At 68.6% G+C, this 54,598-nt stretch carries 58 protein-coding genes (1 of these 58 cut by a window edge); 17 read left to right on the forward strand and 41 right to left on the reverse strand.

Going from position 1 to position 54,598, the window contains the following annotated elements; all coding sequences use genetic code 11:
• The 3 genes from AB4Z48_RS31255 to AB4Z48_RS31265 all read right to left on the reverse strand — a co-directional run.
• On the reverse strand, positions 1–208 hold a 208-nt coding region (locus tag AB4Z48_RS31255; protein ID WP_441621202.1), incomplete at its 3' end, for an acyl-CoA dehydrogenase family protein.
• Positions 209–253: 45 nt separating this feature from the next.
• Positions 254–733, reverse strand: a complete 480-nt coding sequence (locus tag AB4Z48_RS31260) for a PaaI family thioesterase (protein WP_441621203.1) — start codon at positions 731–733, stop codon at positions 254–256.
• A gap of 116 nt (positions 734–849) precedes the next feature.
• Positions 850–1,287 carry a MerR family transcriptional regulator gene (locus AB4Z48_RS31265; protein WP_441621205.1) on the reverse strand — a complete coding sequence of 146 codons (438 nt, stop codon included), beginning with the start codon at positions 1,285–1,287 and terminating at the stop codon, positions 850–852.
• Positions 1,288–1,502: 215 nt separating this feature from the next.
• Between AB4Z48_RS31265 and AB4Z48_RS31270 the strand changes: the two genes are divergently transcribed.
• Complete coding sequence (locus AB4Z48_RS31270; protein WP_441621207.1) at positions 1,503–2,576, forward strand: MBL fold metallo-hydrolase; 1,074 nt, start codon at positions 1,503–1,505, stop codon at positions 2,574–2,576.
• A 33-nt stretch (positions 2,577–2,609) separates the two neighbouring features.
• On the opposite strand, the gene AB4Z48_RS31275 is transcribed toward AB4Z48_RS31270, so the two are convergent.
• The 5 genes from AB4Z48_RS31275 to argS all read right to left on the reverse strand — a co-directional run bounded on the left by AB4Z48_RS31275 (position 2,610) and on the right by argS (position 7,829).
• Positions 2,610–3,446, reverse strand: coding sequence for a helical backbone metal receptor (locus AB4Z48_RS31275; protein WP_441621317.1), 837 nt, complete (start codon positions 3,444–3,446; stop codon positions 2,610–2,612).
• Positions 3,447–3,466: 20 nt separating this feature from the next.
• Complete coding sequence (locus AB4Z48_RS31280; protein WP_441621209.1) at positions 3,467–4,267, reverse strand: SDR family oxidoreductase; 801 nt, start codon at positions 4,265–4,267, stop codon at positions 3,467–3,469.
• 155 nt (positions 4,268–4,422) lie between these two features.
• On the reverse strand, positions 4,423–5,061 hold the full coding sequence (locus AB4Z48_RS31285; RefSeq protein WP_441621211.1) for a thiol:disulfide interchange protein DsbA/DsbL: 639 nt from the start codon (positions 5,059–5,061) through the stop codon (positions 4,423–4,425).
• Between the two features lie 79 nt (positions 5,062–5,140).
• Positions 5,141–5,911, reverse strand: coding sequence for an SPOR domain-containing protein (locus AB4Z48_RS31290; RefSeq protein WP_441621213.1), 771 nt, complete (start codon positions 5,909–5,911; stop codon positions 5,141–5,143).
• A 124-nt stretch (positions 5,912–6,035) separates the two neighbouring features.
• Positions 6,036–7,829, reverse strand: coding sequence for an arginine--tRNA ligase (gene argS / locus AB4Z48_RS31295; RefSeq protein ID WP_441621215.1), 1,794 nt, complete (start codon positions 7,827–7,829; stop codon positions 6,036–6,038).
• Positions 7,830–8,043: 214 nt separating this feature from the next.
• On the opposite strand from argS, the gene AB4Z48_RS31300 reads away from it, so the two are divergent.
• Positions 8,044–8,364, forward strand: coding sequence for a DUF1840 domain-containing protein (locus AB4Z48_RS31300; protein ID WP_441621217.1), 321 nt, complete (start codon positions 8,044–8,046; stop codon positions 8,362–8,364).
• Between the two features lie 272 nt (positions 8,365–8,636).
• Here AB4Z48_RS31300 and AB4Z48_RS31305 read toward each other — a convergent pair whose 3' ends face one another.
• From AB4Z48_RS31305 to AB4Z48_RS31320, 4 genes are all read right to left on the reverse strand, one after another.
• On the reverse strand, positions 8,637–9,233 hold the full coding sequence (locus AB4Z48_RS31305; RefSeq protein ID WP_441621219.1) for a ferritin-like domain-containing protein: 597 nt from the start codon (positions 9,231–9,233) through the stop codon (positions 8,637–8,639).
• 169 nt (positions 9,234–9,402) lie between these two features.
• Entirely contained in the window at positions 9,403–9,840 is a 438-nt protein-coding gene (locus AB4Z48_RS31310; protein ID WP_441621221.1) for a glycine zipper domain-containing protein, read from the reverse strand.
• A gap of 87 nt (positions 9,841–9,927) precedes the next feature.
• Positions 9,928–10,089 (reverse strand): DUF1328 domain-containing protein, encoded by a 162-nt coding sequence (locus AB4Z48_RS31315; protein WP_020206329.1) that lies wholly within the window; start codon positions 10,087–10,089, stop codon positions 9,928–9,930.
• Positions 10,090–10,174: 85 nt separating this feature from the next.
• Complete coding sequence (locus AB4Z48_RS31320) at positions 10,175–10,348, reverse strand: DUF1328 family protein (protein ID WP_441621223.1); 174 nt, start codon at positions 10,346–10,348, stop codon at positions 10,175–10,177.
• 312 nt (positions 10,349–10,660) lie between these two features.
• Between AB4Z48_RS31320 and AB4Z48_RS31325 the strand changes: the two genes are divergently transcribed.
• Positions 10,661–12,130: a CHASE3 domain-containing protein gene (locus AB4Z48_RS31325; protein WP_441621225.1), complete on the forward strand. Its 1,470-nt coding sequence runs from the start codon at positions 10,661–10,663 to the stop codon at positions 12,128–12,130.
• A gap of 167 nt (positions 12,131–12,297) precedes the next feature.
• On the opposite strand, the gene AB4Z48_RS31330 is transcribed toward AB4Z48_RS31325, so the two are convergent.
• The 6 genes from AB4Z48_RS31330 to AB4Z48_RS31355 form a co-directional block, all read right to left on the reverse strand.
• A complete protein-coding gene (locus AB4Z48_RS31330) occupies positions 12,298–12,441 on the reverse strand; it encodes an entericidin A/B family lipoprotein (RefSeq protein ID WP_441621227.1) in 144 nt (47 codons plus the stop codon).
• A gap of 116 nt (positions 12,442–12,557) precedes the next feature.
• Positions 12,558–12,965, reverse strand: coding sequence for a response regulator (locus AB4Z48_RS31335; protein WP_441621229.1), 408 nt, complete (start codon positions 12,963–12,965; stop codon positions 12,558–12,560).
• A 112-nt stretch (positions 12,966–13,077) separates the two neighbouring features.
• Positions 13,078–13,710, reverse strand: coding sequence for a response regulator (locus AB4Z48_RS31340; RefSeq protein ID WP_441621231.1), 633 nt, complete (start codon positions 13,708–13,710; stop codon positions 13,078–13,080).
• A 266-nt stretch (positions 13,711–13,976) separates the two neighbouring features.
• Positions 13,977–14,318 (reverse strand): hypothetical protein, encoded by a 342-nt coding sequence (locus AB4Z48_RS31345; RefSeq protein WP_441621233.1) that lies wholly within the window; start codon positions 14,316–14,318, stop codon positions 13,977–13,979.
• 239 nt (positions 14,319–14,557) lie between these two features.
• A complete protein-coding gene (metH, locus tag AB4Z48_RS31350; RefSeq protein WP_441621235.1) occupies positions 14,558–17,305 on the reverse strand; it encodes a methionine synthase in 2,748 nt (915 codons plus the stop codon).
• A 35-nt stretch (positions 17,306–17,340) separates the two neighbouring features.
• Positions 17,341–18,429 (reverse strand): homocysteine S-methyltransferase family protein, encoded by a 1,089-nt coding sequence (locus AB4Z48_RS31355; RefSeq protein WP_441621237.1) that lies wholly within the window; start codon positions 18,427–18,429, stop codon positions 17,341–17,343.
• A 178-nt stretch (positions 18,430–18,607) separates the two neighbouring features.
• On the opposite strand from AB4Z48_RS31355, the gene AB4Z48_RS31360 reads away from it, so the two are divergent.
• Positions 18,608–19,000, forward strand: coding sequence for a rhodanese-like domain-containing protein (locus AB4Z48_RS31360; protein ID WP_441621239.1), 393 nt, complete (start codon positions 18,608–18,610; stop codon positions 18,998–19,000).
• A 137-nt stretch (positions 19,001–19,137) separates the two neighbouring features.
• On the opposite strand, the gene AB4Z48_RS31365 is transcribed toward AB4Z48_RS31360, so the two are convergent.
• The 4 genes from AB4Z48_RS31365 to AB4Z48_RS31380 all read right to left on the reverse strand — a co-directional run bounded on the left by AB4Z48_RS31365 (position 19,138) and on the right by AB4Z48_RS31380 (position 22,416).
• Complete coding sequence (locus AB4Z48_RS31365; RefSeq protein WP_017227282.1) at positions 19,138–19,395, reverse strand: BTH_I0359 family protein; 258 nt, start codon at positions 19,393–19,395, stop codon at positions 19,138–19,140.
• Positions 19,396–19,634: 239 nt separating this feature from the next.
• Complete coding sequence (locus AB4Z48_RS31370; protein WP_441621241.1) at positions 19,635–20,477, reverse strand: alpha/beta fold hydrolase; 843 nt, start codon at positions 20,475–20,477, stop codon at positions 19,635–19,637.
• Positions 20,478–20,543: 66 nt separating this feature from the next.
• Positions 20,544–21,620, reverse strand: a complete 1,077-nt coding sequence (locus AB4Z48_RS31375) for a DUF3108 domain-containing protein (RefSeq protein ID WP_441621319.1) — start codon at positions 21,618–21,620, stop codon at positions 20,544–20,546.
• Positions 21,580–22,416 carry an IclR family transcriptional regulator gene (locus AB4Z48_RS31380; protein WP_441621243.1) on the reverse strand — a complete coding sequence of 279 codons (837 nt, stop codon included), beginning with the start codon at positions 22,414–22,416 and terminating at the stop codon, positions 21,580–21,582. Before AB4Z48_RS31380 ends, AB4Z48_RS31375 begins: the two co-directional genes overlap by 41 nt.
• Positions 22,417–22,760: 344 nt before the next feature.
• On the opposite strand from AB4Z48_RS31380, the gene AB4Z48_RS31385 reads away from it, so the two are divergent.
• The 7 genes from AB4Z48_RS31385 to rfaE2 all read left to right on the forward strand — a co-directional run bounded on the left by AB4Z48_RS31385 (position 22,761) and on the right by rfaE2 (position 29,810).
• Complete coding sequence (locus tag AB4Z48_RS31385; protein ID WP_441621321.1) at positions 22,761–23,717, forward strand: Bug family tripartite tricarboxylate transporter substrate binding protein; 957 nt, start codon at positions 22,761–22,763, stop codon at positions 23,715–23,717.
• Between the two features lie 67 nt (positions 23,718–23,784).
• Positions 23,785–24,768, forward strand: coding sequence for a fumarylacetoacetate hydrolase family protein (locus AB4Z48_RS31390; protein ID WP_441621245.1), 984 nt, complete (start codon positions 23,785–23,787; stop codon positions 24,766–24,768).
• A 182-nt stretch (positions 24,769–24,950) separates the two neighbouring features.
• Positions 24,951–25,808, forward strand: coding sequence for an enoyl-CoA hydratase/isomerase family protein (locus AB4Z48_RS31395; protein ID WP_441621247.1), 858 nt, complete (start codon positions 24,951–24,953; stop codon positions 25,806–25,808).
• Positions 25,809–25,923: 115 nt separating this feature from the next.
• A complete protein-coding gene (locus AB4Z48_RS31400; protein ID WP_441621249.1) occupies positions 25,924–26,835 on the forward strand; it encodes a PhaM family polyhydroxyalkanoate granule multifunctional regulatory protein in 912 nt (303 codons plus the stop codon).
• A 40-nt stretch (positions 26,836–26,875) separates the two neighbouring features.
• Positions 26,876–28,126 (forward strand): patatin-like phospholipase family protein, encoded by a 1,251-nt coding sequence (locus AB4Z48_RS31405; RefSeq protein WP_441621251.1) that lies wholly within the window; start codon positions 26,876–26,878, stop codon positions 28,124–28,126.
• A 225-nt stretch (positions 28,127–28,351) separates the two neighbouring features.
• Positions 28,352–29,215: a ferritin-like domain-containing protein gene (locus AB4Z48_RS31410; RefSeq protein WP_441621253.1), complete on the forward strand. Its 864-nt coding sequence runs from the start codon at positions 28,352–28,354 to the stop codon at positions 29,213–29,215.
• A 100-nt stretch (positions 29,216–29,315) separates the two neighbouring features.
• On the forward strand, positions 29,316–29,810 hold the full coding sequence (rfaE2, locus tag AB4Z48_RS31415; protein ID WP_441621323.1) for a D-glycero-beta-D-manno-heptose 1-phosphate adenylyltransferase: 495 nt from the start codon (positions 29,316–29,318) through the stop codon (positions 29,808–29,810).
• 275 nt (positions 29,811–30,085) lie between these two features.
• Here the strand turns inward: rfaE2 and AB4Z48_RS31420 are convergent, their stop codons facing one another.
• From AB4Z48_RS31420 to AB4Z48_RS31430, 3 genes are all read right to left on the reverse strand, one after another.
• Positions 30,086–30,835, reverse strand: a complete 750-nt coding sequence (locus AB4Z48_RS31420) for an SPOR domain-containing protein (RefSeq protein WP_441621255.1) — start codon at positions 30,833–30,835, stop codon at positions 30,086–30,088.
• A 67-nt stretch (positions 30,836–30,902) separates the two neighbouring features.
• Positions 30,903–31,766: a type III pantothenate kinase gene (locus AB4Z48_RS31425; RefSeq protein ID WP_441621257.1), complete on the reverse strand. Its 864-nt coding sequence runs from the start codon at positions 31,764–31,766 to the stop codon at positions 30,903–30,905.
• Positions 31,763–32,641 carry a biotin--[acetyl-CoA-carboxylase] ligase gene (locus tag AB4Z48_RS31430; RefSeq protein ID WP_441621259.1) on the reverse strand — a complete coding sequence of 293 codons (879 nt, stop codon included), beginning with the start codon at positions 32,639–32,641 and terminating at the stop codon, positions 31,763–31,765. Before AB4Z48_RS31430 ends, AB4Z48_RS31425 begins: the two co-directional genes overlap by 4 nt.
• A 261-nt stretch (positions 32,642–32,902) precedes the next feature.
• Between AB4Z48_RS31430 and AB4Z48_RS31435 the strand changes: the two genes are divergently transcribed.
• The 5 genes from AB4Z48_RS31435 to AB4Z48_RS31455 all read left to right on the forward strand — a co-directional run bounded on the left by AB4Z48_RS31435 (position 32,903) and on the right by AB4Z48_RS31455 (position 37,755).
• Positions 32,903–34,030 (forward strand): MlaE family ABC transporter permease, encoded by a 1,128-nt coding sequence (locus tag AB4Z48_RS31435; RefSeq protein WP_441621324.1) that lies wholly within the window; start codon positions 32,903–32,905, stop codon positions 34,028–34,030.
• The gene (locus tag AB4Z48_RS31440; RefSeq protein ID WP_441621261.1) at positions 34,027–34,881 is read left to right on the forward strand and encodes an ABC transporter ATP-binding protein; all 855 of its coding nucleotides are present in this window, start codon (positions 34,027–34,029) and stop codon (positions 34,879–34,881) included. The genes AB4Z48_RS31435 and AB4Z48_RS31440 overlap by 4 nt, the downstream gene beginning before the upstream one ends.
• The gene (locus AB4Z48_RS31445; protein ID WP_441621263.1) at positions 34,878–35,822 is read left to right on the forward strand and encodes an MlaD family protein; all 945 of its coding nucleotides are present in this window, start codon (positions 34,878–34,880) and stop codon (positions 35,820–35,822) included. The genes AB4Z48_RS31440 and AB4Z48_RS31445 overlap by 4 nt, the downstream gene beginning before the upstream one ends.
• 132 nt (positions 35,823–35,954) lie before the next feature.
• On the forward strand, positions 35,955–36,518 hold the full coding sequence (locus tag AB4Z48_RS31450; RefSeq protein ID WP_441621326.1) for an ABC-type transport auxiliary lipoprotein family protein: 564 nt from the start codon (positions 35,955–35,957) through the stop codon (positions 36,516–36,518).
• 10 nt (positions 36,519–36,528) lie between these two features.
• Positions 36,529–37,755 (forward strand): VanZ family protein, encoded by a 1,227-nt coding sequence (locus tag AB4Z48_RS31455; protein WP_441621265.1) that lies wholly within the window; start codon positions 36,529–36,531, stop codon positions 37,753–37,755.
• Positions 37,756–37,849: 94 nt separating this feature from the next.
• Here the strand turns inward: AB4Z48_RS31455 and pcp are convergent, their stop codons facing one another.
• The 9 genes from pcp to AB4Z48_RS31500 all read right to left on the reverse strand — a co-directional run bounded on the left by pcp (position 37,850) and on the right by AB4Z48_RS31500 (position 45,668).
• Positions 37,850–38,533, reverse strand: coding sequence for a pyroglutamyl-peptidase I (pcp, locus tag AB4Z48_RS31460; RefSeq protein ID WP_441621267.1), 684 nt, complete (start codon positions 38,531–38,533; stop codon positions 37,850–37,852).
• Positions 38,534–38,546: 13 nt separating this feature from the next.
• Entirely contained in the window at positions 38,547–39,497 is a 951-nt protein-coding gene (locus tag AB4Z48_RS31465; protein WP_441621269.1) for a DUF979 domain-containing protein, read from the reverse strand.
• A 3-nt stretch (positions 39,498–39,500) separates the two neighbouring features.
• Complete coding sequence (locus AB4Z48_RS31470) at positions 39,501–40,247, reverse strand: DUF969 domain-containing protein (protein WP_441621271.1); 747 nt, start codon at positions 40,245–40,247, stop codon at positions 39,501–39,503.
• 113 nt (positions 40,248–40,360) lie between these two features.
• On the reverse strand, positions 40,361–41,101 hold the full coding sequence (gene pxpA, locus AB4Z48_RS31475; RefSeq protein ID WP_441621273.1) for a 5-oxoprolinase subunit PxpA: 741 nt from the start codon (positions 41,099–41,101) through the stop codon (positions 40,361–40,363).
• A 77-nt stretch (positions 41,102–41,178) separates the two neighbouring features.
• Entirely contained in the window at positions 41,179–42,201 is a 1,023-nt protein-coding gene (locus AB4Z48_RS31480) for a biotin-dependent carboxyltransferase family protein (RefSeq protein ID WP_441621275.1), read from the reverse strand.
• A 43-nt stretch (positions 42,202–42,244) separates the two neighbouring features.
• Complete coding sequence (gene pxpB, locus AB4Z48_RS31485; RefSeq protein ID WP_441621277.1) at positions 42,245–42,895, reverse strand: 5-oxoprolinase subunit PxpB; 651 nt, start codon at positions 42,893–42,895, stop codon at positions 42,245–42,247.
• Positions 42,896–43,374: 479 nt separating this feature from the next.
• Positions 43,375–44,370 carry a lipoyl synthase gene (gene lipA, locus AB4Z48_RS31490; protein ID WP_441621279.1) on the reverse strand — a complete coding sequence of 332 codons (996 nt, stop codon included), beginning with the start codon at positions 44,368–44,370 and terminating at the stop codon, positions 43,375–43,377.
• A 43-nt stretch (positions 44,371–44,413) separates the two neighbouring features.
• Positions 44,414–45,145 carry a lipoyl(octanoyl) transferase LipB gene (gene lipB / locus AB4Z48_RS31495; RefSeq protein ID WP_441621281.1) on the reverse strand — a complete coding sequence of 244 codons (732 nt, stop codon included), beginning with the start codon at positions 45,143–45,145 and terminating at the stop codon, positions 44,414–44,416.
• A gap of 163 nt (positions 45,146–45,308) precedes the next feature.
• A complete protein-coding gene (locus tag AB4Z48_RS31500) occupies positions 45,309–45,668 on the reverse strand; it encodes a DUF2917 domain-containing protein (protein ID WP_441621283.1) in 360 nt (119 codons plus the stop codon).
• A 219-nt stretch (positions 45,669–45,887) separates the two neighbouring features.
• Between AB4Z48_RS31500 and AB4Z48_RS31505 the strand changes: the two genes are divergently transcribed.
• Complete coding sequence (locus AB4Z48_RS31505; protein ID WP_441621285.1) at positions 45,888–46,853, forward strand: transcriptional regulator GcvA; 966 nt, start codon at positions 45,888–45,890, stop codon at positions 46,851–46,853.
• Positions 46,854–46,859: 6 nt separating this feature from the next.
• Here AB4Z48_RS31505 and AB4Z48_RS31510 read toward each other — a convergent pair whose 3' ends face one another.
• The 7 genes from AB4Z48_RS31510 to AB4Z48_RS31540 form a co-directional block, all read right to left on the reverse strand.
• Positions 46,860–47,957 carry a tyrosine recombinase XerC gene (locus AB4Z48_RS31510; RefSeq protein WP_441621287.1) on the reverse strand — a complete coding sequence of 366 codons (1,098 nt, stop codon included), beginning with the start codon at positions 47,955–47,957 and terminating at the stop codon, positions 46,860–46,862.
• A gap of 39 nt (positions 47,958–47,996) precedes the next feature.
• Positions 47,997–48,665, reverse strand: coding sequence for a DUF484 family protein (locus AB4Z48_RS31515; RefSeq protein ID WP_441621289.1), 669 nt, complete (start codon positions 48,663–48,665; stop codon positions 47,997–47,999).
• Between the two features lie 192 nt (positions 48,666–48,857).
• Positions 48,858–50,000 carry a rod shape-determining protein RodA gene (gene rodA / locus AB4Z48_RS31520; protein WP_441621291.1) on the reverse strand — a complete coding sequence of 381 codons (1,143 nt, stop codon included), beginning with the start codon at positions 49,998–50,000 and terminating at the stop codon, positions 48,858–48,860.
• 12 nt (positions 50,001–50,012) lie between these two features.
• Positions 50,013–52,325 (reverse strand): penicillin-binding protein 2, encoded by a 2,313-nt coding sequence (gene mrdA / locus AB4Z48_RS31525; protein WP_441621293.1) that lies wholly within the window; start codon positions 52,323–52,325, stop codon positions 50,013–50,015.
• Between the two features lie 106 nt (positions 52,326–52,431).
• Positions 52,432–52,944 (reverse strand): rod shape-determining protein MreD, encoded by a 513-nt coding sequence (gene mreD, locus AB4Z48_RS31530; protein WP_441621295.1) that lies wholly within the window; start codon positions 52,942–52,944, stop codon positions 52,432–52,434.
• Positions 52,941–53,984 (reverse strand): rod shape-determining protein MreC, encoded by a 1,044-nt coding sequence (gene mreC, locus AB4Z48_RS31535; protein ID WP_441621297.1) that lies wholly within the window; start codon positions 53,982–53,984, stop codon positions 52,941–52,943. Before mreC ends, mreD begins: the two co-directional genes overlap by 4 nt.
• 198 nt (positions 53,985–54,182) lie before the next feature.
• On the reverse strand, positions 54,183–54,598 hold the final stretch of the coding sequence (locus AB4Z48_RS31540; RefSeq protein WP_011296266.1) for a rod shape-determining protein. Its footprint extends 628 nt past the window's final position; only the last 416 of its 1,044 coding nucleotides appear in the window; its start codon lies beyond the right edge, outside the window; the stop codon is at positions 54,183–54,185.

Below are 54,598 nucleotides of genomic sequence, written 5' to 3' on the forward strand. Positions count from 1 at the left end.
TGTTGGCGCCGCCGTATTCCTCGGCCACCGTGATGCCCAGCACGCCCAGGTCGCCCATCTTCTTCCAGGCGTCCATCGGGAACTGGTCGGTGCGGTCGATCTCGGCGGCGCGCGGGGCCAGTTCGGCCTGCGCCCAGTTGCGCACGCTCGCGCGCAGCATGTCGATGTCTTCGCCGAGGCGGAAATTCAGGCCGGGCAACTCAGTCATGGCGGTCTCCTTGTCGTTATCCGTGCGATCCGTTGTGTCTTGGTCTCATACGTGGCCGAGCGTGCGAACGACGCACAGCGTCATCAGCATGGTGGCCACCTGCTTGCGCACGCCGCCCTTCTCGCAGAAGACTTCGCCCTGCGCCACGATCAGGGTGCGGCCCGGCTTGAGCACGCGGCCCACGGCGATCAGGCGCTCGCCCTGCGCGGGCGACAGCAGGTTGATCTTGTACTCGGCGGTGAGGCCGGCCTCGCCGTCGGCCACCATCGACAAGGCCGCGTAGCCGCAGGCACTGTCGGCCAGCGCGCCCACCGCACCGCCATGGAAAAAGCCATGCTGCTGGGTCACGCCCTCGGACCACGGCATGGCGATCTCCACCTCGCCGCGCTCGACCCGCGTCAGCGCCGCGCCGAACGCGGTCATCAGGCCCTGGCGCGAGAAGCTGGTGGCGATGGCGTCCATGCGGGCGGCGCCGAGCGTTGTTTCCGAGGCGCGATCGATGGTGGGGTCGGAGGCTGCGGGCATGGATTCTCCTCTGTTTTGCCGGGGCATTGCCGGTGCCGGGCGGGTTGCGAAGCTATTTTATTTACGTTTACGTAAACGTCAACTAAATCCGGCGGCAGCGCCGCGAAAACAGCGCATCAGGCACTTTTAACGCCGATTGCTGCGTCGTCCGCACCGGACTGGGCGGCGAGCAAGGCGCGGCATTGCTGCTCGTGCTGGTCGATCTCGGCCAGCTGGGCCTGCAGGTCTTCGAGCTGGCGCTCCAGCGTGCCGCGGTGCAGGGCCAGGGAATGCAGGAAGCGCTCGAGCTGCGGCGCGGTGTCGCGCGGCGATTCGTACAGATCGAGGATCTCCCGGATCTCGTTGAGCGTCAGGCCGAGGCGCTTGCCGCGCAGCGTGAGCTTGAGGCGGGTGCGCTCGCGGCCGTTGTAGACACGCTTGCGCCCGCCCGGCCCTTCGCGCTCGGGCGAGAGCAGCCCCTGGTCCTCGTAGAAGCGGATGGCGCGGGGCGTCACATCGAACTCGCGGGCAAGATCGGTGATGGTGTAGGTCGGCGTGGCTGGCGAAGCTGGCATGGGGGCCCGGTAAAAAGTGAACGATCGTTCGGTGCAGAATGAAGTTTTCGCTTAAGATGGCAGAAGCCCGTTTTGGTTGACGTTAACGTTAGCGTCAATCAAATCGGCTGGCAACCATGCCGTGCGGCCGACCTCCGCGGCTGCCGGCACGACGACAAGAAAGCCCGCCTGCGCGCCGCGCCGCGCGCACAGGGCTTCGGACCAGAGAGACTCCCATGAACGCACTCGAACACCAGCTCCAATACCCGTTTGGCGATGCCATGCCCACTGCCGGCTCCCGCATGGAAGTCGCGCCCGGCGTGTTCTGGCTGCGCATGCCGCTGCCTTTTGCCCTGGACCATATCAACCTGTGGCTGCTGCGCGACCGGCTCGACGGCCGCGAGGGCTGGACGGTGATCGACTGCGGCATCACCAACGACACCATCAAGGCGCACTGGGAAACCATTTTCGCCAACGAACTCGAGGGCCTGCCCGTGCTGCGCGTGCTGGCGACGCACTGCCACCCGGACCACATCGGCCTGGCCCACTGGCTGTGCAAGCGCTGGGACGTGCGGCTGTGGATGAGCCTGGGCGACTACATGAACGCGCGCGTGATGGGCAGCGGCACCGGTGCCGGCTCCAACGCCGGCGGCGACTTCGCCGCCAGCCACTTCGCCCGCCACGGCCTGACCGACCCCGACAGCCTGGAGAAGCTGCGCGCGCGCAAGAGCTACTACCCGTCGCTGGTGCCGGACCTGCCCACCCAGTACCGCCGCCTGATGGAAGGCGACACCGTGCATATCGGCACCGACGCGGCCCGCTCCGGCTGGCGCGTGATCACCGGCTTCGGGCACGCGCCCGAACACGTGGCGCTCTACAACGCCGCCAGCAACGTGCTGATTTCCGGCGACATGGTGCTGCCGCGCATTTCCACCAATGTCAGCGTGTTCGACATGGAACCGGAAGCCAACCCGCTCAAGCTGTATCTGGATTCGCTCGGCAAGTACGAGCCGCTGCCCGAAGACGTGCTGATCCTGCCTTCGCACGGCAAGCCGTTCCGCAACCTGCACACCCGTATCCGGCAACTGCGCGAGCACCACGTGGACCGCCTGGCCGAAACGCGCGCGGCGTGCGCGCAGAAGGCATGCAACGCGCATGACATCGTCGGCGTGATCTTCAACCGGCAGTTCGATATCCACCAGATGACCTTCGCCATGGGCGAGGCGCTGGCGCACCTGCACCTGCTGTGGCATGCCGGGGAGGTGCGCAGGGAAACCGGCGACGACGGCGTGGTGCGCTTCAGGGCCTGACGCCATGCCGCCGGGCCCGGCCGGGCGGGCGCGCTAGCGCTGCCCGGCCAGCTCCGTCAGATAGCGCACGCCGTCCACGGCCCGGCTGCCGTACCAGGACACCATCTCGCCATCCACCAGCAGGACCTCCTTGCCGAGCTGGCGCTCCAGCGCATCGACATGCGTCTCGGTGAAGCGATAGGGCTCGGTGGACAACAGCACCAGGTCGGTCTCGCGCACCAGCGCGTCGCTCCAGCGGAAGCTCGGATAGCGCGTCCCGGGCGCATTGGGCCGGCTGCAGTCGCCATCCACGCAGGCTTCCGGCAGCGTGTCGGCCGCAGGCCAGGTCTGCCAGTTGACCAGCGCCAGCATCCTGCTGATATAGGTATCGCGCGACACCGTCATCCAGGGGTCCTGCCAGATCGCGTAGAGCACCCGGCGCGCGGGCCATTGCCTGGCCTGCACCTGCGCCAGCACCGACCGCAGCGCGCCGCACAGTGCTTCGGCTTCGGCGGCGCGGCCGAAGATGCCGCCCAGCAGCCGGTACAGCGCGAGGTTGTCCTCGGGCGCGCACGGGTGGGTAACGATCACGCCGGGCACGAAGGCGCGGATCTCGTCGACCGTCTCGCGGCGGTTCTCGTCGATATTGACGATGACGTGGGTGGGCGCCAGCGCGCGCAAGCGCTCGAGCCTGACGTCCTTGGTGCCGCCCACCTTGGCGACGGCGCGCACGGCCGGCTCCGGGTGGATGCAGAAGCCGGTGCGCGCCACCATCTGCGGCCCGAGCCCGAGCGCGAACAGCAGTTCGGTCACCGACGGCACCAGCGAGGCGATGCGGGCCTCGCCGCCGGCCGCGCCGTGCCATGCGCCGGCGGCGTCCTGCCAGGCGATGGCTGGGGTCACGGCTGGGGTCACGGTTGGCGGCCCTGGCCGCGCGGCTTGCGCGGCGCGCGGGCGAACAGCGCGTCGTACAGCCAGCGCGGCATCAGGTGCAGGATGGAGGCGACCACGCCCATCTGCCACGGCACCACGGCGAAGCGCCGGCCCGCGGCGATGGCGCGCACGGCCTTGCGGGCGAAATCGTCGGCATCCATCAGGAAAGGCATGCGATAGGGATTGTGCTCGGTCATCGGCGTGCGGATATAGCCGGGCGCAATGGTGACCACGCGGATGCGCTCGCGGCGCTGTTCCAGGCGCAGGCTCTCCAGCAGCTTGATGACGGCGGACTTGGACGCGCTGTAGGCGCCGCCCCCGGGCAGGCCGCGCACGCCAGCCACGCTGGCGATGCCGACCAGCGTGCCGCGCCAGCCGCCGGCGCCGGGCTCGCGCGCGCGCATGGGCTGCATGAAGGGCTGGAAGGTGGTGAGCACGCCGAACCAGTTGGTGTCCATCACCATGCGGAAGGCTTCGAGATCCTCGCGCTCGCTGGCAACGGTACCCACCGATACGCCGGCGTTGGCGATCACCACGTCAGGGCAGCCGAAATGATCGAGGAAATCCTGCGCGGCCGCCTGCATGGAGTCGGCGTCGCGCACATCCGCGGCATAGACGCGCACCGCATTGGGATTGGGCAGGCTGGCGGCCAGCTCGCGCAGCGCGTCTTCGCGCCGGCCAACCAGCCCGAGGATGGCGCCTTGCGCGGCGTACTCGCGCGCCAGGGCCTGGCCGAGTCCGCTCGACGCGCCGGTGAGGAAGACTTTCAATGCTCGCATCGGGATGGGGAGGGGTCCAGGGAAAACCGCAACATCGTCATGCCGGCAGACCCGCCCCGACGCAGTCCGGACGCCGTTGCGCCAAGCCGGCGCCGGCGCTGCCGGTCGAACGCGCGGCGCGCCGGCCGCCTGGCCCGCGCGCGCCGCAACGGGTATTACAGTTTCTTGTCGCGCACCTGGCCGACCAGGAAGTCCATGGTCTGGATGGCGGCGGCCTTGGTGCCGGCGACGGACGGCGAGGTCACGTACTTGCCCTGCACGACCACGGTCGGCACGCCGTCGATCTTGTAGGCGTCGGCGATCTTGTTGGCGCGCTGCGTGTTGGTGGTCACCGAGAACGAGTTGTAGGCATCGAGGAAGGCCTTGCGGTCGATGCCGTTCTTGGCCATGAAGTCAGCGATCTCGTTCGGGTCGAGCATGCGCTTGCGGTCCACGTGGATGGCGCTGAAGACCTTGCCGTGCATGGCGTCGAGCTTGCCCATGGCTTCCAGCGCGTAGAAGATCTTGGTGTGCGGCAGCAGGTCGTCGCGGAAGGCGACCGGCACGCGCTTGAACACCACGTCCTTGCCCTGCTTGCTCACCCATGCCTCGAGCTCGGGTTCGAAGTCGAAGCAGTGCGGGCAGCCGTACCAGAAGAATTCGGTGACTTCGATCTTGCCCTGAGTGACGGGCTGCGGTGCCTTCAGGACCTGGTATTCCTTGCCCGCGGTGGGTGCGGCCGCCTGCGCGGGCGCGTTCATCAGGAAACCGGTCACGGCGACCAGCGTGGCGAACAAGGTGGCGAGTTTCTTCATATGACGCGGCTTTCGAGGATGGGCGATGAGCGTATGACAGCGGCGGGGCGTTCCGGTTCAGCGGACGCCCCGGGTTGTATTACTGCTTGGTAAAGCGGATGACCGAAGCTTCGAAACCCGACGACTGCAGGCGGTCGCGCGAGCGGTTCATGTCTTCGATCTTGTTGAACGGCCCCAGGCGCACGCGATACAGCTTCACGCCGTTGACATCGCGCTCGGTGACCTTGGCTTCGAAGCCCTGCATGGCCAGGTTGGCCTTCTGGCGGTCGGCGTCGTCCTGCGAGCGGAAGGCGCCCACCTGCAGCAGGTAGCCCACCTTGTTGGCATCGGCCTGCGCGATCTCGGCGATGGGATCGGCGACCGGCTTCTCGGCGGGTTTTTCCGCCGGTTTGTCGGCGGGCTTCTGCGCAACCTTGTCGGCCGGCTTCTCGGCGGGCCTTTCAGCCGGCTTGTCGGCGGGCCGCTCGGCGGGCTTGTCGGCCGGACGGGTCGCGACCACGGGCGGCTGCGGGCGCTCGGCCGGCCTGGCCGTGGGCGCCGGCCCGGCGGGCTGCTCGGGTTCGGCGGCGGGGCCGACCGGCTTGGCCGGCGTCTTGCTCCACAGCGGCTTGTTGGGATCGCTCGGCGCGTCCTGCGCCGGCGTGGGCAGGCTGCTGACGACATTGCCGGGGTCGGCCGGCTTCTGTCCGTTCTTCTGCTGGAATGGCGCGGGGGAGCGGGTGATGTACAAGGCGACCACCACCGCGATCGCCAGGCCGATGATCAGGCCCAGCACCAGTCCCAGGAACGTACCTCCGCGCTGCGGCGCGCGGCTGGCATTGCGCGGGGCGCGCTTGCGTTGCTGTTGCATGAATTCCTCTAGCGTGATGGCGCGATTATAGAGCCTGCGCCGGTCCGCGCATCACTGTCTGTGGTCAGGGCGACACGCGTGGCCACGCCGGGCGGTGCCCGGCGCGGCCGCGGTCCGCGTGCGCTTACATGCGCTGCGGCGCGGAGACGCCGATCACCGCCAGACCGTTGCGCAGCACCTGGCGCGTGGCGGCCAGCAGCGCCAGGCGCGCCAGCTTGACCGGTTCGTCATCCACCAGCACGCGGTCAGCGTTATAGAAGGCATGGAAATCCCCGGCCAGGTCGCGCAGGTAGAAGGCGACCGCATGCGGCGCCAGCTCGGTTGCCGCCGCGGCCAGCATGTCAGGGAAGTCGGCCAGACGCTGCCCCAGGGCGAGCGCCTGCGGGCTTGCGCCGGCGCCCGTCACCGGCGCAAGGTCGGTGCCGGCCAGCGTGGCGAGCTTCGCTTCCCAGTCCGCGCCGCCCCACGATTCGAAGATCGAGCAGATGCGGGCGTGCGCGTACTGCACGTAGTACACCGGGTTCTCGTCGTTTTGCTTGAGCGCGAGGTCGACATCGAACACGAACTCCGTATCCGCCTTGCGCGACAGCAGGAAAAAGCGCACCGCGTCGCGCCCGCGCGTGAAGTGCGACGGCCAGTCAGCCACGCCCGCGTCCAGGCAGCCGCGGATGGTCTCGCCGCCCTCGGCGCCGTTGCTCCACTCGATCAGGTCGCGCACGGTCACGTAGGAGCCGGCGCGCTTGGAGATCTTGACCTCCTCGCCGTTCTTCATCACGGTGACCATCTTGTGCAGCACATAGTCGGGGTAGCCCGCCGGAATGCCGATCTCCAGCCCCTGCAGGCCGGCGCGCACGCGCGCGATGGTGCCGTGGTGGTCGCTGCCCTGCACGTTGATGACCTTGGCGAAGCCGCGATCCCACTTGGTGGTGTGGTACGCCACGTCCGGCACGAAGTAGGTGTAGGTGCCGTCGCCCTTGCGCATGACGCGGTCCTTGTCGTCGCCGTCGTCGGTGGTGCGCAGCCACAGCGCGCCTTCGTTCTCGTAGGTCTTGCCCTTGGCGATCAGCGACTGCACGGCGGCTTCCACCTTGCCGTCGGTGTACAGCGACGATTCCAGGTAGTAGCGGTCGAACTTGACGCCGAAGGCGCGCAGGTCGATGTCCTGCTCGTTGCGCAGGTAGGCCACGGCGAACTTGCGGATCGAGTCGATATCCTCGGCGTTGCCCGATGCCGTCACCTCGTCGCCATCGGACGCGCGCACGCGCTTGCCGGCCAGGAAGTCGGCGGCGATGTCGGCGATGTAGTCGCCGTTGTAGGCCGCTTCGGGCCAGCCGGCGTCGCCCGGCTTGACGCCGCGCGCGCGCGCCTGCACCGAGACCGCCAGGGTCTGGATCTGCACGCCGGCGTCGTTGTAGTAGAACTCGCGGTGCACGTCGAAGCCCTGCCAGTCCAGCAGGTTGGCCAGGGCGTCGCCCAGCGCCGCCTGCCGGCCGTGGCCCACGTGCAGCGGGCCGGTCGGGTTGGCCGAGACGAACTCCACCAGCACCTTGCCGTGCACGCCCTGCTCCTGGGCGCCGTAGCGGTTGCCCTGCTCCAGCACGGCGCGCAGCACGTCGGCCTTGGCCGCCGGTGTCAGGCGCAGGTTGATGAAGCCGGGGCCGGCGATCTCCATGCCGGCCACCAGGTCCGCGGTGCGCGCATCGGCCTTGACGGCATCGACGATCTGCTGGGCCAGCTCGCGCGGGTTGCGCTTGAGCGCGCGGGCAACCTGCATGGCCAGGTTGCAGGCAAGGTCGCCGTGGGCGGCGGACTTGGGGCGCTCGAAGGTCACGGCGGGCAGCGTGGCGTCGGCCGGAGCGAGGGCGCGCACGGCGTCAAGGAACGCAGCGGCGAGATTGGAGGTCTGAACAGGCAGCATGAATGTCGTGGCCCTGGGGCGGTTGTCCGGCGCCGGCGCGGCATGTGGATGCGGCGTCGCGTGGCAGGCAATGAATTGCAGAACGCGGAATTTTATCAGGTGCTATGCTGACATCATGCAGCGAGCCCGAAACCGGCCGTTGCGCGCCCCCGCCCGAATCCCGGACATGCCGCGCGATCTTGTCACTTCGCTGTAGTCAAGGAAAGGAAATATCATGCTGATCACCTTCAAATCCCATGCGGCGCAAGACCTGATCATGATGAGGGATCTGGCTGTCACGCTCCTCGGGATTATCGGCAAGCACCTGGGAGAGCGCGGGGTGATCACCGCCGAAGAAATGCCGCGCGCCATCCACAAGCTCGAAGCCGCAGTGACGGACGCCAAGCGGGTGCACCCGGCCGAATCGTCGGTAACGCCGGGCAAGCAGGACGAGGAGGAGGACGAGCCGCTGCACCTGGGCCAGCGCGCCTATCCTTTCCTCGATATGCTGCGCGCCTCCCAGCGCGAGAACACCGATGTACTCTGGGGCGTCTAGAGCGCCCCGCCCGCCGCGCAAAGCCCGCTGACGCGGGCTTTGTCGCATCTGGCCGCAGCCGACGCGGCCTGCCGCGGCCCAGGCCGGGACGCCGGAGCCCCGCGGGGATGCCCCGCACGTCGGCGGGCCAAAAAAAGAGCCCGGCGAGGATGCCGGGCCTGCCGGATCAGGGAGGGGATCCGCAAGGGGGAGAAATCAGGTCCGGTGCGGACAAGGAAGGCGCCGCCGCCACGCGACATGCTGCATGCGGCACTTTCCTCCCGGCGCCGGGTTCAGCCCTTTTCCAGCATGTCCGACAGTTCGTCGGCATGCTCTTCCTCGACGGCGAGGATGTCTTCCAGCATCCGGCGCGTGGTCGGGTCGCGCTCGCCGATGTACTGCACCATTTCCAGGTAGCTCTCGATCGCGATCCGCTCGGCGACGAGGTTCTCCTTGATCATGTCCGTCAGCGACTTGCCTTCGACGTACTCGGAATGGCTGCGCGCCGACAGCGTGTCCGGCGCGAAATCGGGCGCGCCGCCAAGCTGCACGATGCGCGCGGCGATGCGATCCGCGTGAGCCTGCTCTTCATCGGAATGCACCTTGAATTCCGCGGCGACCGGCTCGGCGTGGATGCCCTTGGCCATGAAGTAGTGGCGGCGGTAGCGCAGCACGCAGACCAGCTCGGTGGCCAGCGCTTCGTTGAGCAGCTTGAGCACGGTGGCGCGGTCGGCGTCGTAGTTCTGCGTCACGGCGCCATCCTCGATGTGCTTGCGCGCGCGGTCGCGCAACGTCTTCACATCCGTCAGGAAGCCGCCGCTGGCGCCTTGCTCGTTGCGGGCCGGTGCCGCGCCCTTGCCGGCGGGTCTCTCGGTGACAGGGGTGTCCATGACTGTGATGCTCCTGTGGGAATGCGGCTGTGGGAAAGCGCGAAGGGGGCGAAGGGGTCGAAGGGCTATATGCGGCGGGCCTCCGCCTGGTGGCAACTTGCCGGCGCGCCCGCGGGCCCGAGGAAACAACGACCGCCCCCGCCAGGCGCAGGCGGCCGCGCGGGTAGCGTCAGTCGTTCCTGGCGCGGCCGTTGACCGCCAGCAGCAAGCCGACGAAGGCACCGACCGCCGCCGCGATGCCGACCGCCTTGAGCGGCGACTCCACTACGCGCTGCTGCACGCCTTCCACGGCGAAGTCGACCCGCTCGCGGGCGCGGCTGGCACCGTCGAGGGTGGCCTGGCGCAGATGCTCGGCCAGCGCGCGGGTACGATCCTGCAGCCGTCGTCCCGCCTGCACGGCTTCGGAAGACCCTTCGCGGCCAAGCACCTCCATGGTGTGCTCGAGCTGCGCGATCAGGGACCGCACCTCCTCGGCCACGGGACTGGCAGCATCGCGGGCGGCGCTGCGGGTGTCGCGCGCGGCGAGCCGCATCTGGCGCACCGTGTTCCCGGCGCTGTCGGCCAGGTGCGTGAATTCTTTCTTCACCTTCGGGTTGTGGGTCAGCATAGGTTTATCTCCATGTCTGTCTTCATTCACGGTTTCATCTCCGGTCCGGCCCGCGGCCAGCCGGCCGCGGCACCGCCCGGTTCTCGGCTATCGCCTGACCAGGCTGATCACGAAGGTCACGAGGGCGACCACCAGGAAGATGAAGAACAGGATCTTGGCGATCTCCACCGCCCCCGCGGCAATGCCGCCGAAGCCGAACAGCGCGGCGATCAGGGCGATGACGAAAAATACGAGTGCGTAGTGCAACATGATGGCAACTCCCTAGATTGGCTTGCCTGTCGCGCCAGCCGGCGCAGCGCGCCGGCAGCAGCAGGACCCCGGCGATGGCGACCGGCTATTTCACCGCCTTGAACACGGTCGCGCCCAGGACAAGGAACAGCACGAACAGCACCAGGAAAATAAAGAACAGGACCTTGGCGATGCCGGCCGCGCCAGCGGCAATACCGGTAAAGCCGAGCAGGCCGGCAATCAGGGAAACCACGGCAAAAATCAGCGCCCATTTGAGCATCGACGTTCTCCTCTCGTTTCGCTGGCTGACTTGCGCAGGGGGCGCAAGCTCGTGACTAGCTGATGGCTCAATGGTAGAAACCGGGTCACGGGGCAGGCACCGCTGGCCCACCGATTCAGATGTCAGTGGATTCCTACAGCACCCGCGCGGGCCCGGGCTGGCGGGCGCCGCCGGCCGTGCCGCAGGTTGACCGGGGGCCGCCGATGTGCTTCCATCGTCGCAGACAGGGTTCGCGACAACCGGCCCCATCGCATGGCGCCGCGACGTGGCCGGCGAGCGGTGTCGGACCGCGCCCCACATCGGGAACTGACAATGCTCAAGCAATCCATGTTGCGCTCCACGCTGCTGCTGGCGGGCGGCATCTTGCTGACGGTGGTGGTGCTGATGGCATCCGAGGCAGGCAACATCCGCCTGCGCCAGGGTTATACGCAAGTGATCCAGTCGCAGCAGGTACAGGGCCAGATCACTTCGCTGATCGGCGAGCTGGTCAATGCCGAGGCCGGCCAGCGCGGCTTCCTGCTGACCGGCAAGGAAAGCTACCTGCAGCCGTACTACCAGGCCTTGCCGCATATCAATGCACTGATGGCCGCGCTGCGCAGCCGCTATGCCGACGACCCGGAAGCGCTCAAGCTGTTCACCGCGGCATCCATCGCGGTCAACCGCAAGCTCACGGAAATGGACCTGACGCTGATCTATGGCAAGCGCGACGTGGAAGTGGCGCTCGACCTGGTGCGCACGGACTTCGGCAAGCAGACCATGGACAACGCCCGGCGCGGGCTCGAATCCCTGCTCGCGCGCGAATCCGGCTCCGTGTCGCGCAGCCTGGAGTATGCCGACCGCGACCTGGCGCTGTCGCGCTACGGCATCGGCCTGCTGACCGCGATCAATATCGTGCTGCTGATCGTGGTCGGGCTGCAGCATTCGCGCCGCATGGCGGTGTCGGAAGCCGCGCGCAGCGAGCTCGAAGAAGAAAGCGCCCGGCTGGACCGCATGGTGCGCGCACGCACGCGCCAGCTGTCCGCACTCGCCTCCCACCTGCAGCGCGTCACCGAGGATGAGAAGACGCGCCTGGCGCGCGAGCTGCACGACGAACTCGGCGCCATCCTGACGGCCACCAAGCTCGACATGCACTGGGTGCGCCGCCGCGTGGAAGACTCGCATCCCGACGTGAAGGAAAAGCTCACGCGCATCATGCTGCATGTGGACCAGGGCATCCAGATCAAGCGGCGCCTGATCGAGGACCTGCGGCCCACGGTGCTGCTCAACCTGGGCCTGAAGGAAGCCATCGGCCAGCTCGCCGAGGAGGTGGCGGCGCGCAACCAGTGGGAGGCCGACGTACGACTCGGCGAGACGGTACCGCCGCTGCGCGACGACGCCGCCATCGCGCTCTACCGCATCGTGCAGGAATCGCTGACCAATGCCAGCAAGTACGCCGAAGCCCGGCTCGTGACCATCACGCTGGACAATATGGACGGCGTGCTGACGCTGCAGGTGAGCGATGACGGCCGCGGCCTGCCGCCCGATTTCGAAACACGCCGCGCGGTGGGACATCATGGCCTGCTGGGCATGGAGCAGCGCGTGATTGCGCTCGGCGGCACGATCGACATTGCATCCGAACCCGGCGCCGGCGTGACCATCCGCGTGGAGGTGCCGCTGACCGACGCCATCGTGGCGCCCGAGCGCCATGACGATGAGGCATCCGGCGACGCCCCCGCGCAAGTGCCGCCCCCCGCGGGCGAGGTCGCGCCGCCGCCCGCCGGGACGCCGAGCGGGCAAGGCTAGGCCCGCGCGACCGGGCCAGGCGACAGCGCAGGCACGAACGGAAACGGCGGACGTGCTTGCGTCCGCCGTTTCCGTTTACTCGTCCGCGGTAAAAATGCTGCGGTGAAAAGGCCACGGAAGCCGCGCGGGAGACGCCCTGGCGCCCGCCGCGACGGCACCGGCATGGCTTACATCTTCTGCTTTGTATCCTGGGCGGCACCCTGCATCTTTTCGCCACCGCGTTCGATATCCTTGCCTGCGCCCGATACTGTGTTGCAGCCTGTCACCAGGACGACACCCGCCAGGCAAAACAGCGCCATTAGCTTTCTCATGTTTCTCTCCTTGCTCTAGGTTGACGCGGACTCGCCGCGGGAGGAACTGCTGGTAAAACGGTACGGCCGCCCGGGGCGGCCGGCCCCGCAAGCGATGACCGGAAGCCATGACAAGCTCAAGCGCCCGCTTGCGCGTACTCCTCGATCACGCGAAACACCTGCTCCAACTCGAGGGACTTGTCGAAAAAATAGTCCGCCCCGGCCTCGGCGCACTGGCGCCGGTAGGTCGGCACCTGCGCATGGTTGGTGTACACGATGCGGATGCCCGAGGGCTCGGACTTCCGCATGCCGCGCAGCACATTGATGCCATTGCCTTGCCTGAGTTGCAGGTCGACGATGACGACCTCGTACCTGCCCKCCTCATAGAGGCGCAGTGCCGAGCTTTCGGTGTCCGCCCAATCCACGACCTCGACAAACGGAAACGCGTTCAGGTACTCGAGCAACATACCCCGCAGGACCGCCGAGTCCTCTATGAGCAGGACCCGCAGCGCACGATACGAGGGGGCCGCAGCTTGATCCAACATGATTCAATGGTAGCAACCGAATATAGAAACAGACTATCGGGGTCCGTCCTACAGGCGTGTCGGGCAATCGGCGTTTTCTCGCCGCGCTGGCCTCCCCGGCGCCTTGACCAAGTTACTCCACCAACCCGTTCTTGATCGCGTAGTAGGTCAGGTCCGCGTTGGTCTTCATGCCCATTTTTTCCAGGATGCGCGAACGGTACGTGCTGACCGTCTTGACGCTGAGGAACAGTTCATCGGCGATCACCGACACCGACTGCCCGCGCGAGAGCTTGCAGAAGATCTGGAATTCCCGCTTGGACAAGGTCTGGTGCAAGGGCTGGTCGGTGGGCTTCTCCAGCCCGCCGATCAGCAGGTCCGCGACCGTCGCGCTGACATAGCGGCGGCCCTGGGCCACGGTGCGGATCGCCTTGACCAGGTCGTCGGGCGCGCTCTCCTTGGTCAGGTAGCCGGAGGCGCCCGCGCGGATCAGGTTGATGGCGTACTGCTCTTCGGGGTACGTGGACAGGATCAGCACCGGCAGGGCGGGATGGCGCTGGCGCAGCATCTTGAGCACGTCGATGCCGTTGCGGTCGGGCATCGAGATATCGAGCACGATCACGTCGAATTCGCGCTCGCGCAGCCGGGTCATCACTTCATCGCCGCTGGCAGCCTCCCCTTCCACCCGGATATCGGGTTCATCGGAAATGAACTGGCGCAGACCGGCGCGCACGATCTGGTGATCGTCGGCGATCAGAACGCGAATCATGGTATCTCCCTGGGCTTGGATGCGCCGCTCTCCGGGAGGGCGGGCTGGCCCACTGGGCCAGTGGACAAAAACATTGTAGTGGTTACAAAGCCCCGAGACTGTCGGTGTAAGACTGACATGGCGCGGCTCTGGGGCAAAAGAAAAAAGGGACGGGGTGAAACCCGTCCCTTCGTCGCGTAGCCCTGTGGCCGGGTCCGCGCGCCGGCGTGCCCGCCGCGGACCGGTCAGCCGCGCGGGCTGGCCTGTCGCGCCATGCCTGCCGGACCTTACTGGACCTTGGCCGCCGCGCCGGTGTCCGCGGCAGCGCTGGTGTCGGCGGCAGCCGCGCCCTTCTTCGCCTTGACATGGCTGGCGTGCTTCTTGGTCTTGGCGGTGGCCTTGGCCTGCGCGTCGGCGCCAATCTTGGCATCCGCACCCGTGTCAGCGCCCACGCCCGCGCTCACACCTGCGCCGGCCGCTGCACCCTTGTCTGCGGGCGCGCTCATCGCGGGCGCCGCCATGGCGCCGGTGGCGCCTGCCTTCGCATCGACTCCGGTGCCTTGCGCCATGGCCAGCGAGGAAGCGGCAGCGATCGAGAGAGCGGAAAGGGAGATCAGCAGTTTGTTCATGGAGAGGCTCCTTGCAGTTAGCTCCGCGGCGAAACATTCGCTGCGGCGTTCACTTGATGTGAGCCCCCAGTCTATGGACGCGGCGCCGCGCGGTCTGTTAGGAGATGTAATGCCTTGTAAGGAGTAGTGAAGAACTTACAAAGCCGCGCGGTGGTGCCCGGCAGGCCGTTTGCCCTGCGTACCCAACGGCTTGCGGCGGCGCGGCAAGGCAAATTGCCGCCGCCGCCGGCCAGATGCGGTTACAGGTTTGGCGCGAGCGCGCGCTCGAGCACGCTGCGTTCCTCGCCGCGGCGCGCGACCATGTCGTCGAGCTGGTCCTGGCCGATCTTGCCCACCGAGAAATACGTCGACTCGGGATGCGCAAGATAGAAGCCGCTCACCGAGGCGGCCGGCGTCATGGCCAGCGAATCGGTGATGCCCATGCCGATCTCGGCGGCATTGAGGTACTCGAACATCGGCGCCTTGACCGTGTGCTCCGGACAGGCCGGGTAGCCCGGCGCCGGGCGCACGCCGCGATAGCGCTCTTCGATCAGCTGGTCGTTGGTGAGCACCTCGCCGGCGTCGTAGCCCCACAAATCCTTGCGCACGCGTTCGTGCAGGCATTCGGCGAAGGCTTCGGCCAGGCGGTCGGCGAGCGACTTCAGCATGATCGCGCTGTAGTCGTCGTGGTCGGCTTCGAACTGCGCTTCCTTCTTGTCCACGCCGATACCTGCGGTGACCGCGAACACGCCGATGTAGTCGGCGATGCCGCTGTCCTTCGGCGCGACGAAATCGGCCAGGCAGCGGTTGGGCCGCATCACGCCGTCGATCACCGGGCGCTCGCTCTGCTGGCGCAGGTTGTGCCAGGTCAGCGCGACCTGGTTGCGGCTCTCGTCGGTATAGATCTCGATATCGTCGTCGTTGACGGTATTGGCCGGCAGCAGGGCCAGCACGCCGTTGGCGGTCAGCCAGCGGCCCTGGATCAGGCGCGCCAGCATGGCCTTGCCGTCCGAGAACACGCGGCGCGCGGACTCGCCGACGATCTCGTCGTTGAGGATGTCGGGGAATTTGCCGGCCAGGTCCCAGGTCTGGAAGAACGGGCCCCAGTCGATGTAGTTGGCCAGCTCCGCCAGGTCGTAGTTGCGGAAGATGCGGCGGCCGACGAACTTGGGCCTGGGCGGCACGTAGGCGCTCCAGTCCACCTTCGTCTTGTTGGCGCGCGCCTGCGCCAGCGTCACCATCGGCGTGGCCTTCTTGTTGGCGTGCTGGTGGCGGATGCGCTCGTAGTCGGACTTCAGCTCGTCGAGGTAGCGCGCCGCGCCTTCATCGGACAGCAGGCTCGACGCCACGCTCACCGAGCGCGAGGCGTCCGGCACGTAGACCACCGGGCCTTCGTAGTGCGGCGCGATCTTGACCGCGGTGTGCACGCGCGAGGTGGTGGCGCCGCCGATCAGCAGCGGGATCTTCTTGATGCGGAAGTAGTCGTCGCGCTGCATCTCCGAGGCGACGTAGGCCATCTCCTCGAGCGAGGGCGTGATCAGCCCGGACAGGCCGACGATGTCCGCGCCCTCGACCTTGGCGCGCGCCAGGATCTCGTTGCACGGGACCATCACGCCCATGTTGACCACTTCGAAGTTATTGCACTGGAGCACCACCGACACGATGTTCTTGCCGATATCGTGCACGTCGCCCTTGACCGTGGCGATGACGATCTTGCCGCGCGCGCGCACGTCGCCGCCGGCCTCGGCCAGCAGGCGCTTTTCTTCCTCGATGTAGGGCAGCAGGTGCGCCACCGCCTGCTTCATCACGCGCGCGCTCTTGACCACCTGCGGCAGGAACATCTTGCCGGCGCCGAACAGGTCGCCCACGATGTTCATGCCGTCCATCAGCGGGCCTTCGATCACCTCGATCGGACGGCCGCCGCGCGCCTCCACGATCTGCCGCACTTCTTCCGTGTCTTCCACGATGAAGGTGGTGATCCCGTGCACCAGCGCGTGGGAAAGGCGGTCGCCCACCGGCACCGGGTTCTCGGGCGTGCCGCGCCACAGCAGGTTCTCTTCCTTCTTGGCGCCGCCGCCCTTGAAGCGGTCGGCGATTTCCAGCAAGCGGTCGGTGCTGTCCTCGCGGCGATTGAGCACCACGTCTTCCACGCGCTCGCGCAACTCCGGGTCAAGCTGGTCGTACACGCCGAGCTGGCCGGCGTTGACGATGCCCATGTCCATACCGGCCTTGATGGCGTGGTACAGGAACACGGTGTGGATGGCCTCGCGCACCGCGTCGTTGCCGCGGAACGAGAACGATACGTTGGACACGCCGCCGCTGACCTTGGCGTACGGCAGGTTCTGCTTGATCCAGGCGGTGGCCTCGATAAAGTCCACCGCGTAGTTGTTGTGCTCCTCGATGCCGGTCGCCACCGCGAAGATGTTCGGGTCGAAGATGATGTCTTCGGGCGGGAAGCCGACTTCATTGACCAGGATGTCGTAGCTGCGCTTGCAGATCTCGGTCTTGCGCGCGAAGGTATCGGCCTGGCCCTTCTCGTCGAAGGCCATCACCACGGAAGCCGCGCCGTAGCGGCGGATCAGCCCGGCGTGATGGCGGAACTGTTCCTCGCCTTCCTTGAGCGAGATCGAGTTGACCACAGGCTTGCCCTGCACGCACTTCAGGCCGGCCTCGATCACTTCCCACTTGGACGAGTCCAGCATGATGGGCACGCGCGCGATATCGGGCTCGGAGGCGATCAGGTTGAGGAACCTCACCATGGCGGCCTTGGAGTCCAGCATGGCCTCGTCCATGTTGATGTCGATGATCTGCGCGCCGTTCTCGACCTGCTGGCGCGCCACCACCAGGGCCTCGTCGAACTGGCCGTTGAGGATCATGCGGGCGAAGGCCTTGGAGCCGGTGACGTTGGTGCGCTCGCCGACGTTGACGAAGAGCGTGTCCTCGTCGATGGTGAAGGGCTCGAGGCCGGACAGGCGCATCGGGCGCGGCGGCAGGGTATCGTTGGTCATGGCTTGATCTTGTTCTATAGGCTCGCGATGCATGTTCACGCCGCGATGTCGGCGTCACGGTACTGGCCGGGCCAGGCGCGCGGCTTCTTGCTGGCCACCCGTTGCGCGATGGCGGCGATATGGTCCGGCGTGGTGCCGCAGCAGCCGCCGACGAGGTTGACCAGGCCGGAGGCCGCGAACTCTTCCACCAGCGACGAGGTGACCTCCGGCGTTTCATCGAAGCCGGTCTCGCTCATCGGATTGGGCAGGCCGGCGTTCGGGTAGCACGAAATGGCAGCGTCGCACACCTTGGCCAGTTCGGCGACGTACGGACGCATCAGCGTGGCGCCGAGCGCGCAGTTCAGCCCGAAGGTGATCGGGCGCGCGTGGCGCAGGCTGTACCAGAATGCTTCCACGGTCTGGCCCGAGAGAATGCGGCCGGAGGCATCGGTCACGGTGCCCGAGATCATCACGGGCAGGCGCTCGCCGGTATCCTCGAACAGCTGGTCGATGGCGAACAGCGCGGCCTTGGCGTTGAGCGTATCGAAGATGGTTTCCACCAGGAACACGTCGGCACCGCCTTCGAGCAGGGCCTTGCCCTGTTCGTAGTAGGACTTGCGCAGTTCCTCGAAGGTGACGTTGCGCGCGCCGGGGTCGTTGACATCAGGCGAGATGCTGGCGGTCTTGGGCGTGGGGCCGAAGGCGCCGGCCACGAAGCGCGGCTTGTCGGGCGTGCTGTACTTGTCGCAGGCGGCGCGCGCCAGCCTGGCGGCCTCGACGTTCATCTCGTAGGCCAGGTCCGCCATCTTGTAGTCTTCCTGCGCGACCGCGGTGGCGCCGAAGGTGTTGGTCTCGATCAGGTCGGCGCCAGCGGCCAGGTACTGCTCGTGGATCTCGCTGATGACCTGCGGGCGGGTCAGCAGCAGCAGTTCGTTGTTGCCCTTGACGTCCACGTGGTGGCCTGCAAAGCGTTCGCCGCGGTAGTCGGCCTCGGACAGCTTGTAGCGCTGGATCATGGTGCCCATGGCGCCATCCAGGATCAGGATGCGCTCGCGCAGCAGGGCGGGCAGACTGGCCGCACGGGTGTAGGGGCGCGCCGGGGGGCGCGCGGCGGGCTGCGAGGCGGAACTTGGGGCGGCGCTCATGAGGGGCTTCTGCGGCAGGGAAAAGAGGTCGATTTTATCAGTTACATCAATGGTTTGCGGATTGGATGGGGCCGGCGCCAAAGGCCTCCTGCGCCGCCTGGCTGTTGCGGCCCGGCAGGGCACGGCCCTACACTGGGCAAACCCGTCCACCAACGCGATGCCAACGCAAACCCTGCCCATGCAACACCTCAGCCCCGGCGACGCGCAAGCCCTGCTTGCCGATTCGCCCGACGCACTCTTCATCGATTGCCGCAGCGAGATGGAATACCTGTTCGTCGGCCACCCCAAGGGCGCGCACAACGTGCCGTGGAACGACGGCCCGGACTGGGAAGTGAACCCGCATTTCGTGCAGGCGGTGAAGAAGCTGGCCGGCCAGGCGTCGGCGCGGCCGGTGCTGCTGATCTGCCGCAGCGGCAACCGCTCTTCGGCGGCGGCGCGCGCGCTGGAGGGCGCCGGCTTCACTACCGTCTTCAATGTGCTGCACGGCTTCGAAGGCGACCTGGACGCCGAGCGACACCGCAATACGCTCAACGGCTGGCGCCACGCCGGGCTGGCCTGGGAGCAGTACTAGGACGCCACCGCCACTCGCGGGTGGCCGAAAATCAAAAAGCCCGCGCTGTGCACGGGCTTTCCTGCCTGGCTCGGACCGGCTCCGGCACCACCTTGCGCAATGCAGAGGCAGCGGCCACGGCCGGGCGCATGATGCGTTTAGTGCATTACCAGCGGATGGGTCATCACCGTATCGAACTTTCCGAGGAAATCATCCACCTCTTCCACCGACGGCTCGCTTTCAATCAGACGCTTCACGTCCGCGCGAAAGCTCTCGGCCATCTGGCCGCCGAGAAAAATCTCGCGTTTCAGGTTCTTGTCGACGATTTCATAGCCGCCCGAGGCAAGAGGCGCATGCTCGACATCCGCACCAAACTCGACGATGCAATAATTGTCGCTGTTGTAGATCATTTGCATGGCACACCTCCGGGCTGTCATGGGTAAGCGGGGGGCCAACCATTGTTCAGTCTGCCGGCATGGTGCCCGGCTGCCCTCCGCGATTTCACCTCCAAGCTGAGGGTGTTCGCCTGGTTTTCAAGATTCTGCGTCGGCGAACCGCTTGAATGACCGCTCTAACTTCTCACAAGCGTTCCCTCACTATGTTGGGCAACGGCCGTCTGCGCAAGTTCTTAAGTTAGAGCGGAAAAGATATTTCCTCAGGGTGCGGCACACTGCGCACCACACGCGGCGTTGCCCAGAAAGGCATCTAGCACGGCGTGGAAGCGCCCGGCCTGTTCGATATGCGATAGATGCGCGGCCTGCGGCAGGATCTCGAGGCGCGCGGCGGGAATGGCGCCGGCGATCTCCCGCGCCATCGCCGGCGGCGCGCTCTGATCCTCCTCTCCGGTCACCACCAGCGTGGGGCAATGGATGCGCGCGATCGCACCGGCCAGGTCGAAGGCCATGATCGCCAGCCCCGTGCCCACGTAGCCGTGCACAGGCGTTGCCAGCAGCATCTCGCGCACGCGTTGCGCCTCGTGCGCATGCGCGGCGCGGAACGGCGCGGTCAGCCAGCGTTCCAGCGTGCTGTCGGCCACGCCCGCCATGCCGTGCGCCTCCACATGCCCGATGCGGTCGTGCCACATCTGGTGCGCTTCGAGCGGCGTGCGGTTGACGGTATCGACCAGCGTCAGCGACAGCATCCGTTCCGGATACCGCAGCGCCAGGGTCTGGCCGATCATGCCGCCCACCGACACCCCCGCGAAATGCGCCTCCGGCACCGCCAGCGCGTCCATCAGGCCAGCCACGTCGTCGGCCATCCGGATCATCGAGTAAGCACCGATCGGCGCGTCGCTCTGGCCGTGGCCGCGCAGGTCGTAGCGCAGCACGCGGTAGCGCGGCGCAAGGTGCCGCGCGGTGGCGTCCCACAAGGTATGGTTGGCGCCCAGCGCATGCGCCAGAATCACCCAGGGGCCGTCGCCTCCGTCGATGCGCACGTGCAGGCTGACATCGCCCACGCGCACGCGGCGGGTTTCGGATGGTGGCTGGAGGGCATGCATGACGGATCTCCGGAAGTGGGTACGACACGGTGAACCACCTCGGCCCGCGGGCCGCGGCACGATGAATCAGCGCAGCGCTTCGCTGTCGCGGTAGACCAGTTCGATCTGCGTGCCGTCGGGCTCGGTCTGCCGCAGTTTCACCGGCATCCATTGCAATGATTGCGCCAGCCACACTTCCACGCGGCGCCGGTCGCCGGCATGCCGCGGCAGGCGCACGAAATGCTTTGCGCGCACCAAACCCTGCGCGGCTTCGACGTCCTCTTCCCCCACATACTGCACCTGCATGGGCTCCAGGTCACGCGTATCGCCCACGTCGAACGTCTCGGTCACGCCCGGCGATGCATAGCGCTGCGGCGTGCCGCGTACCATGCCCACCAGTTGCAGGAACACGCTGAAGCGGTCCTGCGCGTCAGGCGGCAGCGGCACCTGCTTGTTGCGGCCTTCGAATACCAGCGTCGCCCCAGCGCGGTCGAAGCGGGCCGCCTCCACGCGATTGCGCCGGCTTTCCTCGTAGCGCTCGGGCGCAAGGCCATGCTCGCCAAGCGCGCCGTTGCTGTGGAAGGCGAAGCGGAACCACAGCACGCGTGTCTCTACCGCCAGCTGGTAATGGCTGCCGTCATGCTGCCAGCGGATCAGCCCGTCCGGATTCTGGATGCCGTTGACGAAGCTGGCGTAGTGCAACAGCATCGACGGCGGCGCCGCATAGCGAACGTTGTCGGCAGCCTCGGCGGCGGGCGCAGACGCCGCGGCGGAGGCAGGCGCCGAGGCGGCGCTGCCCGCCGTGCCGCCGGCGCTTGCCATGGCGGGGCCGGCCGGACCGGTCAGCAGCGCGGGGGCCTCGGCAGCTTCGGGCGGCGCCTCGGGTGGCGGGGTGGCCTCGGCCGGCGCCCGCGCAGGACGATGTTTCTGCGCGGCAGGCGCAGGCGGCCGTGCCTTTTCCAGGGGCGGCGCGGGCGGCGCCAGCAGGACCGCCTCGATGGGCGGCATGCCGGACGGGTCGATATGCGGCCCGCGGATGCCCATCAGGCCGGCCACCACGCCAAGATGCACGGCCAGCACCAATGCAAGCGCCGCCGCCCAGCGCAGGCGGCGCGAGACAGGTCTATCGCGAGAGGCCGTCTGGCCCGTGCGTCGGGCTGCCACCAAGATAACCAAGCTCCGAAGAAATCTGCCGCGCGATATCGCGCACGCGGCGGTCCACCGCCCCGCCCCATTCTGCATCGAATACGCTTTGCGCGCCGAGCACGATCAGGGCCATGGCGACATGCCCGTTGGCATCGAACACCGGCATCGAGAAAGCGTTGATGCCCGGCAGCACGCCACCTTTGATCCGCGCCGCGCCATTGGCCCGCACTTCGGCGCAGACCGCGTCGTAGTCGGCCTGCGAGCGCGGCAGCTCCGGCAGCTCGTCATGGCCGCGCTCCGCCAGTTCCCGTTCGACCAGCGGCCGCGTTTGTTGTTTCGGCAGGTAGGCGCCGTAGAGACGGCCGGTGGCGGAGTTGAGCATGGGCATCACATCGCCCAGCCGCAGGCTCACCGTCACGGGGTGGCTGGACTCTTCCCAGTGCACGATGGTCGGGCCGTGGTTCCCCCACACGGCGATGCCGATGGTCTGGTCGATCTCGTCGCGCAGTTGCGACAGGATCGGGCGCGCCTTCTTGACCGGATCGAGCCGGTTCAGCCCGGCCAGGCCAAGCTGCAGCGCGAAGGGCCCGAGGTCGTAGCGCCCGCCGACCGGATCCTGCACCACCATGCCCAGCCGCTGGAAACTGACCAGGTAGCGGTGGGCCTTGGCGGGGTTCATGTCGGCGGCGGCGGCCAGGTCGCGCAGCATCATGGCGCGCGGCGATACGGCCAGCGCCTGCAGCAGCTTGAAGCCGACCTCGATCGACTGGATGCCGGAGCGCAGCTTGGAATCGTCTTCTTCAGGTTCGGTCATGCGGCAACAAAGGGCTACTCAACAAAGGGCTACCAAGTGGCAAAGCGGATAAGGGCACGGCGCATCACACTGCCGGGAGCAACTCCGGGAAGCGCGGTGCCACCTTAGCCATAAATTTACTATAGCGAAATCGATTTACCAATTTTTAATCCGTGGGTAGACTTTGTGCGCACGACGAGCCGTCGCAGGCATGCGCCATGCAAAGTACATGGCGCGGCGCGGCCGCCTTCCAACCGGAGACAACCATGACCCGCCTTGCGCCCCGCGGCGATGCTGCCGCCAGCCTTTCCGCCCCACGTTCCGACTGCCGCCAACGCCGCTCCCCGCTGGCCCGTTCACTGCCCATGCTCGCCATGCTGGCGCTGGGCATCGCGACCGGCCAGCCGGCGCGCGCCGCGGACAACTGGCCGGGCCAGCCGGTGCGCTGGGTGGTGCCCTACCCCGCCGGCGGCGGCACCGACGTGGTGGCGCGCACGCTCGGCCAGGCCATCACGCCGGCGCTGGGCCAGCAGGTGGTGATCGACAACCGCCCCGGTGCCGCCACCATCGTCGGCGCCGACGCGGTGGCGCACGCCCGGCCCGACGGCTACACCCTGCTGACCGCCGACACCGCCACGCTGGCAGCCAACCCGTCACTCTACAAGAAGCTGCCCTACAACGCCGACAAGGACTTCGTGCATGTGGGCATGGTGGCGCGCTTTCCGCTGATCCTGGTCGCCACGCCGAACTTCCCGGCGCGCACGCTCAAGGAGGCGGTGGAGTATGCGCAGAAGAACCCGGGCAAGGTCAATTTCGCCTCGCCGGGCGCCGGCAGCCCGCATCACCTGGCCATGGAGCTGTTCATGGACCAGACCCACACGAAGATGACGCACGTGCCATACAAGGGCGCGGCACCGGCAGTGCAGGACCTGCTGGCGGGCCAGGTCGACCTGATGTTCCTGGACCTCGCGGCAGGCCAGCAGAACATCGTGGCAGGCAAGGTGCGCGCGCTTGGCGCGGCCACGCCCCGGCGCCTGCCGGCGCTGCCCGCGGTGCCGACCGTGGCCGAGGCCGGCGTGCCCGGTTTCGAGGCCTACGCCTGGCAGGGCGTGGTGGCGCCGGCGGGCACGCCGCGCCCGGTGGTGACGCGCCTGAATGCCGAGCTGGTGAAGGCGCTCAAGAGCCCGGACGTACAGAAGCGCTTCGAGGGCATCGGCGTGGAACCGGTGTCGGGCACGCCGGAGGAATTCGCGCAATATGCGCGCGCCGAGTCCGAGCGCTGGGGCAAACTGATCAAGGCCAAGGGCATCACGGTAGACTAGCGGGCCGCCGCGCCGGCCCCGCATGGCGCCGGCGCGGCACCCGCTTTGTCCCAATGTTCCCGAATACATGAAACTCGCCACCCTCAAGGACGGCTCGCGCGACGGCCAGCTCGTGGTCGTCTCGCGCGACCTCAAGACCGCGCACTACGTCAACGATATCGCCGGCACGCTGCAGGCCGTGCTGGACGACTGGAACTTCTATGCGCCGCAGCTGCAGGACGTCTACGACGCCCTCAACGCCGGCCGCGGACGCCATCCCTTCGCCTTCGATCCCCGTGCCTGCATGGCGCCGCTGCCGCGCGCCTACCAGTGGGCCGACGGCTCCGCCTACGTGAACCACGTCGAACTGGTGCGCCGCGCGCGCGGCGCCGAGATGCCGCCCGAGTTCTGGACCGATCCGCTGATGTACCAGGGCGGCTCCGACGACCTGCTCGGCCCGCACGACGATATCGTGTGCGCCAGCGAGGCCCACGGCATCGACTTCGAGGCCGAGGTGGCCGTCATCACCGGCGACGTCAAGGCCGGCGCCACGCCCGCGCAGGCCGCCGAGGGCATCCGCCTGCTGTTGCTGGCCAACGACGTGTCGCTGCGCAACCTGATCCCGGCCGAGCTGGGCAAGGGCTTCGGCTTCTTCCAGAGCAAGCCGGCCACGGCGTTCTCGCCGGTGGCGGTGACCCCGGACGAGCTGGGCGAAGCCTGGCGCGAGCGCCGCGTGCACCTGCCGATGACGGTGCACTGGAACAGCAAGAAAGTGGGCTGGCCCGATTGCGGCACCGACATGGTGTTCGATTTCGGCCAGCTGATCGCGCATATCTGCAAGACGCGCAATGTGCGCGCCGGCAGCATCGTCGGCTCGGGCACGATTTCCAACGTGGACCGCAGCAAGGGCTACTGCTGCATCGCCGAGAAGCGCATGCTGGAGATCATCGACGGCGGCCAGCCCGTCACCGGCTTCATGAAGTTCGGCGACGCGGTCAAGATCGAGATGTTCGACGCGCAGGGCCACTCGGTGTTCGGCGCCATCGACCAGCTGGTGTCGGCGCGCAGCTGAGACGACGCACGGCGGCCGCTGGCGGCGGCGCGGCCGACGTGCTTATAATTTACCGACCGCTCGGTTGGCGAATTGCCACCGGTTGCGCGATCACCGGATCCGCAGCCGCCGGCGGCGCCCCGGGCCGCCTGGCGCGGCCCGGCCCACGCTCCACTATGGAATGGCCAAGGCCATCGCAGCCCATGTCCGCACTCCCCCCGCAAGCCCCGCCCCCCGCTCCCGAAGGCACCCCGCCGCTTTCGCCGCGCTATGCCCGCTACAGCGCGCTGACCCTGCGCCAGCACGGGCCCATTCTCGAGATCGTGATGGGCGCGGACCAGTCGGCCAACCGCAAGCTGGCCACCGCCGACGCCAATATGCACCGCGAACTGGCCGAGATCTGGCGCGACGTCTCCGCCGACCCCGACATCCGCGTGGCGCTGATCCGCGGCGAAGGCAAGGGCTTCTCGGCCGGCGGCGACCTCTCGCTGGTCGAGGACATGGCCAACGACTTCGCCACCCGCACGCGCGTATGGCACGAGGCGCGCGACCTGGTCTACAACGTCATCAACTGCGACAAGCCCATCGTGTCCGCCATGCACGGCCCGGCCGTGGGCGCCGGCCTGGTGGCAGGGCTGCTGGCCGATATCTCGATCGCCGCCAGGAACGCGCGCATCGTCGACGGCCATACCCGGCTGGGCGTGGCGGCCGGGGACCATGCCGCCATCGTGTGGCCCCTGCTGTGCGGGATGGCCAAGGCCAAGTACTATCTGATGCTGTGCGAGTCGGTGAGCGGCGAAGAGGCCGAGCGCATCGGGCTGGTGTCGCTGGTGGTGGACGAGTCGGAACTGGTCGAGCGCGCCTTCGACGTGGCGCGCCGGCTGGCCGCCGGCTCCCAGACCGCGATTCGCTGGACCAAGTACGCGCTCAATAACTGGCTGCGCATGGCGGGCCCGTCGTTCGACAGCTCGCTGGCGCTTGAATTCATGGGCTTTGCCGGCCCAGACGTGCAGGAAGGCGTGGCCAGCCTGCGGGAAAAGCGGCCGCCGCAGTTCGATTGAGGCAGTCCGCTTGATGCAACCCGCTTGATGCAGTCCGCTTGATGCAATCCGATTAAAGTAGTTCGACCCCCGCAGCCGGCCATGCCGGCTGCCGACCCCTCGGAGGCGAGTGACCATGTTTGGCCAGATTCCTGATTTCACCAACGGCTTCGAGTTCCTGCGCAAGATGTGGGGCAGTGCTGCCGGCATGCCCGGCGGCCTGATGCCCGGCCTGCAGGCCATGACCCCACCGATGGACCTGGAAGAGCTGGAGAAGCGCATCCAGGACCTCAAGGCGGTGGAAGGCTGGCTGCAGCTCAATGTGAACCTGCTGCGCACCACCATCCAGGGCCTGGAAGTCCAGCGCGCCACCCTGGTGGCGCTGCAGACCTTCGGCAGCGCGCTCTCGCCCGAGGCCATGCAAAGCGCGATGGAAAACGTGGCGCGTGCCGCCAACGCGCCCAGCGCCGTGCCGCCGCACCAGCGCAAGGAGGAGCCGTCGCCGCCGTTCCGCGCGCGCCCCGAGCCCACGGTGGAAGAAAACGAGGACGAGGAAGACAACGGCCCCGAGGAAGGGCAGCCCGAAGCCGCCGATGCACCCGAGGCCGGGGCCGCCCAAGCCGGCAGCCACGAAGGCGCCGCGGCGCCCAACGCCGGCATCTGGTGGGACATGCTGCAGCAGCAGTTCAACCAGATCGCCGCCAGCGCCGCCACCTCCAGCCTGAATCCGTTCGGCAACCTCGGCAGCTTCGGCATGCCGGGCGCGGCCACGCCCGAGCCCGCACCGGCCACGCCGGCGGCGGCGCCGCGCGGCAAGGCGGCGGCCGGCACGGCCAAGCCGGCAAAAAAGGCGCCCGCCGGGAAATCCGCTGCAAAGACTGGCGCCAAGACAGGCGCAAAGACCGGCACGAAAGCCGCGGCGGAACCCGCCGGCAAGGCGCCCGCCAAGCCCGCGAGCAAGACTCCGGCCAAGGCGCCGGCCAAGCGGCCGGCAAGCAAGACACCCGCCACCGGCAAGCCGGACAGCTCGCCTGGCGACGAAAGCTGAGGCAGCGCCCGGCCTGTCCCCTGAACCCGCCCCGAAGCCCATGCCGTCACAGAAGACCACTTCGCTGATCATGCTGGGCGGCGGCGCGCGCGCGGCCTACCAGGCCGGCGTGCTGCGCGGCATCGCACGCATCGCCGCCCGGCACGGGCGCGATCGCGGCCGCATTCCCTTCGACATCATCTGCGGCACTTCGGCCGGCGCCATCAACGGCGCCGGCATGGCCATCAACGCCGCCAACTTCCGCGCCGCGGCCGACAGCCTGGGCGCGCTCTGGAGCGGCATCCACGCCGAGGACGTCTACCGTACCGGCCTGATGGGCGTGGGCGCCTCGGGCGCGCGCTGGCTCTCCGCGCTGGCCTTCGGGTGGGCAACCCGCCGCGCGCCGCGCGCGCTGTTCGACAACACCCCGCTGGGCAGCATGCTGAGCGAGCTGTTCGATCCCGAGCGCGTGCAGGACAGCCTGGATGCCGGCGACCTGCAGGCCTTTGCCGTGACCGCGCTGTCCTATACCACCGGYCGCCACGTCACCTTCTACCAGTCGCACCGCCGCATCCATCCGTGGAAACGCAGCCAGCGGCTGGCGGTGGAGGCAAAGATCGGCGTGGACCACCTGCTCGCCTCATCCTCGATCCCGTTCCTGTTTCCCGCGCTGCCGCTGGAACTGGAGGGCCACCACGAGTGGTTCGGCGACGGCACCATGCGCCAGATGTCGCCGCTCTCGCCGGCCATCCACCTGGGCGCCTCGCGCATCCTGGCCATCGGCGCGGCCTCGCGCCAGCGCCCGGGCTGGTTCGACACCGTGCCGGCGGGCGGCTACCCGTCGCTGGCGCAGGTGGGCGGGCAAGCGCTGGCGAGCATCTTCCTGGACGGTCTTTCCGCGGACCTGGAACGGCTGCAGCACATCAACAGCCTGCTGTCGCGGATGCCGGAAATCGCCAACGACCGCGAAGGCTGGCGCCCGATCCAGGTGATGACCGTCGCGCCCAGCGAACCCATCGAAGCCATCGCCGCCGAACACGTGCAACGGCTGCCGCGCACCGTGCGCGCGTTGCTGGCGCCGCTGGGCGGCACCGAGGCACGCGGCGCCGCCTTCGCCAGCTACCTGCTGTTCGAGCCGGAGTTCACCCAGGCGCTGATCGGCCTCGGCGAGCGGGACGCGATGGCGCAGCAGCACGAACTCGCCGCTTTCCTGTACGACGCCGTCGCGCCGGACACCGGCGGCAGGCCCGGGCCTGCCGCCGCGCCCGCGGCTGCATTTCAGCGCGAACCACCGACAGGCGTGACGGCCTAACCTATATGGCCCGCGCCATGAGTGGCTTATTATTCCCTTTGTGCTTGTCGATCCTCCCGGAACGCGAACGGACGGGACCGGTAAGCGGCCACCCAGGCGCGATATTCGCCCACTAGTTTGCCTTGCGCGGGCCAAGGCGCAGGCAAGCTCTTGCTTTCGACACAAAAAGGGCGTTGGGAATAATTCGCATCTGGTAGAATCTGCGCGTAATTTCAAAGGCTTACCATGCTCTACCCCGAACTGTTCAAATCGCTGGAAGCGRTCCGTTGGCACATGGACAAGGACATCCCCTGGGATTCCTTCGACCCGAGCCTGCTCACCGACGACCAGGCCAAGACGATTCGCATGAATGCCATCACGGAATGGTCGGCCCTGCCCGCCACGGAGATGTTCCTGCGCGACAACCGCCACGATTCCGACTTTTCGGCCTTCATGAGCATCTGGTTCTTTGAAGAACAGAAGCACTCGCTGGTCCTGATGGAATACCTGCGCCGCTTCCGCCCGGACCTGGTGCCGACCGAGGAAGAACTGCACGCCGTGCGCTTCGAGTTCGACCCGGCCCCGCCGCTGGAAACCCTGATGCTGCATTTCTGYGGGGAAATCCGCCTGAACCACTGGTATCGCCGTGCCGCCGAATGGCACACCGAGCCGGTCATCAAGCAGATCTACCGCACCCTGTCGCAGGATGAAGCCCGCCATGGCGGCGCCTACCTGCGCTACATGAAGAAATACCTCAACCAGTTCGGCGACAGCGCGCGCTCTGCGTTTGCCAAGATCGGCGTGCTGATGGCCTCGGCGCGCCGCACCGACAAGCCGCTGCACCCGACCAACCTGCACGTCAACAAGAACCTGTTCCCGAACGACACCATCCAGTCGCGGCTGCCGGATCCGGACTGGCTCGAGCACTGGCTCGACGAACAGATCCGCTTCGACGAAGGCTGGGAGAAGAAGGTGATCGAGCGGATCCTGCACAATATGTCGCTGCTGTTCGAGCGCACTTTCGAGACGGTGCAGGACCTGAACCGCTACCGGAAGGAACTGAATGCCCGGTTGCAGGCCGCAGGTGGCGCGCAGCCCGCGCAGGCCTGAGCCCGCCCTTTGCGCCGGAGGTTGCCTAGCGCCTTCGGAGTGACGAGCCCCATCCGATGATGGGGCTTTGTTTTTTCAAGCCAACCCGCTGCCCATCGCCATGCTCCCCGCCTCCTTCGAGTCCAAACTGGTCCCGCCCGACAACGCCGCCGCGCTGGCGGAGCATCTGGCCGCGCTGCCGCGCCCCATGGTCTTCACCAACGGCGTCTTCGACATCCTGCACCGCGGGCATGCCACCTACCTCGCGCAGGCGCGGGAGATGGGCGCCAGCCTGGTGGTGGGCGTCAACAGCGACGCCTCGGTCCGCATGCTCGGCAAGGGCGACGACCGCCCGCTCAATCACGAGACGGACCGCATGGCACTGCTGGCCGCGCTGGCATCGGTGGACCTGGTGGTGATGTTCCGCGAAAAGACGCCGGTGGAGCTGATCCGGCTGGTGCGCCCGGACATCTACGTCAAGGGCGGCGACTACGACATCAATACGCTCGAAGAAACGCGGCTGGTGCGCAGCTGGGGCGGGCAGGCGCACGCCATCGCGTTCCGGCACGACCGCTCCACCACCAAGCTGCTGGCCAAGGTGCGCCAGGGCGGCTGAGCCCCTGGCCCAAGCCGCGCAACGACAGTACAACCGGTACGGCAAGGCCGCGCAACGACGCCAGGATCTTTTTGAAGCGGCCCCCTGAGGCTGTTTCAAAATGAAGCGAAGCGGTCCTGGCTAGGGCGGAGCAGGGAATTCGGGTCACGCAGTGATCCGCCTGCGCAGCGGTGCGCGCCTGCCAGCGCGCATGCGCCCTGCAAGGGAGCGGCCGCAGACAGTACAACCGGTACGGCAAGGCCGCGCAACGACGCCAGGATCTTTTTGAAGCAGCCTCAGGCGCAGGTCAGCATGGCCTGGACGCCATAGCGGCGGCGCACCTCATCAAGGCGCGTGCGCAGCGCGGCATCGACGTTGCGCACACGCAGCCACTGGCGCGTGAGCGGATGCGGCGCGTCGCTCAGCAGCGCGGTGCGCACGCCGTGTTCGCGCAGGTTGCCGAGGAAGTGCTCGGCATGCTCGCGCTCCTGGAACAGGCCAAGCGATACCGTATAGGTTTCCGGCGAACCGCCGCTGACCACCGCCACATCGGTGATATTGCGCCGGCGCAGCTCGCCCAGCTTGCGCTCCAGGTTTTCACGCGAAGCCTGCGGCGGCAGGTGGATCCACCAGCGCGCCTGTTCCTGCCGCTCGAACTGCTCCACCCGCCAGCCCCCCGGCGGCGCGCCGGCCAGCTCGTCGGCCACGCGCCGCACCAGTTCCCCGTTGAAGCCCCCAATCTCCACGCAGGCCGCGGCGGGCGCGGCTGCCTGCACGGCGCTGGCGCCTGGCGCGTCCGGCGCGCCCTGGCCCGGTTCGAGCTGCTGCAGCGCAGCCGCCGGCGCGGGCGCGGAGGCCGCATGCGCGCCGTCTTGCCGCGCCAGCTGGCGGAAACGTTCGGCGCGCGTCTGCTGGGCGGCGCGTTCGGGCTCGCGCGGGCTTTCCAGCCATCCTGACAAAGGCCGGGGGCCGAAGGCGCCGAGCACGGCGGCCAGCAACAGGGCGTTGAGCAATGCCAGCAGGATGAACAGGTTTCGCAGGAGCATGGGGGCGATGCGGGGCGGAACGCCGGGTCGGGCGTGAAGGAGTTGGGAAAAGCCGGACAACGCGGGCTCAGCCCGGCAAGGTATCGAGCCCGCTCTGCGTGGCCATGACATGCAGGCCGAGCAGCACGAGATTATCGTGCATCTCGAACGGCATGGAGAGCGCGTTGGCGAGTATGTGGCGAGCGCCGCCCGAGAGCAGGCAGCGCACCGGCCCCCGTTCGGCCAGGGCGCGCCAGGTGCGCTCTACGGCACCGGTCTGCGCCGCCAGGCAGCCGGCGGCGATGGCGTCGCGCGTATTGTCGGCCCAGGGCGCGGCAAGGCCGGCATCGCCGGCCCCCAGCGCGGGCAACTGCGCGGTGTTGCGCGCCAGCGCGCCCAGCATCAGGTCCAGCCCGGGCAGGATCAGGCCGCCCTCGAAGCGGTCCTGCGCGCTCACCACGTCGAGCGTGGTGGCGGTGCCGGCGGTGACGATCAGCAAGGCACCATGCGGGCGGTAGCAGCGCGCGCCGATGCTGCCGATCCAGCGATCCACGCCGAGCTGGCCGGGATCGCGGTAGCCGTTGACCAGGCCGCCGAAGCGCGGCGCCGAGCGCACCCAGTTGGCCTTGGTGCCGGCGCCGAACTCCGTATCCAGCGCGGCCTGCAGGCTGGCCGCCAAGGCCGCGCCGGCCACGTTGCTGACCCACACCAGCGGCCGCGTGCCGGCGGGCATGGTCTCGCGCAGCGCGCCCCACTGCGCCAGCAGGGTGGCAAGTTCGTCGTGGGCCACCGCGCCCCAGTGCTGCCACGGCGCGGGCAAGGGGCCTTCCGCGACCGCGCCGGGCCAGGCTTGCTGGCACCAGGCCCATTTCAGGCGGGTGTTGCCGATATCGATCAGCAGTTGCGGCACGGCCGGCGTGCCGGCGGATGCGCTGGCCACGTCGATGCTCATGCCTGCGCTCCGCCGGTGTCGGGCTGCGCCGGCCGCAGCGAGACCTCGCCGCTGGAAACACGCTCCAGCCCGGCAGCCGTTTCAAGCAGCAGGTGGCCTTCGCCATCCACGCCGCGCGCGAGCCCTTCGGCCTGCACCTGGCCATCGTGCAGCAGCCGCACGGGCTGGTCGCGATAAGCGTCGCGCGCAGACCAGCGCTGCGCCATCGGCGCGAAGCCGGTGGCGATGAACTGCACGCGCATCGCCGCGAGCCGGTTCAGCACGGCAGCCAGCAGCGCGGTCGGGTCGGCCGCCGGCAGGTACTCGCCCACGCCGGCCAGGCTGCGCCCGAGCGCGACTTCCATCTGCGCATCGCGCACCAGGTTCAGGCCGATGCCGATCACCGCCCACACCCGCTGTGGTCCCGCGGGCACCGATTCGATCAGGATGCCGGCCAGCTTGCGGCCGTCGATCTGCAGGTCGTTGGGCCATTTCAGGCCGACGGCGGCGCCAAGCCGTGCATCGCAGTCGGCCAGCGCCTCGGCCAGCGCCAGGCCGACGGCCAGGCTCAGCCCGCTGAGCCGCGACGGCGCCAGCGGCAACGGCAACGCGACCGAGAAGGTCAGTCCGGCCTGGCCTTGCCAGGGACGGCCCTGGCGCCCGCGCCCGGCGGTCTGGCGATAGGCCAGGCGCAGCGCGCCGGCCTCGCCCCACGCAGCGCTGCGGCTGGCCAGCGTCAGGTCGGCATTGGTGGAGCCGGTCTCGTCGACCACGTCCAGCGCCCAGTCGCGCGCGGCGCCGTCCAGCGCGGCGCGCAGGCGCCCGGTGTCGATACGCCAGGCGGGTGCCGGCGACGAAGGCGAGGACGGCGGGAGCGAAGGCTGGTCAGAGGACATGCGGAGCAATGTAGACGGAAAGCAGGAGAAACACGGGAAGCACGGGAAGCACGGAGCACAATGGGCGCAAGGGCCGCGCACGGCGTCCCCCCTGCGGGCGGGCCAGCCCGCATTGTAGCCGCGCCCATCGCTCACGGATCGGGTGATGGATCGGGTGACGGATCGGGTGACGGATCGGAGAGGCGCGGGCGGTTGCGCCCCGCCAGGCGCCCGCTGGCCCTGCGGGTGGCTTAGAATCGGGACTTGCCCATCACTTCCCCCATCCTCTTGGAAAGCCTAAGCACGCCTGCGATTGAAGTGACGCGCGCGGACGGAGCGGCAACGGCGCACCTGCGCGGCGACTGGACCGCGCTCGCGCTGTCGGACTGCCATCACGCCCGTGCGCTGCGCCATGAGCTGCACCTGGTTGGCGCCGACGCGCAATGGTCCCTGGCGGGCCTGGGCCGGCTCGACCATATCGGCGCCCAGCTGATGTGGCAGGCGTGGGGCAGCAAGCTGCCCGCGCGGCTCGAGGCCAACGAGGCGCAGCGCCGCGTGTTCGGCCGCATCGCCGGGCTGCGCCGCGAAAACTGGAAGAAGCACATGGTGGACCGCTTCAACCCGGTGACGCTGCTGGGCGCCTCGATCCTGTCGATGATCGCGCAGATCGGCAATGGCGTGACCATGCTGGGCCAGCTTGCCTTCGACCTGCTGCGCTTCCTGCGCGCGCCGCAGCGCGGCCCCTGGCGCGAGATCTCGGCCAATATCCACAACGCGGGCTACAAGGCGCTCGGCATCACCGCGCTGGTCGGATTCCTGATCGGCATCGTGTTGTCCTACCTCTCGGCCAACCAGCTGCGCACCTTCGGCGCCAGCATCTTCATCGTCAACATCCTCGGCATGGCGGTGATCCGCGAGCTGGGGCCGGTGCTGGCGGCGATCCTGGTCGCGGGGCGCTCGGGCTCGGCCATCACCGCGCAGATCGGCGTGATGCGCGTCACCGAGGAGCTCGACGCGATGCGCGTGATGGGCATCTCGCACGGCTTTCGCCTGATCATGCCGCGCGTGATCGCGCTGGCCGTGGCCATGCCGCTGCTGGTGGCCTGGACCGACGTGATGGCGCTGGCCGGCGGCATCCTGGCCGCGCGCCTCCAGCTCGGTCTCAGCGCAGCTTTCTTCCTGCGCGCGCTGCCGGACGCAGTGCCAGTAGCCAACCTCTGGCTGGGACTGGGCAAGGGCGTGGTGTTCGGCATGCTGATCGCGCTCACGGCCTGCCACTACGGCCTGCGCATCCAGCCCAACACGCGCAGCCTGGGCGAAGGCACCACCGCCTCGGTGGTGACCTCGATCACCGTGGTGATCGTGGCCGATGCGATCATCGCCATCCTTTTCAAGGACATCGGCATATGAGCACAGCCATCGTTCCCGCCGCGGCGGACAGCGTGGGGCACGACAAGCGCACCACCGTGGTCGAGGTCCGCAACCTGGTCAAGCGCTTCGGCGAGGCGGTCGTGCACGACGGCCTGAACCTCGACGTCTACCGCGGCGAAGTGCTCTCCATCGTGGGCGGATCGGGCAGCGGCAAGACCGTACTGCTGCGCCAGATCGTCGGGCTCGAGCGCCCCACCTCGGGCACCATCCGCGTGTTCGGCGAAGACCTGCGCAAGCTCGGCACGGCCCGCCTGCAGGCACTGCGCAACCGCTGGGGGCTGCAGTTCCAGCGCGGCGCGCTGTTTTCCGCGCTCTCGGTGATCGACAACATCGCACTGCCGCTGCGTGAACTTCGCACCCTGCCCGACGATCTGATCTGCCAGGCTTCGCTGCTCAAGCTGCAACTGGTGGGGCTGGGCGCGCGCGACGCGGACAAGATGCCGTCCGACCTGTCGGGCGGCATGATCAAGCGCGTGGCGCTGGCGCGGGCGCTGGCCCTGGAGCCCGAACTGGTGTTCATGGACGAGCCCACGGCGGGGCTGGACCCGATGGCTTCCGACGACTACGTGGCGCTGATCCGCGAGCTGCGCCACGAGCTGGGCCTGACCGTGGTGATGGTGACGCACGACCTCGATACCCTGGTGGCGCTGTCGGACCGCGTAGCGGTGCTGGCCGACCACAAGGTGCTGGCGGCGCAGCCGATCCGCGAACTGGTGCATATCGACCACCCGTTCATCCGCGAGTATTTCCTCGGCGAGCGCGGGCGGCGCGCCATGCAGGCCCTGCCCCCGGCGCCGGCCGCGGCGGGCCCGCATTCTGGAGAAGCATGATGGAAAACAAATCACACGCCTTCCTGGCCGGCGTGTTCACGATCGGCCTGGTGATCCTGGTGCTGTTCTCGATCTTCTGGTTCAGCAGCGACCACGCCGTGCGCGTGCCGTACGACCTCATCACCCGATCCACCGTCAACGGCCTCGGGCCGGAGGCCGACGTCAAGTACCGCGGCCTGGACGTGGGCAAGGTGGTGTCGATCCGCTTCGATCCCGCCGTGCCGGGGCAGATCATCGTGCGCATCAGCGTCAACCAGGACGCGCCCATCACCACCACCACCTATGCCACGCTGAACTTCCAGGGCGTGACCGGGATCGGCTACGTGCAGCTCGACGACGCCACCGCGCAGAACGGCAGCGGCCAGCCCTCCCCGCACCTGCGTACCTCGGCCAAGTCGGTGGCGCGCATCGCCATGCGCGCGGGCTTCTTCGAAGAGCTGGAGAAGCGCGGCGACACCCTGCTGACGCAGCTGGAAACCATCATGGACTCGCTCGGCGACATGTTCCAGGCCAACAACCGGCGCGACCTGATGGAGGCGATCCGCTCGGTGCACACCACCGCCGACGACTACTCGCGCCTGGCGCACTCGCTCGAGCCGGCGGTGCGCCAGCTGCCGCAGGTGACCGATAACCTCAACGCCACACTGGCCTCCGCCCGGCGCCTCACCCAGGAGCTGGCCAGTCCCGACGGCACGGTGCTGCGCACCGTCGACCGTGTCGGCCGCGACCTCCAGGGCGTCGCCGATTCGGTGCAGGCGGCCGCCGGCGGCGTCACGCAGGACACGCTGCCGCAGGTCAACGGCCTGACCCGCGACGCGCGCCAGACCATGCGCAGCATCGACCGTGCCGCCAGCCAGTTCAACGACAGCCCGCGCAGCGTGCTGTTCGGCGGCCCGGCGGCCGCGCCGGGCCCGGGCGAGCCGGGCTTCAGCGCGCCCTGAGGATCAGGGAAAGCCACCATGCCGCGTACCCACGCCAATCCCCCGAGGCAATCCATGATGCGCACCGTCTCCCTGTTCCGGCCCCGCTTCGGACCCCGCTTCGGGCCCCGCCTGGCGCCCTGCTTCAGCGGCATGGCGCTGGCCGCCCTGCTGCTGGGCGGCTGCGCGCTCTCGCCCTCCGCGCCCACCATCACCTATGACCTCGGGCCGCCCGCCGGCGCCGCGCCGGGCGCCACGCCGCTGCCCAGGCTGCGCGTGGCACAGACCGACGGTCCCACCTGGATGGACGGCAACGGGCTCTACTACCGCCTTCACTACGCGCAGGCCGAGCGCCTGCAGCCGTACGCCACGCAGCGCTGGGTGATGTCGCCGATACGCTTGTTCGACGAGCGCCTGCGCGAGGCCGTTGCCTCGCGTGGCGCGCTGACCTGGTACGCCGACACCACCGCGCCCTCGCTCAAGGTGGACATGCTGGAATTCGAGCAGGTCTTCGACGCCGCCAGCGCCAGCCGCGGCGTGATCCGCGTGCGCGCCACGGTGTTCCGCAACGGCCTGATCGGGCAGAAGACCTTCGTGGCGGAGCAGCCCGCGCCCAGCGCGGACGGCGCCGGCGGGGTCAAGGCGCTGGCCGCGGGCAGCGATGCCGTGATCGCGGCGATCCTCGACTGGGTGGCGGCGCTGCCGCCGCAGCAATAAGCGATACCGCATGGCATCGGCTCCCCCGCCGCCTTCCCCGCCACCTACGCTGCCGCCGGCGCAGCGCCACTCTCCGCTGGCGCGGGTAGGCCTGCTGTGCTTCACCTTGCTGATTTTCTACGGCAGCCTCTATCCGTTCAGCGGCTGGACCGACAACGGCATCTCGCCGCTGGCCTTCCTCACCGCGCCCAAGCCGCGCTACCTGACCGAGTTCGACATCATCACCAATGTGCTGGGCTACTGCCCCTTCGGCGCGCTGGTGGTGCTGGCCCTGCATCCGCGCGTCTCCGGCGCGCGCGCCACGCTGCTGGCGCTGGCGGCGGGCGCGGTGCTGTCGGGCACCATGGAGGCGCTGCAGACCTGGCTGCCCAACCGCATTTCGTCCAATATCGACCTCATCACCAATGCGCTGGGCGCCCTGCTCGGGGGCGCCGTGCTGGCGCCGTTCTCGGCCGCGCTGATCGATCGCGGCTCGCTGCGCCAGCTGCGCATGGCGTGGTTCGAGCCGCATGCCAGCTTCGCCATCATCCTGATACTGCTGTGGCCGTTCGCGCAGATCTTCCCGCAGGACTACCTGTTCGGCATGGGCGGCATCGTGCGCGAGTGGCTGACCGATCCCGACTCATGGCCGGTGCAGTGGCTGCAGGGCGTACTGCCGGGGCTGCCCGGCCTGATCGAAGGCATCGGCCTGCTGCGGCCCGAGGACGCCCAGGGGCAGCAGTTGCTCGAATCCCTGGTGACGGCATGCGGCTGGGTCGGCACCGGCTTGTTTGCCTCCGCCGCCATGCGCCGCCAGGCGCCGATGCTGCGTATCCTGGCAGGGCTGCTGGCCGCCACGCTGCTGCTCAAGGCGGTGGTGGCGGAAGTGCAGTTTCCCGATGACAACGCCTTCAACTGGCTGTCAGATGCCGGCCGCTTCGCGCTGCTGACCGGCTCGCTGGTGCTGGTGCTGCTGCTGCGCCTGCCGCGCTGGCTGCGCGGCGCGCTGGCGCTGGCCACGCTGATGGTGCTGCTGGTGTTGTGCAACCTGCTGCCGGCCAACCCCTATTCCTGGATTTCGGAGCAAGGCTGGCGGCTCGGGCGCTTCATCCACTTCAACAGCCTGTCGCAATGGCTGGGCTGGATGTGGCCGTTCCTGGCGCTGTTCTACCTGATCTGGCGTTTCGAGCAGTTCCAGCTGGACCGCCGCAGCCTGCGGCGCGCGCGGCGCAAGGCGCAGCGCCAGGCTGGCGGCTAGGAAAGGACACCGCCGCCGGCCTGGGCGCGCGGCGGCTTTTTCCCGCGGCCGTCGCCCCGGGGTTCGCCCGGTGCGCCCGGTGCGCCCAGTGCGCTCAGTGCGTCTGGCCGCCCTGCTCGCAGATGTCGGTCGTTGTCGCGAGGGCGGTCGCCACCGCGCGGCGGATGCCGTCGATCATCGTGGCCAGTGCCAGGCTGGGCTGGCCCGGATGGCGCGCGGCCTGCTCCGGCAGGTAGGGAATATGGATAAAGCCGCCTCGCACGCCCGCGGGTACGCCCTGCGTGGCCAGCAGGTGCATCAGGCCATAGAAGACATGATTGCAGACGAAGGTGCCCGCGGTCTGCGACACCGAGGCGGGCACGCCGGCCGCGCGCATGTCGCGCACGATCGCCTTGATCGGCAGGCTGGCGAAGTACGCGGCGGGGCCGTCTTCGGCAATGCGGACATCGACGGGCTGCGCACCGGCGTTGTCGGCGATGCGCGCATCGTCCACATTGATCGCCACGCGCTCCACCGACATTTCCGGGCGCCCGCCCGCCTGCCCCACCGCGATGACCAGCACCGGCCTGAGCGCGTCGAGCAGGTCGGCCATGGCGTCGTTGGCGGCGCCGAACACGCAGGGCAGCTGGCGTGCCACGACGATGGCCGCATCGGGGCTGTCGGGATCGCCGGGGGCGCTGCCGAAGCGCTCGCCGTCGAGCGCGCGCACCGCCTCCCAGGATGGATTGACGGGTTCGCTCTCGAACGGCTCGAACCCGGTCAGCAGCACGGTGCGCATGGCGGCCACTCCCTTACATCAGGAAATACAGCAGGGCGATATTGGCGACCAGGATCATCAGCGCGGTCGGCACCTGCGCGCGGATCACGGCGTTCTTGTCGTCCAGCTCCAGCAGCGCGGCGGGCACGATGTTGAAGTTGGCCGCCATCGGCGTCATCAGCGTGCCGCAGTAGCCCGAGAACATGCCGATGGCCGCCATCACCGCCGGGTTGCCGTGGAAAATGTTCACCAGGATGGGCACGCCCACGCCGCCGGTCATGACCGGGAAGGCCGCGAAGCCGTTGCCCATGATCACCGTGAACAGCGCCATGCCTACGCAGTACACCACCACGGCCACCAGCCTGTAGTCCATGTTGATGTAGGCGGTGGTCAGGTGCGCCACGGCCTTGCCCACGCCGGCGTCGGCGAACACCAGGCCCAGCATGGCCAGCATCTGCGGCAGCACCAGCGCCCAGCCGAGCGACTCGGTCAGCCGGCGCGATTCGCGCACGCCCTGCACCACGCTGTCGCGGGTGAGCCAGCACGCCACGGCCAGCGCCACCAGGCAGCCGATGCCGAGCGAGACGAAGGTCACGTTCTTCGGATCGAGCAGCGCCAGGCCGGCGATCTTCACGTCCTTGAACAGCACAGTGCCGATCACGGTCACCAGCGGGATCAGCAGGGCCGGGATGAACAGCTTGTTGCCCAGGCGCTTGGCCGAGGCACGGCGCTCGTCCTCCGGCAGCGTGCCGTGCTTGCCGTGGCCCACGCCGCCGAAGCCGGCGATCAGCGCCATCACCACGGCGCCCACGCCGACCACGGCCGGCGGCAGCTTGTCGCCGATCAGGAAGACCAGCGCATAGAGCGCCCAGAACAGGCCGGTGCTGAAGCGGCGCGGATGCTCGCGGTCGGCGAAGGTCATCAGCGCGGTGATGGCCAGCACCAGGCCGGCCAGCCAGAAGAGATAGTTGATGGATACGATCATGGCTTACTCCCCGCTCTTCACGTTGGCGGCGGTGCCGGCACCGGCGGCACCGGCGGCGGCGCGGCCGCCCATCTCGCGTGCCAGCCAGCCGTCCAGGCGCTTGAGGCGCACCGCGTGGATCAGGAAGGCGCAGACCGCGGTGGGAATGCCCCACACGGCGATATGCAGCGGCTCTACGTCGATGTTGGACGACAGCAGGAAGGTGTGCATCAGCGCGATGGCGCCGAAGGCCACGAAGATGTCCTCGCCGAAGAACAGGCCGACGTTGTCGGTGGCGGCGCAGAAGGCCAGCACACGCTGGCGCACCGGTTCGGGCAGCTTGCCGAAGCGGGTCTCGGCCGCGCCTTCGGCCATCGGCGCGAGCAGCGGGCGCACCATCTGCGGATGGCCGCCGAGGCTGGTCAGGCCAACCGCGGCGGTCAGCTCGCGCACGCCGAGGTAGACGATCAGCAGGCGCCCGACCGTGGCCGAGGCGATGCGCGAGATCCACGCCTGCGCATGCTCGCGCAGGCCGTGCCGCTCGAGCAGGCCGATCACCGCCAGCGGCAGCAGGATGATCAGCGGCAGGTTGCGCGTCTTGACGAAGGCGGTGCCGATCGCGGTGAAGATCTGCGTGACCGGCATGCTCGCCGCCAGGCCCGTGGCGATGGCGGCAAGTGCCACCACCATCATGGGATTGAAGCGCAGCACGAAGCCGAGGATGATGATACCGACCCCGACTAGGGGCCAGAGGTTGACTGCCTGTTCCATGGGAGACACCAATAGAGTGTGATGGAGGCGAGTGCCCCGCGCCGCGTCATGTTGCTCGACGTCCCGCGGGGCACGGTAATGCCGGGGCCTGAGGCACGCGCGCGGCGCGCCCCTCAGGCTCCGGCGCGGATTGCGATGCCTTCGGCGCCGAGCCGCTCGCGGATGCGGCGCGCAAAGGCAAGCGCGTGTGCGCCGTCGCCGTGCAGACACACGGTTTCGGCGCGAATCGGTACCCAGGTGCCGTCGATGGCGCGCACGCGCTGCCCGCGCACCATGTCCAGCGTCTGGCCCAGGGCCACGTCTTCGTCCTCGTGCAGCGCGCCGGGCGTGCCGCGCTTGACCAGAGAGCCGTCCGGGTTATAGCCGCGGTCGGCGAAGACCTCTTCCTTCACCTTGAGGCCGGCCTCGCGCGCGACCTTGACCATGACGCTGCCGGCCAGGCCGAAGAAGACCAGGTCGGAATCGAAATCGCGCACGGCGCGCACGATGGCGTCGGCCAGCACGGGATCCTTCGCGGCCTGGTTGTAGAGCGCGCCGTGCGGCTTGACGTGGGCAAGCTGCCCGCCCTGCGCGCGCACCAGCGCCGCCAGCGCGCCGATCTGGTAGAGCACGTCGGCGTACACGGCGTCGGGCGCCAGTTGCATCTCGGTGCGGCCGAAGTTCTCGCGGTCGGGGTAGCTCGGATGCGCGCCGATGGCCACGCCGGACTCCAGCGCCCAGCGCACGGTCTGCAGCATGGTGGCGGCGTCGCCGGCATGCCAGCCGCAGGCCACGTTGGCCGAGCTGATCAGGGCCAGTAACTCGCGGTCGTTGCCGCAGCCTTCGCCGAGGTCGGCATTCAAGTCGATATGCATTGCGTTACTCCTCGTTCTGTCTTTGCCGGGGATGCGGCCGTGGCCGTGTGGATCTGTCCTGGATTGCGGCGGGCGGCTCAGCCCACCGCGACGCGCGTGCGGGTGCGCCGCCGCGCAGCGATCATCAGGCCATCGCCCTGCCATTGCAGGGCCTGGTCCACCTGTTGCAGGTAGCGGTCCAGTTCTGCCTGCGCCGCGGCGGCCTGTTCGAGCGAAACGCGCACGAAGCGTACCGGCGCGCCCAGCGGCACCTGCGCCAGGCGCCACAGGTCAGCGCCGATCACCACGCCGATCTTCGGATAGCCGCCGGTGGTCTGTGCGTCGGCCATCAGCGCGATGGGCTGGCCGGCCGGCGGCACCTGCACCACGCCGGGCAGCACACCGTGCGACAGCAGGTCCGCCGCGCGCGCGGGGTCGCGCGCCAGCGCCGGGCCCTGCAGGCGCAGGCCCATGCGATTGCTGTTGGGCGTGATCACCCACTCGGACTGCCACAGCGCATCGCGCGAGGCAGGGTCGAAATCGTCGTACTCCACGCCGGGCAGCATGCGGATCGGCACGGCGTTGCCAAGCTTCGTCACCGGCAGCGCCCAGGCCGGCGCCTGCACGCCGAGCCAGTCGCTGCCGTCGGCCACGCCGGGACGCCCGGCGCCGAGCCGGTCGCCCTCGCGCAGCGCGCGGCCGCCGAGCCCGCCAAAGCCGGCCTTGAGATCGGTGCTGCGCGAACCCATCACCGGAGCCACGTCGATGCCGCCGGCCACGCACAGGTAGCTGCGCGTGCCGCCCTGCGCCGCCGACAAGGTCAGCGTTTCGCCGCGCCGCACGTCGAAGGCATGCCATGACCACACCGGCACGCCATCCAGGTTGGCCTTGCATTCGGCGCCGCTGAGGGCCACCCGCATATCGGCGTGGAAGCGCACGGACGCGCGGCCGAGCGTGAATTCGATGGCGGCATCGCCGGCAGCGTTGCCGAGCAGGCGGTTGCCGATGGTGAGGGCGACGCTGTCGAGCGCGCCCGTGGTGCCCACGCCGAAACGGCGAAAGCCGGGACGGCCGAGGTCCTGGACCGAGGCGAGCGCGCCTGGACGGATGATCTCAATCACGCGAAGGTCCTCCGCGCGAATGCGCCGGAACGTGCAATACGGTTCATGCCACCAACTCCTCGACCACGAAGCGCACCGTGTCGCCGGGCGCGAACAGCGAGGGCGGATCGCGGTCGGCCACGAACAGTTCGCTGGCCGTGCGCCCGATCAGCTGCCAGCCGCCCGGCGCCGCGGCCGGGTAGATGCCGGTCTGCTCGCCGCCGATGCCGACCGAGCCGGCCGGCACGGACAGCCGCGGCTCGCCGCGGCGCGGCGTGGCCAGCGCCGGGTCCAGCCCGCCCATATAGGCGAAGCCGGGCTGGAAGCCGAGGAAGTACACCACGTACTCTGCCTCGCTGTGGCGGCGCACCACTTCCTGCGCGCTCAGCCCGGTGTGCGCGGCGACCTCGGCCAGGTCGGGGCCGTGTTCGCCGCCGTAGCGCACCGGGATCTCGACCAGCTTGCCGGTGGCGGCGCTCGCCTCGCCGGAGGCCCAGGCGAGCCTGAGGTTGCGCTCGAGCGCTTCGGGATCGGCCTCGCGGTCGAACACCACGGTGAGGTTGTTCATGCCCGGCACCGCGTCCACCACGCCGCGCCATTCGGCCGCGCGCTGGGCCATGGCCCAGATGCGGCGCTGTACGTCGAGCGAGGCAGGCGGCGGCACGCTGCAAAGCAGCGCGCGTTCGGCCAGGCGGTGAACGGAACATCGGGACATGGGCGGCACCGGGAAGGGACCTGCCTTGCAGTGTAGGCGGGCGCACCGGACTCGTCAGGCGCGGCGCCGGCCAGGAGGCGGTCCGTGAGTACAATCTATTTTCATCGACAATTTGTCGATAAATTCATGATAACTAAACAAGGAGATGATGGGGCTAGGGGTAGACCCTAGGAAGCCGGCGACGCTACCGGTGGTGTTTGCCGGACGTCACGCCATCCTGGTGCATCCGGCACCGGGGCGGCGCACGCCCGGGTCCCGCCGCATGCCGTGCGGACCCGGCCTGGGCCACGGCGGTGCAGGAAGGGCGATCCGGCCGCATCCGCCCGGGAAATCGGCCAGACCCGATTTTCTTGCGCCGGTTGCCGGTATCGTGGCGCGCCTGCAACGCCGGGACACACGCCTCGCGCATTCCGCACGGACGAAAAAAAACCGGCCGGTGGAAACCGGCCGGTCTGCGCAGCTGGGCGAACGCCCCGGGCTCAGGCGAAGCCGGCCTGGTGCGCCTGCTCGTCGGCGTGATAGGAGCTGCGCACCATGGCGCCAACGGCAGCATGGGTGAAGCCCATCTTGTAGGCCTCTTCCTCATACATCTTGAAGACGTCCGGATGTACGTAGCGCATCACCGGCAGGTGGTGGCCCGACGGCGCCAGGTACTGGCCGATGGTCAGCATGTCGATGTCGTGGGCGCGCATGTCGCGCATGACTTCGAGGATTTCCTCGTCGGTCTCGCCCAGGCCCACCATCAGGCCGGACTTGGTGGCCACGTGGGGATTGCGGCGCTTGAACTCCTGCAGCAGCTTGAGCGAGTGCGCGTAGTCCGCGCCCGGGCGCGCCTGCTTGTACAGGCGCGGCACGGTTTCCATATTGTGGTTCATCACGTCAGGCGGGCCCGATTGCAGGATGTCCAACGCCTTGTCCAGGCGGCCGCGGAAGTCCGGCACCAGCACTTCGATGCGGGTCGCGGGGGACAGCTCGCGCGTGAGCGTGATGCAGTCCACGAAATGCTGGGCGCCGCCGTCGCGCAGGTCGTCGCGGTCGACGCTGGTGATCACCACGTAGTTCAGGCGCAGCTGGGCGATGGTGCGGGCCAGGTTGCCCGGCTCGTTGGCGTCGAGCGGGTCGGGGCGGCCGTGGCCCACGTCGCAGAACGGGCAGCGGCGCGTGCACTTGTCGCCCATGATCATGAAGGTGGCCGTGCCCTTGCCGAAGCATTCGCCGATATTGGGGCAGCTCGCCTCTTCGCACACCGTGACCAGGTTGTTCGCGCGCAGCACGTCCTTGATCTCGTAGAAGCGCGAGTTGCCGGTGGCCGCCTTGACGCGGATCCACTCGGGCTTCTTGAGCTTCTCGGCCGGCACGATCTTGATGGGGATGCGCGCGGTCTTGTCAGCGGACTTCTGCTTGCGGGTCGGATCGTACTGCTCCGCCTGGGGTTGCGGGGCTTCGCTGGAAGAGGCGATCAGGGCGTCGCTCATAGTTTTCTCCGCACGCGCGATGCGTGCATGTTCGGCTGGATAGCTAGTTAACCAGGGCCGCGGCGGGTTTCGGGCCGGCAGCCGCGGCGCGCTCTTGCGCCGCTGCCAGTACGTCGCCCAGCGCCGCCGCGAGGCGCCGTGCGATATCGGCTTGTTGGGCCGCGGTCACGGGCAGGCGAGGCGCGCCCGGCGCATCGGCCACCGCGTAGGTGGCGCCCGCCGTGGCCATGTCGACCGTTTCCAGTCCGGCATAGCCGCAGGGGTTGATGCGCAGGAAGGGCGCGAGGTCCATCTGCACGTTGAGGCTGACGCCGTGATAGCTGCAGCCGTTGCGGATCTTGAGTCCGAGCGCGGCGATCTTGGCGCCCTGGTGCTCACCTTCGGAAAGGTAGATGCCAGGTGCGCCGGGCTTGCGTTCGGCTGCGAGATTATACGCCGCGAGCGTGTCCAGCACGGCCTGCTCGATCGCATTAACCAGCTCGCGCACCATCAGGTGGCGCCGGCGCAGGTCCAGCAGCAGATAGGCCACGACCTGGCCCGGGCCGTGATAAGTGACCTGCCCGCCACGATCGATGCGCACCACCGGAATGGCCTCGTCGGGTGCGAGCAGGTGCGCGGGGTCGCCGGCCTGGCCGAGCGTGTAGACCGGGGGATGTTCCACCAGCCAGATCTGGTCGGGGGTTTCGGCGGTGCGGGCGGCGGTATAGGCACGCATCGCGTCGAAGCACGGCTCGTAGTCCTGGCGGCCCTGCTCGATGACTTGTATCGATTGCATCCCGCCAGTTTAACGAAAATAAGGAAAAGGGGCGGATCGCACAGGATGCCGCCCCTTTCTGCCTTCACGCTGTCATCACGTCCCGCCGCCGTCCGCGGGCTCGCCCGGCCGGCGCGAGTGCACCAGCCGCAGGTGGCTGCGCCCGGATGCGCCGGCCCCGGCCTCAGGAGGCCGTGATCTGGTCCTGGTTAGGCGTCCATTCCGTCCCTCGAACCAGGCGCCGCGCCATGCCCGCCACCAGGTGCCCCATGCTCACGACCGGCCGGCGTGCTTCGGCGATCAGCGCCAGGCGTACGCCTTGCGCGGCGCGCGGATCCACGCTGAGGACGATCTCGTCGCCACGTTCGAGCAGGATGCTGCCGCCGCAGCGCAGCCAGTGGTCCGCCGAGTCGCCTTCACGGGTGACCCAGAGATCGGTGCCGGAGGCTTCTTCCACGTGCAGCCGCTGGGCCACGTGGATGGAAAGCGAGGTGACTTCGCCCGGGCTCAGGGTGAACAGGGTCGTTGTGAGCAATGTTTTCATGTTGGGCATCCTTCACTGACATCGGCAATTGTGCGCACCCGCCTGCCCGGAATGGGCCGCCGCTTCGTACACTCCCCTTGATGGGCCTGGCGGTGTCTGAAACGGAACCGGTGCGGGCGCAGCGCCGATGCATTGCATTCTAGTGATTGCCGAAGCCCTTCCAAAACGATATATTTTCCCGGTTCTTGCTAAATAAACTCACATGCGATGGGACTGGTCATGGCGCTGAAAGGGGCATTGGAGAAAGATCTGCCGCGCGGCTGGCACCGCGAGCTACCGCGCCTGCCGGCGCTGACCGCGCTGCGCGCGTTCGAGGCCGCGGCCCGCCACGAGAGCTTTTCGCGCGCCGCCACCGAGCTGTTCGTGACGCATGGCGCGGTCAGCCACCAGATCCGCGCGCTCGAGGAAGAGCTGGGACAGCCGCTGTTCGTGCGCAACGGCAAGCGCGTCAGCCTCACGCCCGGCGGGCGCGCCTACGCCATGCGCGTGCGCGAGGCCCTGCTGGAAATCGCCGATGCCACGCGCACGCTGCAGGCCGGCAGCCGCGACAAGCGCCTTACCATCAGCACCATGGCCTCGTTTGCCGCGCGCTGGCTCACGCCGCGCATCGGCAGCTTCATCGAGCGGCATCCCGAACTGGACGTGGAGCTGTTGTCGTCCAACACCCTGGTGGACTTCGCACGCGAGGAAGTCGATATCGCACTGCGCATGGGCAGCGGCGACTATCCCGGCCTGTACGTGGAAAAACTGCTCGACGATGTGTTCTTCCCGGTCTGCTGCCCCGCCTTCAACGGCGGCAAGCTGCCGGCACACCCGCAGGACATGGAGGGCATGCCGCTGCTGCGCGGCGAAGGCGATCCATGGAAACCGTGGTTCGAGGCCGCCGGCCTGGACTGGCCCGAACCGCGCAAGGGCCTGCTGCTCGAAGACTCTTCGCTGCTGCTGCAGGCCGCCGCCGCGGGACACGGCATTGCGCTGATCCGCTCCTCGCTGGCCTACAACGACCTGCTGTCGGGGCGTGTGGTCAGGCTGTTCAATGTCAGCATCCCCTGCCCGTGGCTGCTCTACTTCGTCTGCTCGCCCGGCATGCTCGAATCCCCGAAGGTGAAGGCGTTCCGCGCCTGGATGCTGCCGGAAATGGAAGCGTTCCGCGCCATCCTGGCGCAGTGGGAAGGCAAGCCGTAGCCGCGCTCAGTCGTCCCCGGGCGCCGCGGCGGGCTTAGCCGGCCCGGCCGCGGGCGACGAGGCGTTCGCGTCGGGTTCCGGCGCAGGCGCGGCATGCGCCCTGCCCGCGCGCGGGTGCGCCTTGTCGTAGACCTTGGCCAGGTGCTGGAAATCCAGCGCGGTATAGATCTGCGTGGTGGCCACGCTGGCATGGCCCAGCATTTCCTGCACCGCGCGCAGGTCGCCGGAGGATTGCAGCACATGCGTGGCGAAGGAGTGCCGCAGCATATGCGGATGCACGTCCGCCGGCACGCCCGCGCGGATCGCCTGCTGCTTGATGCGCAACTGCACCGTGCGCGCCGGCAGGCGCCGGCCGCGCGGATTCAGGAACATGGCATGCGCATCCTGCGGCGCCGCGCCGGGGCGCAGCATCTGCGCGCGCACCGCCAGCCAGGCGCGCAGCGCTTCCATGGCCTTGCTGCCGACCGGCACGGTGCGCCGGCGCGAGCCCTTGCCGATCACCGTGACCTCGGCGCTGTCCATGTCGATCCAGCCTTCCGAGCGGTACGCGCCATCCTCGGTGTAGCGCTGGTCCAGCTGCACCAGCTCCGACAGGCGCAGGCCGCTCGAATAGAACAGCTCATACACGGCGCGGTCGCGCACGTCCTCCGCGCCCTCGCCCGTGCTGTGCGAAACCAGCGCCACAGCGTGCTCGACCGACAAGGCCTTGGGCAGCCGGTGGCCCGACCTGGGCGCGCGCACGCCCTCGACCGGATTGGCCTCGACGCCGAGGCCATGGCGCGCGGCCCACAGGTAGAAGCCGCGCCACGCCGACAGCGTGCGGGCAATGCTGGTGCCAGCCAGCCCGCCGCCATGCAGGCGCGCGGCAAAGCCGCGAATGTGATGGGTCTGCAGCGACAGCAGGGCACAGCCCGGCGCGAAGCGCGTGGCGTATTCCTGCAAGACGGCGAGATCGCGCCCGTAGCTGGACAGCGTGTGGGCGGCCAGCTTGCGGCCGCTGGCGAGCCATTCGAGATAGCGCAGCACCAGCGGATCCGGTGCCGGCTTGTCGGCGGCAGCGGTGGCGGGTGCGGGCGATGACCCGGGATTCCGGCCGCGCGTCATGACCGGGCCATTGCGATCGCGCCGTGGCGCATGGCAGCCTCAGTCGCGCAGGCGGTTCAGCGCGGCGCCCGCCACTTCGCCGATCTGCGACAGGTAGGCCGTGCCCATGCCCTCGTGGAAGCGGCGCGCCTCCGGCGAGCCCAGCACCAGCAGGCCGAACGCGGCGCCCAGCGTGCCCGGCTCCCGCGCAGGCACGCGCAGCGTCACCATGGCCAGCGACGCGATATCGTCGCGCTCCAGCCATGCCGCCGCCTCGAAACCGCTGTTCGCGCCGCAATAGGGTGCGCGCAGGCCTTCGGCGAACAGGCGCACGTCCTCGCTCACGCCGCGCGTGACTTCCATGTGCGCGTAGCCCTCGGCCACCTGCCAGAGCTTGAGCGTCACCGCCGGCACCTCGAACACCTGCTGCAGGCCATCCTGCACCGCGTAGGGCAGCGCGTGCGAATCCACCTCCGCCAGCAGGCGCAGCTGCCACGCATGCATGCGCTGCTGCGTGCGGTCATTGTCGTGGCCGTGACGGACCAGGTCGGCCAGCTTCAGCTCCAGGCCCTTGTTCTTCTCGCGCAGGATCTCCATCTGGCGCTCCTGCAGCGACACCGCGCGGTGGCTGTGCGGGCTGGTCAGCTGCACGGCGGCGAGCAGCTCGGCGTGGTCTTCGAAGAACTGGGGGTTGGTCTGCAGGAAAGTCGCGACGTCTTGGGCGTTCATTGGCTTCAACCGGGATGTTTGGGGGGCAGTTTAGCAAAGAGGTGATGCCTGTACGCCATTGGTTTTGCGCGCCGGGCTCCGAAGTGATGCATCCACCTTCAGCGACGAAGGCTGCTCCGTCTCCCGGGCGAGGAGCCGGAACAGCCTTCGGCGTGTGCATGGAGCGGAGGTGCGCAGCCGCGTCGTCTCCGCCTAGGTCTGGATCAGCCTTTTCTGCCGCGAAATGCTCATCAGGATCCCGATCCCCATCCCCAGCGTCACCAGCGCCGTGCCGCCATAGCTCATCAGCGGCAGCGGCACCCCCACCACCGGCAGGATGCCGCTCACCATCCCCATGTTGACGAAGGCGTAGGTGAAGAAGATCAGCGTGATCGAGCCCGCCAGCAGGCGCGAGAACAGGGTCGGCGCATTGGCCGCGATATACAGCCCGCGGAAGATCAGCAGCAGGTAGAGCACCAGCAGCACGGCATTGCCGATCAGGCCGAACTCTTCCGAGAAGACCGCGAAGATGAAGTCGGTGTGCTTTTCCGGGATGAACTCGAGGTGCGTCTGCGTGCCCTTGAGCCAGCCTTTGCCGAACACGCCGCCCGAGCCGATGGCGATGATCGACTGGATGGTGTGGAAGCCCTTGCCGAGCGGGTCGGTGGTGGGGTCCAGCAGCGTGCAGATGCGGTGCTGCTGGTAGTCGTGCAGGACCGGCCAGTTCACGCCGGGCGCGCACATATCGCTCTCGAAGGTGACCAGCGCGGTGACGGCCACCACCAGCGCCATCAGCAGCGGCAGGATGATCTTCCACGACAGCCCGGCGAAATAGATCACATAGAGGCCGGCGGCCAGCACCAGCAGGCCGGTGCCCAGGTCGGGCTGCTTGGCGATCAGGCCCACCGGTACGCCCAGCAGCAGCAGCGCGGTCACGAAATCGAACCACCTGACCGAGCCCTCCCGCTTCTGGAAGTACCACGCCAGCATCAGCGGCATGGCGATCTTCATGATCTCGGAGGGCTGGATGACCATGCCGACGTTGAGCCAGCGGCGCGCGCCCTTGCGGATCAGGCCGAACATCGCCACGCCGATCAGCAAGGCCACGCCCAGCGTGTAGAGCGGCACCGCGACCCGCATCAGGGTCTGGGTCGGCAGGTAGGCGATCACCCACATCACCGCGTAGGAGAGCAGGATGTTGCGCAGCTGGTCCTCGACCCGGCCGGGCATGTCGATGGCGGCCGAATAGAGCGCCACGATGCCGGTGGCGAACAGCAGGAAGACGATCAGCGCCAGCGGTTTGTCGAAACCGGTGAGTGCCGTCTTGATGAATGACAGGACGCGGCGTCGATCCATGGCGCGTCTCCTTCAGCGTGTAGCGTTGGCGCCGCCCGCGCCGGGAGCGGCGGCGGGCTTGGCGCGTGGTTTCGGAGCGGCGGCGGCGACCGGGGCCGCAGCGGCCTGGGCGGGCGCGGGCGCCGGGTGGCTGTGGCCGAGCGCCTGGGCCATGCGCTGGTCCAGCGTCTGCACCGCCGAGGCCGGCGCGATGGCGGCCGGGTCGATCACCGCCGCCGCGGTGGCCGACGCCGCGCCAGGGCGTGCCGCCGGCGCGCTGGCGCCGGCACCGCTGGCCGCGGCGCTGCTGGTGGCGGCGGCCTCGCTGGCGCCCATCACGGTGGCGCTGGCGATGCTGGCGGTCTGGCCGGTGGTGAACACACTGGGCGTGTCCACGGGCGGCTTGCCTCCGGCGCGCTCGGATGCCGGCGGCGCAATGTCCGCCAGCTCCTCGGGCCACTTGCCCAGCAGGTAGTAGTCCATCACCTTGCGTGCGATCGGCGCCGCCACCGCGCCGCCGAAGCCGGCGTTCTCCACGATCATCGCCAGCGCGATCTTCGGGTTGTCAGCCGGGGCGAAGGCGGTATAGAGCGCGTGGTCGCGCTTGCGTTCGTCGAGCGCGTGGTGGTTGTACTTCTCGTTCTTGCCCACGGTGAAGGTCTGTGCGGTACCGGTCTTGCCGGCCGACTCGTAGGCGGCGCCGGCAAAGGCGCGGGCAGCGGTGCCCGAGTGCGTCACGCCCACCATGGCGCGCTTGATCACGTCGATATCGGCCTGCTTGAGCGGCAGCCGGTAGCTTTCCTTGGGTACCGTGAGCTCGCGGTCGCGGCTCACGGAATCCTCCACCGCCTTGACCAGGTGGGGCTTCATCGCGGTGCCGTTGTTGACCAGGATGGACACGGCGTTGGCCAGCTGCAGGATGGTGAAGCTGTTGTAGCCCTGGCCGATGCCCAGCGAGATGGTCTCGCCGTCATACCATTTCTGTTGGTCGGCCTTGCGATAGGCGCGGCGCTTCCAGTCGGTGGACGGCAGGATGCCGCGGCTCTCGCCTTCGATATCGATGCCGGTGATCTGGCCGAAGCCCAGCGGCTTCATGAAATCGTGGATGGCATTGACGCCCATGTCGCGCGCCAGCATGTAGTAGTACGTATCGCACGACTGCACGATCGAGGCCTGCATGTCCACCCAGCCGTGGCCACCCGGCTTGTCGTCGCGGAACGTGTGATTGCCCAGCGTGAACGAGCCCGGATCGTGGAAACCCCAGGCCGCGGTGCGCTTGCCGGTGGTGAGTGCCGCCAGCGCCATGAACGGCTTGTAGGTCGAGCCCGGCGGGTAGGTGCCGCGCAGCGGGCGGTTCAGCAAGGGCTTGTCGGGCGAGCCGTTGAGCTCGTTCCAGGCGTTGCTGTCGATGCCTTCGACGAACAGGTTGGGATCGAAGGTCGGCTTGGACACGAAGGCCAGGATGTCGCCGGTGGCCGGCTCGATCGCCACCAGCGCGCCGCGCTTGTCGCCGAACAACGCCTCGGCAAGCTGCTGCAGGCGGATGTCGAGCGACAGGATCAGGTTGTTGCCGGGCGTGGCGGGCGAGGTGGACAGCGTGCGGATCGGGCGGCCGCCCGCGCTCACTTCCACTTCCTCGAAGCCGGTCAGGCCGTGCAGTTCGGTCTCGTAGCTCTGCTCGATGCCGATCTTGCCGATGTAGTTGGAGCCCTTGTAGTTGTCGGCGTCCTTGCGCGGATCGTACTTGGCGCCCTCGGCGTCGTTGGCCTCGTCCATGGCCTCGATGCGCTCCTGGTCGCGCTGCGAGATGCGGCCCAGGTAGCCGATCACGTGCGAGGCGGACTCGCCCATCGGGTACTGGCGGAACAGCCGCGCGCGCACGTCCACGCCGGGAAAGCGGAAGCGCTGGGCGGAGAAGCGCGCCACTTCCTCGTCGGTGAGCTGGCTGCGGATCGGCAGGCTCTCGAAGCTGCGCGATTCTTCCATCAGCCGCTTGAAGCGGCGGCGGTCGCGCGGCTGGATGTCGACCAGCTGGCTGAGCGACTCGATGGTGTTGTCGAGCGTGTCGGACAGCTTGGACGGCGTGATTTCCAGCGTGTAGGCCGAATAGTTGCGCGCCAGCACCACGCCGTTGCGGTCCATGATGATGCCGCGGTTGGGCTCGATCGGCGCCACCGAGATGCGGTTGTCCTCGGCCTTGGCCGAGTACTGGTCGTGCTTGTACCACTGCAGCCAGAGAAAGCGGCTGAACAGCAGGCCGAAGCAGATCACGGCGAACAGGCCCGCGGCCGCCACGCGGATGCGGAAGCGGCCGAGCTCCTGTTCGACATTGCGGATTTCGGTCATGGTACTGCGTCAGCCTTGCGGTGTGCCGCGCACCCGCAAGGGGCGCGGCGGTACTCGGTTGAGGGTCAAGCTATTGCCGGATCGCTATTGCCGGCGCGCCGGCGCGTCATATGGGCCGGGTCTCGTCCACGTCGGCGCTGCGCCGCTGCGGCGCCAGCAGCATGCTGGTGGCCAGCGGCCACAGCAGCGCCTCGATGCCCGGCGCCAGCAGCAGCTGCCAGCCCGGCAGCGGCGCGCCCATGGCCAGGCGGATCACCACCGGCACCGCGTGCGCCATGAACAGCAGCGGCAACACGTGCAGCGCCTGGGTGTAGACCGTGAACCACAGCACACGGCGGTGGATGGTGATGGCGAAGTAGGCCAGCAGGGTGTACGCCATGGCATGCTCGCCAAGCAGGCGCGCATCGTGCACATCCATCAGCAGGCCCAGCGCGAACGCCACGCCCATGCCCACCTTGCGCGGCTGGTGGATGTTCCAGAACACCAGCACCAGCGCCACCATGTCGGGAATCCACAACGTGGAGCCCCAGGGCATCAGGTTGAACAGGAAGGCCAGCACGAAGCTCAGCGCGATGAACGCCGGGTTGACCGGTCGCAGCAGGTATTGGGGATTGGTCACCGCTTGACCTCCTTGGCGGCGGGGGCGGGCTTGTCGGCGGCTTTTTCCGTGGATTTCTCGGCGGGCTTCTCGGCCGGCTTTTCCGCGGGCTTCGCCGCCGGCTTGTCGCCTCCCCRCTCGGCATCCCTGACCCCGGGCCGGCCGGCCCGGCCGCTCCTGGTTTCCTTGGCGTCGCGCGGGCCGTCGATCGCCTCGCGCGGCGGCAGCTGCGCTTCGTAGCGGATCACCAGCAGCTGGCGGTGCGAGCGCACGCCGGCCACCGGTTCGCAGTACACGCGGGAGAACGCGGTGTCGGCCTTGCGCTCGATCTGCACGATCTTGGCCACCGGCAAGCCGGGAGGGTAGGTGCCGTCCAGACCGGAAGTCACCAGCAGGTCGCCCTGCTGCAGGTCGGCCGAAGCCGCCATGAAGCGCAGGTCGAGCAGGCCGGCACGGGCGCCGCCGAAGGCGACGCTGCGCAGCCCGTTGCGCACCACCTGCACCGGAATGGCCTGTTCCTTGTCGGTCAGCAGCGTGACTTCGGACTGGAACGGCGAGACGCGCGTGATCTGGCCGATCACGCCGCGTTCGTCGATCACCGGATAGCCGGCGCGCAGGCCGTGCTGGCTGCCGCGGTCGATCACGATGCGCTGGCTATACGGATCGCGCGCGTCGTAGAGGATCTCGGCTGCCGTCACCGGCGTGGCCGACTGCTGCTGCAGGCCAAGCAGCTTGCGCAACTGGTTGTTCTCGGACTCGAGCTGGGACTGGCGCACCGAGCCTTCGGCCTCGGTCACGGCGCGGCGCTTGAGTTCGCGGTTCTCGCTGGCCAGCGTGGCCGACGATTGCGCGTAGTCGAACGCGGTGCGCAGCGCGTCGCGCGGCACCAGCACGGTACGCTCGACCGGCATCAGCACGGTGGCGGCGACCTGGCGCACCACGCGCAAGGCATCGAAGCGCGCATCGACGATGAGCAGCACCAGCGCGATCGTCACATAGAAGACGAGGCGCGCCACGGCGGAAGTGCCCTGCTTGAAGAGCGGCGGCGGAGTGTAATCCATTTACCCGTGCGCTGGCGGAAAGGTCTCCCGGCCCCACGGACGCAACGCCGCCGCCCCGCCGGGTTGGCGGGAGTCAGGCGGGGTCGTGCGATACCCTGGGCCGGGCCGGGTCGGGGAAGCGGCGCGACGCGGCGAGGCCCCGACCAGGTGATCCGGCAGGCCGTGTCGCGCCACGAGCGATATCCTCTCGCTGACTCGTTATTCGTAGGAGAAGATGCTGCCGAGCTTGTCCATGCGCTCGAGCGCCATGCCGGAGCCGCGCACCACGCAGGTCAGCGGGTCTTCGGCCACCAGCACCGGCAGGCCGGTTTCCTCGGCCAGCAGGCGGTCCAGGTCGCGCAGCAGCGCGCCGCCCCCGGTCAGCATCATGCCGCGCTCGGCGATGTCCGCGCCCAGTTCCGGCGGGGTCTGCTCCAGCGCGATCTTCACGGCCGAGACGATCTGGTTGAGCGGATCGGTCAGCGCTTCGAGGATTTCGTTGGACGACACCGTGAAGGCACGCGGGATGCCTTCGGACAGGTTGCGGCCCTTGACTTCCATCTCGCGGACTTCGGAGCCCGGGAAAGCCGAGCCGATTTCCTTCTTGATGGCCTCGGCGGTCTGCTCGCCGATCA

The sequence above is a fragment of the Cupriavidus sp. 2TAF22 genome, assembly GCF_052115045.1.
GTDB lineage: Bacteria > Pseudomonadota > Gammaproteobacteria > Burkholderiales > Burkholderiaceae > Cupriavidus.

What these genes read in the sequence shown, in the direction of transcription:
- AB4Z48_RS31260 (WP_441621203.1), bottom strand. Translation starts at nt 733, where the DNA reads ATGCCCGCAGCCTCCGACCCCACCATCGATCGCGCCTCGGAAACAACG.
- AB4Z48_RS31265 (WP_441621205.1), bottom strand. Translation starts at nt 1,287, where the DNA reads ATGCCAGCTTCGCCAGCCACGCCGACCTACACCATCACCGATCTTGCC.
- AB4Z48_RS31270 (WP_441621207.1), top strand. Translation starts at nt 1,503, where the DNA reads ATGAACGCACTCGAACACCAGCTCCAATACCCGTTTGGCGATGCCATG.
- AB4Z48_RS31280 (WP_441621209.1), bottom strand. Translation starts at nt 4,267, where the DNA reads ATGCGAGCATTGAAAGTCTTCCTCACCGGCGCGTCGAGCGGACTCGGC.
- AB4Z48_RS31285 (WP_441621211.1), bottom strand. Translation starts at nt 5,061, where the DNA reads ATGAAGAAACTCGCCACCTTGTTCGCCACGCTGGTCGCCGTGACCGGT.
- AB4Z48_RS31290 (WP_441621213.1), bottom strand. Translation starts at nt 5,911, where the DNA reads ATGCAACAGCAACGCAAGCGCGCCCCGCGCAATGCCAGCCGCGCGCCG.
- argS (WP_441621215.1), bottom strand. Translation starts at nt 7,829, where the DNA reads ATGCTGCCTGTTCAGACCTCCAATCTCGCCGCTGCGTTCCTTGACGCC.
- AB4Z48_RS31300 (WP_441621217.1), top strand. Translation starts at nt 8,044, where the DNA reads ATGCTGATCACCTTCAAATCCCATGCGGCGCAAGACCTGATCATGATG.
- AB4Z48_RS31305 (WP_441621219.1), bottom strand. Translation starts at nt 9,233, where the DNA reads ATGGACACCCCTGTCACCGAGAGACCCGCCGGCAAGGGCGCGGCACCG.
- AB4Z48_RS31310 (WP_441621221.1), bottom strand. Translation starts at nt 9,840, where the DNA reads ATGCTGACCCACAACCCGAAGGTGAAGAAAGAATTCACGCACCTGGCC.
- AB4Z48_RS31315 (WP_020206329.1), bottom strand. Translation starts at nt 10,089, where the DNA reads ATGTTGCACTACGCACTCGTATTTTTCGTCATCGCCCTGATCGCCGCG.
- AB4Z48_RS31320 (WP_441621223.1), bottom strand. Translation starts at nt 10,348, where the DNA reads ATGCTCAAATGGGCGCTGATTTTTGCCGTGGTTTCCCTGATTGCCGGC.
- AB4Z48_RS31325 (WP_441621225.1), top strand. Translation starts at nt 10,661, where the DNA reads ATGCTCAAGCAATCCATGTTGCGCTCCACGCTGCTGCTGGCGGGCGGC.
- AB4Z48_RS31330 (WP_441621227.1), bottom strand. Translation starts at nt 12,441, where the DNA reads ATGAGAAAGCTAATGGCGCTGTTTTGCCTGGCGGGTGTCGTCCTGGTG.
- AB4Z48_RS31340 (WP_441621231.1), bottom strand. Translation starts at nt 13,710, where the DNA reads ATGATTCGCGTTCTGATCGCCGACGATCACCAGATCGTGCGCGCCGGT.
- AB4Z48_RS31345 (WP_441621233.1), bottom strand. Translation starts at nt 14,318, where the DNA reads ATGAACAAACTGCTGATCTCCCTTTCCGCTCTCTCGATCGCTGCCGCT.
- metH (WP_441621235.1), bottom strand. Translation starts at nt 17,305, where the DNA reads ATGACCAACGATACCCTGCCGCCGCGCCCGATGCGCCTGTCCGGCCTC.
- AB4Z48_RS31355 (WP_441621237.1), bottom strand. Translation starts at nt 18,429, where the DNA reads ATGAGCGCCGCCCCAAGTTCCGCCTCGCAGCCCGCCGCGCGCCCCCCG.
- AB4Z48_RS31360 (WP_441621239.1), top strand. Translation starts at nt 18,608, where the DNA reads ATGCAACACCTCAGCCCCGGCGACGCGCAAGCCCTGCTTGCCGATTCG.
- AB4Z48_RS31365 (WP_017227282.1), bottom strand. Translation starts at nt 19,395, where the DNA reads ATGCAAATGATCTACAACAGCGACAATTATTGCATCGTCGAGTTTGGT.
- AB4Z48_RS31370 (WP_441621241.1), bottom strand. Translation starts at nt 20,477, where the DNA reads ATGCATGCCCTCCAGCCACCATCCGAAACCCGCCGCGTGCGCGTGGGC.
- AB4Z48_RS31380 (WP_441621243.1), bottom strand. Translation starts at nt 22,416, where the DNA reads ATGACCGAACCTGAAGAAGACGATTCCAAGCTGCGCTCCGGCATCCAG.
- AB4Z48_RS31385 (WP_441621321.1), top strand. Translation starts at nt 22,761, where the DNA reads ATGCTCGCCATGCTGGCGCTGGGCATCGCGACCGGCCAGCCGGCGCGC.
- AB4Z48_RS31390 (WP_441621245.1), top strand. Translation starts at nt 23,785, where the DNA reads ATGAAACTCGCCACCCTCAAGGACGGCTCGCGCGACGGCCAGCTCGTG.
- AB4Z48_RS31395 (WP_441621247.1), top strand. Translation starts at nt 24,951, where the DNA reads ATGTCCGCACTCCCCCCGCAAGCCCCGCCCCCCGCTCCCGAAGGCACC.
- AB4Z48_RS31400 (WP_441621249.1), top strand. Translation starts at nt 25,924, where the DNA reads ATGTTTGGCCAGATTCCTGATTTCACCAACGGCTTCGAGTTCCTGCGC.
- rfaE2 (WP_441621323.1), top strand. Translation starts at nt 29,316, where the DNA reads ATGCTCCCCGCCTCCTTCGAGTCCAAACTGGTCCCGCCCGACAACGCC.
- AB4Z48_RS31420 (WP_441621255.1), bottom strand. Translation starts at nt 30,835, where the DNA reads ATGCTCCTGCGAAACCTGTTCATCCTGCTGGCATTGCTCAACGCCCTG.
- AB4Z48_RS31425 (WP_441621257.1), bottom strand. Translation starts at nt 31,766, where the DNA reads ATGAGCATCGACGTGGCCAGCGCATCCGCCGGCACGCCGGCCGTGCCG.
- AB4Z48_RS31430 (WP_441621259.1), bottom strand. Translation starts at nt 32,641, where the DNA reads ATGTCCTCTGACCAGCCTTCGCTCCCGCCGTCCTCGCCTTCGTCGCCG.
- AB4Z48_RS31440 (WP_441621261.1), top strand. Translation starts at nt 34,027, where the DNA reads ATGAGCACAGCCATCGTTCCCGCCGCGGCGGACAGCGTGGGGCACGAC.
- AB4Z48_RS31445 (WP_441621263.1), top strand. Translation starts at nt 34,878, where the DNA reads ATGATGGAAAACAAATCACACGCCTTCCTGGCCGGCGTGTTCACGATC.
- AB4Z48_RS31450 (WP_441621326.1), top strand. Translation starts at nt 35,955, where the DNA reads ATGGCGCTGGCCGCCCTGCTGCTGGGCGGCTGCGCGCTCTCGCCCTCC.
- AB4Z48_RS31455 (WP_441621265.1), top strand. Translation starts at nt 36,529, where the DNA reads ATGGCATCGGCTCCCCCGCCGCCTTCCCCGCCACCTACGCTGCCGCCG.
- pcp (WP_441621267.1), bottom strand. Translation starts at nt 38,533, where the DNA reads ATGCGCACCGTGCTGCTGACCGGGTTCGAGCCGTTCGAGAGCGAACCC.
- AB4Z48_RS31465 (WP_441621269.1), bottom strand. Translation starts at nt 39,497, where the DNA reads ATGATCGTATCCATCAACTATCTCTTCTGGCTGGCCGGCCTGGTGCTG.
- AB4Z48_RS31470 (WP_441621271.1), bottom strand. Translation starts at nt 40,247, where the DNA reads ATGGAACAGGCAGTCAACCTCTGGCCCCTAGTCGGGGTCGGTATCATC.
- pxpA (WP_441621273.1), bottom strand. Translation starts at nt 41,101, where the DNA reads ATGCATATCGACTTGAATGCCGACCTCGGCGAAGGCTGCGGCAACGAC.
- pxpB (WP_441621277.1), bottom strand. Translation starts at nt 42,895, where the DNA reads ATGTCCCGATGTTCCGTTCACCGCCTGGCCGAACGCGCGCTGCTTTGC.
- lipA (WP_441621279.1), bottom strand. Translation starts at nt 44,370, where the DNA reads ATGAGCGACGCCCTGATCGCCTCTTCCAGCGAAGCCCCGCAACCCCAG.
- lipB (WP_441621281.1), bottom strand. Translation starts at nt 45,145, where the DNA reads ATGCAATCGATACAAGTCATCGAGCAGGGCCGCCAGGACTACGAGCCG.
- AB4Z48_RS31500 (WP_441621283.1), bottom strand. Translation starts at nt 45,668, where the DNA reads ATGAAAACATTGCTCACAACGACCCTGTTCACCCTGAGCCCGGGCGAA.
- AB4Z48_RS31505 (WP_441621285.1), top strand. Translation starts at nt 45,888, where the DNA reads ATGGCGCTGAAAGGGGCATTGGAGAAAGATCTGCCGCGCGGCTGGCAC.
- AB4Z48_RS31510 (WP_441621287.1), bottom strand. Translation starts at nt 47,957, where the DNA reads ATGACGCGCGGCCGGAATCCCGGGTCATCGCCCGCACCCGCCACCGCT.
- AB4Z48_RS31515 (WP_441621289.1), bottom strand. Translation starts at nt 48,665, where the DNA reads ATGAACGCCCAAGACGTCGCGACTTTCCTGCAGACCAACCCCCAGTTC.
- rodA (WP_441621291.1), bottom strand. Translation starts at nt 50,000, where the DNA reads ATGGATCGACGCCGCGTCCTGTCATTCATCAAGACGGCACTCACCGGT.
- mrdA (WP_441621293.1), bottom strand. Translation starts at nt 52,325, where the DNA reads ATGACCGAAATCCGCAATGTCGAACAGGAGCTCGGCCGCTTCCGCATC.